Here is a 56,555-nt window from a genome sequence, read left to right as displayed (position 1 = left end):
TCGAGAAGGGCTGGCTTGGCGGCGGCAACACGGGGCGCAACACGACGATCATCCGCTCGAATTACCTGCAAGACCCGTCGGCGGCGATCTACGAGAAGGCGCGCAGCCTTTACGAGACGATGAGCCAGGACCTGAACTACAACGTCATGTTCTCCCCCCGCGGCGTGCTGATGCTGGCGCAGACGGAACACGAGGTGCGCGGCTATACCCGCACCGCGCATGCCAACGCGCTACAGGGCGTGAAGACCGAGTTTGTCGGCCCCGAGCGCGTCAAGGAGATCGTGCCGATCATCAATATCGACGGGCCGCGCTATCCGGTCCTGGGTGCGCTCTGGCAGGCGCGGGCCGGGACCGCCCGCCATGACGCCGTGGCCTGGGGCTATGCGCGGGCGTGCTCGGACATGGGGATGGACATCATCCAGAAATGCGAAGTGACCGGCGTGAACACGGAAAACGGCGCTGTCACGGGGGTGGAGACCACCAGGGGAACCATCGGCTGCAAGAAACTGGGCGTCGTGGTGGCGGGACATTCCAGCGTACTGGCCGAGATGGCGGGCTTTCGCCTGCCGATGGAATCCGTGGCATTGCAGGCGCTGGTCAGCGAGCCCATCAAGCCCTGCATGGATTGCGTCGTCATGGCCAATACCGTGCATGGCTACATGAGCCAGTCCGACAAGGGTGAGATGGTGATCGGCGGCGGCACGGATGGCTACAACAACTACACGCAGCGCGGCAGCTTCCATCATATCGAGGAAACCGTGCGCGCCCTGGTCGAGACCTTCCCGATGATCTCGCGCCTCAAGATGCTGCGCCAATGGGGCGGCATCGTGGACGTGACGGGCGACCGCTCGCCGATCATCTCCAAGGCACCGGTCGAGGGGATGTTCTTCAACTGCGGATGGGGCACCGGCGGGTTCAAGGCGATCCCCGGATCGGGATGGGGCTTTGCCGAGCTGATGGCGCGGGGCTATTCGCCACTGACCGCCGAGTTCGGCCTCAACCGGTTCCGCGAGGGGCGGTTCATTGATGAGAGCGTCGCGGCGGGGGTGGCGCATTGATGAAGAATTTTCCTGAAAATTCTTCGGTCCGAAAATCCTTCCCGAAGGATTTTCCGGCGTGGCGCGCGATCGGCGGAGGGGGGGCATGTTCCGCAAGCGATCCTCACATTCGCGTGAACACGGCCAGTTCTGGCCTATCCGCAGCGCAGAAACCCGCATGTTCTGGCCCGTTTCGGCAGGACGTCGCGGCCTGCGGAACGCGCGACAGCGGCGCGCGGTTATCCTTTCATCAGCGAAAGGAGGTCGCGACATGTACTATACCCCAGACGATCTTACCCCAAGACACCCTGAGCGCATCGACTATTCGGCATCGCGCAGCGGTGGCGGCGGCTGGCGTATCCTTATCGGGATCGCTGCCCTCATCATCCTGGCGCTGCTGGTCTTCGGGCCGGGTGGCACGACCACGGATGTCCACCCCGGCGGCGCGGGCGCTCCGCCTGTTGTCGTGCAGGAAGACCCCGCACCGGTCGCACCCGCCGCACCGGCCTATTGATGCGCGCGGACCGGGCGGCCCCATTTGCAAGGGTCGCCCGGTCCTGCCGTGCGGGGCCTCGGCGGAAACCCGCGCCCTGCCCGGGGCGGCCGGGAACCCTGCGCAAACCCCACACGTTGCCTTCTCGATTGACATCAAGAAGGAGCAGACCCGATGGCAGACCGCAACAATAATTCCTCCGGCGGCAATACCGGATTGGCCTTCATCCTCGGCGCCGTCGTCGTGGCACTTGGCGTGTTGGCCTGGGTCGTCTTCTCGGGCGGCGAGAACCCGCTTGACGAGCCCGACATCCAGATCGACTTGCCCGGCGGCGGGTCCATCGAAGGCGAAGTGGAAGGCGGCGGCTGACGCCGCGCGCGCCCTTTCGGCGCTATTCCTGCAACAGTTCTGTCCGGGCGGCGGCCATCTGGCCTGCCGCCCGTTTTTCATGCCCGATCGGAGAGTGACATGCTGATCCTCGAATGCCCCAATTGCGGCGTCATGGCCGACGAGACCGAGCTTTCCGCCGGTGGCGAGGCGCATCTGAAGCGCTTCGGCCCCGGATCCTCGGATGAGGAATTCGAAGGCTACCTGTTCCACCGCGCCAACCCCAAGGGCGTGCATTTCGAACGCTGGCGGCACGCCAATGGCTGCGGCAAGTGGTTCCATGCCGCCCGCTGCACCAACACGCTGGAGGTCTTCGCGACCTACACGGCGCAAACCAGCACCGTTCCCGACACCGTCATCGCCGCCATCAAGGCGAAGCGCCCCGATTGGAGCCATGAGACATGAGCACCCGCCTTGCCTCGGGCGGTCGCCTGATCGACCGTCACACGACCCGCACCTTCACCTTCAACGGCAAGCGCCTGTCGGGGCATGACGGCGATACGCTGGCCTCGGCGCTCCTGGCCAATGGCCAGACGCTGATGGGGCGCAGCTTCAAATATCACCGCCCGCGCGGCGTGGTCGCCAGCGGCGCGGAGGAACCCAACGCCCTGATGGGGATCGGCGAGGGCGGGCGGTTCGAGCCCAACCAGCGCGCCACCACGACCGAGATTTTCGATGGGCTGACCGCGAAGACGCAGAACCACTGGCCGAGCCTCGATTTCGACGTGGGCGCGGTCAACGCGATGGTGCCGCGCCTTTTGCCCGCCGGGTTCTACTACAAGACCTTCATGTTCCCGCGCCCGTTCTGGAAACATGTGTTCGAGCCGGTGATCCGCAAGTCCGCCGGTCTCGGGGCCGCGCCCAAGGATCGCGACGCGGATCGCTACGAGCACTTTTATGCCCATGTCGATCTGTTGGTCGCGGGCGGCGGTATCGCGGGGCTGCAAGCGGCGCTGCGCGCGGGCCAGGCGGGTCTGCGCGTGCTGCTGGTCGAACAGACCGCCCATTGGGGTGGCCGCGCGCCGGTTGACGGGGTCGAGATCGGTGGAAAACCGGCGGAGGAGTGGATCAACGACACGCTGCAAGCCCTTGAAGGAATGGAGAATGTCTGTATCCGCACCCGTTCCATGGCCTCCGGTGTTTATGACCATGGCTATGCGCTGGTCTATGAGCGGCTGACCGATCATGCGCCCGAGATGGGCGGGCCGCGCCATCGGTTGTGGCGGGTCCGTGCCGGTCAGATCATCACCGCGACCGGGGCGATCGAGCGTCCGCTCTCCTTCGCGGGCAATGATATTCCCGGCGTGATGCTGGCCTCGGCCCTGCGCGATTACGTGGTCAACTGGGGGATCTCGCCCGGTGACCGCACCGTGATCGTGACCAATAATGACGACGCCTACCGCACCGCGCTGGTGCTGCACGAGGCGGGGCTCGCGGTGCCCGCCATCGTCGATGCGCGGCCCTCGGCCACCGGTGACCTGCCGCAGGCGGCGCGTGAGGCCGGGATACGTGTGCTGACCGGCACCGGCATCGCCGAGGTCAAGGGGCGGAAATCCGTCACCGGCGTCGTGCTCTGCGCGCAGGCGGGCGAGGGCGCCGCGACGGATGAGATCGCATGCGAAGCGGTCGCCATGTCGGGCGGCTGGTCCCCGGTCGTGCATCTGTGGTCGCATTGCGGCGGCAAGTTGATCTGGGACGCCGAGCGATCCCATTTCCGCCCTGACGCCGCCCGCGCCCCCACGGGGCATGACGGCAAGCCCTTCGTGATCACGGCGGGCGCGGCCTCGGGCGCGGAAACCGCCGGCGACGTGCTGGCGGATGCAAAGACCGCGGCGGGCGCCGCCGCCGACGCGCTCGGGCGATCCCTGCCGGACTTGGACGCAGCCGGCACCAATGACCCGCATGAGGAACCCATGGCCCCGGTCTGGATCATGCCGCAGGGCGCGGGCCCCGCGAAACGCATGAAGATGTGGCTGGATTACCAGAATGATGTGAAAGTCTCGGATGTGCGGCTGGCCGCGCAGGAGGGTTATGAAAGCGTCGAACATACCAAGCGCTACACCACGCTCGGCATGGCGACAGATCAAGGGAAGCTCAGCAATATCAATGGTCTGGCGACGCTGGCGGGTGCGTTGAATGCGGAGATTCCCGCCGTCGGCACCACCACCTTCCGCCCGCCCTATACGCCGATTTCGATGGGGGCCATCGCGGGCGAGGCGCGCGATGCCACCTTCCAGCCGCTGCGGCGCACCCCGATCCATGACTACCACGAGGACCAGGGTGCCTATATGGAACCCGTCGGCCATTGGCGGCGGCCCTATACCTATCCGAAGACCGGTGAAAGCCACGCCGAATCCGTGCATCGCGAGGTTCTGGCGACGCGCAACTCGCTCGGGCTGCTGGATGCCTCGACGCTTGGCAAGATCCTTGTCAAAGGCCCCGATGCGGGCAAGTTCCTCGACATGCTCTACACCAACATGATGAGCACGCTGAAACCGGGCAAATGCCGCTACGGCCTCATGTGCAACGAAAACGGCTTCCTGATGGATGACGGTGTCGTGGCGCGGCTGGATGAGGACACGTTTCTTGTCCACACGACCTCGGGCGGGGCGGAACATACCCACGCCCATATGGAGGACTGGCTGCAATGCGAGTGGTGGGACTGGAAGGTCCACACCGTCAACATCACGGAACAATTCGCCCAGATTGCCGTGGTTGGCCCGAACGCCCGGAAACTGCTGGAGAAGATGGGCGGCGATATGGACCTGAGCGCCGAGGCGCTGCCCTTCATGGGATGGGCCGAGGGGCGGATCGGGGGCTTTGACGCCCGCGTCTTCCGTATCTCCTTCTCGGGGGAACTGTCCTATGAAATCGCCATTCCCGCAAGTCAGGGCCGCGCCTTCTGGGATGCCGCGTTGGAGGCCGGGGGAACATGGGACATCACCCCCTACGGCACGGAAGCGCTGCATATCATGCGGGCCGAGAAGGGCTTCATCATGATCGGGGATGAGACCGACGGCACCGTGATCCCGCAGGATCTGGGGCTGAACTGGGCGATCTCGAAGAAAAAAGAGGATTACATGGGCAAACGCGCGCAGGCGCGCAGCCACATGACTGATCCGACGCGCTGGAAACTGGTGGGGCTGGAGACGACGGACGGCTCGACGCTGCCCGATGGCGCCTATTGCATCGCGGCGGGGACCAATGCCAACAACCAGCGCAACGTGCAGGGGCGGGTGACCTCGACCTATCATTCGCCCACCCTGGGTCGCGGTATCGCCATGGGGCTGGTCCTGAACGGGCCGGACCGGATGGGCGATATCGTCGAATTCAACAAGGTCGATGGCGGCACGGTCGCGGCGAAGATCGTCGATCCGGTCTTCTTCGACAAGGACGGGGAGAAGCAGAATGTTTGAGGTCAGCGCGCTGAACGGGGCCGTGGCGGACGGGCCAACCCGCGTCGAGGAGGCCGGTCTGCAAGGCATGGTCACGCTCAAGGGCGATTTGGGATCGGCCAAGATGAAGGCGGCGCTGAAGGCCGTGGGGCCGGGCTTGCCCGACCGGCGCCAGATCGTCGAGAAGGGTGACCGCGCCGTGGCCTGGATGGCCCGCGACGAGGTGCTGATCCTCTGCCCCCATGCAGAGGCAAACGCCGTGGTCACGGAGCTTGAGGCCGCGCTGGCGGGCGAGCATTTCCTTGCCGTCAACGTCTCGGATGCCCGCGCGATGCTGCGCGTGACGGGGCCGGGGGCGCGCGAGGCGCTGGCCAAGCTTGCCCCGGTCGATCTGCACCCCGAAAGCTTCAGGGCAGGCGAGATGCGCCGCACGCGGCTGGCGCAGGTGCCCGCCGCGATCTGGTTGAGCGAGACGGACGAGATCTCGGTCATCGCCTTTCGATCCGTGGCGAAATATGTCTTCGACATCCTGGCCCTCTCTGCCGATGACAGCGGCAGGGTCGGCTATTTCGGCTGAGACTTCCTGCGGGCGGCCCAACGTCGCCCGTGCGCTATGGCTCCTCTGCCACCCCTGCCGGTTTTGCCTGTGGATAAGCTTGACCTGACCCGCCCCGGCGGGCAGATTCATGCCTAACAAATAACGAGCAGAAAACATGAGGCAGGGCAGATGCGCCATTTCGATGAGCAGGCCTTCTATAACAAGCGCACCTTCGAGGCGACGGGCTGGACCTACTTGCAGGAATATGCGGTCGATTTCCTCGACTGGTACGAGGAATGCCTGAAAATCGCGCCCACGGTCCCGGCCAAGGACTGGATGATCGCGCATGACATGCTGACGCCCAAGGATTTCTGGCGCGCGATGCGGCGCGGGATCGGCAATTATTTCCGCGCGCAGGGCGTGTTCCCCGATTTCCGCGAGGCGCGCGATTTCACCGCGATGACGCTGCTTAATTCGATCATCTCGCCGATGCCGCGCGTGAACCCCGCCGACAAGCTGCTGGTCGGCAAATACATCCCCAAGGGCGTGCGCAGCAAGATCCGCCCGCCAAAGGTCTTCGCCGCGTTCTCGGATGCCGATGACCTCGACAAGGCCGCGCTGGAACCCGGCCATTACGTGATCAAGTCGAACCACGGATCGTCCCATGTGATCCGCGCCAAGGCCCCGATTTCCGATGTGGATATGGCCGCGTACAAGGCGACCTGCGCGAAGTGGATCGCGGGCGATCACGGCAAGTTCTCCTCGCAATGGTGGTATCAGTTCATCGACCGCAAGGTCTTCATCGAGGAGGATCTGTGCCGCGAGGAGGGCGAGATCGTCCCCGATTTCCGCTTTCACTGCATCAATGGCAAGGTGGCGCTTCTGCAACTGGACCTGGGGCTTGGCACCGACGCGCGCAACAACCCGGTCTTCGACGGCGACCTGAATTACATGCCGCATGATTTCCTGCGCGCCAACAAGGGCGAGGTCGACCTGCCCGAGGGCGCGGAGGCGGCGCGGAAGGCGGCGGCTGCGATCTGCAAGAAGTTCCCTTACGTGCGCGTCGATACCTATGTGCGCGACGGCGAGGTTTTTCTGGGTGAATTGACCTTCCTGCCCAATTCGGGCCGCCGCCGCATCCAGTCGGATGAATTGAACGAATACCTGTGCGGTTTCTTCGACCCGATCCCGCAGGTCGTCGCCATCGGCGCGTAACGGCACCCTCTCGACGGAACCTTCCTGACAGGGGCGGCGTTGGTCCTCGTGTCCCGAGGTCAACCGATCTCGCGCATTTCGCTGCCTGCGCCCCATCCCCCCAGATCGATGGGATCGGGCGGCGCGATTTTTGCGGTGTCGGGCTTGACCTCGGGGCATCCCACACTCCATGTGTGAAGCAATAGAGATGTGAACAAAAAAGGGGCGCGACCCATGGCTTTCCAACTTCCCGATCTTCCCTACGCTCACGACGCATTGGCCGATAAGGGCATGTCGAAGGAGACGCTGGAATATCACCACGACATCCACCACAACGCCTATGTCACCAATGGCAACAAGGCCATCGAGGGGACCGAATGGGACGGCAAATCGCTGGAGGAGATCATCAAGGGCACCTATGACGCCAATGCCGTGGCGCAATCGGGGATCTTCAACAATATAAGCCAGCTCTGGAACCATAACCAGTTCTGGGAAATGATGGGACCGGGCAGCAGCGCCATGCCCTCCGAGCTGGAATCGGCCCTGACCGAGGCGTTCGGTTCGGTCGATGAGTTCAAGTCGCAGTTCTCCGCCGCGGGCGCCGGGCAGTTCGGCTCGGGCTGGTGCTGGCTGGTCAAGAACGCGGACGGATCGCTGGCCGTGACCAAGACCGAGAACGGCGTCAACCCGCTGTGCTTCAACCAGACCGCGCTGCTTGGCTGCGATGTGTGGGAACATTCCTATTACATCGACTTCCGCAACAAGCGGCCTGCCTACCTGACCAATTTCCTCGACAACCTGGTCAACTGGGAAAACGTCGCCAGCCGGATGTGACCTGCGCCGCGCGATGACATTCAGGAAGGCCCGCCCGACCCGGCGGGCCTTTTCCTTTGCGCCGCATCCGGGCCTGATACATGAAAGATCATGGGAAATGCTGCGTCGCCGCGTTGATTTGACGCAATGTTTCTTGGGCGCGCGGGGGTTTCTGCATATGCGAGGTAATCCTATTTGATCTAGCGCAATGCGCGGCACACGGCTTGGCACTAATGTCTCGTCAATCCCGATTGCAAGCACCTGCTCAAGGCCGCGCGTGAAAGGGTGAATGGACGTCGGCAGAATCGCTGCCTCGTCAGGTCTAAGAATTGGAAAGGACCAAGAAATGAGCAAGACAAGCATCGCCCGTCTGGCCGGTATCGCGCTGGTACCGTTTCTGGCTTTCGGCGGAACGGTCGCCCTGGCGTCGCCCGGTCATGATGAGACCCCGAATATCGGGCAGACCGGTGACATTTCGCATGTGGACCGTGTGATTCAGGTCGATATGGGCGAGATGTATTTCACGCCCGACGCCTATGAATTCGAGCGCGGCGAGACGGTTCGGTTCGAACTGATCAACAGCGGTCGCGCCGTCCATGAATTCGCCATCGGAACCGACGAGATGCATGACGCGCATCTTCAGGAAATGCGCACCATGATGCAGAACGGCATGATGACCGTGCGCGAACTGCGACATGACCGGATGCTGGAAGCCGGCATGATGCATGTCGATGCAAATGCCCGTCTTCTGGAACCCGGCGAGACCTCCGAGATTGTCTGGACCTTCAGCGGCGATCAGGACGAGCTGATCATCGCCTGCAACGTGCCCGGCCACCGTCAGGCCGGGATGGAAGCCTCGGTCGTGATCGGCGAAGACCACGCCTCCTGACCGTCGCGGAGCGGCGATCCGGCGGGCAACCGCCGGGCCCGCAGCCCGGCCCAGGAAACGCAGCGCAAACCGGCCGCCGTCGCGGCCGGTTTTTCATATGTAGCGCCAGCCAGCGGCGCCGTCCGCTGCCATTCTCGGGCCGTTTGATCCGGGCTGATGCCGGCCGGTCCGGATCACGGGATGGATCGCCCGTCGTGACCAAGACCGAGAACGGCGCTCAACCGGACCGCGCCGCCGATGTGTGGGAACATTCCGGTCACACTGGCCTTCGGCAACACACACACCGACCCGGCGGGCCCTTTTTTTTCTTGTCCGTCCACCGGAACCCCGCGGCACGCCCTCGCGTTTTACCAGACAGCTTTCATGATTGGAGGACGACATGGCAGACCGACATCGCAGCAAGGACGGCGTCAAGGAGACCGAGAAGTTTACCGACGATCTTGATCAGCCGGGCCAGCAGGGCCGCGCCGACGGCAACCTGGAGCGCAAGGTCGGCACGCGGGACGAGAAGAAGCAGCGTATCGACAAGCCCGGAGCCGCCACCCGTGTCCGCAAATCCGACGAGATCGACACCGCGACGGACAAGAAAGGCAAGTCATGACAGACCCCAGATTGAAACATCCCGAGATTGATTACACGCGCAAGAACCGCTCGCCGCTCAAGATGGGCACCTGGGTGGTGGTGGCCGATGGCGAAAAGGCGTTGCTGCTGGAGAATATCGGCGACGCAGAAACCCCGAGGCTGGAGGTGCGCCGCGAGGAGGTGCAGGACAACCCGCCAAGCCGCGAACAGGGTACCCACGCGCCGGGCCGCTACAATGACGGCCCGCAGGTGCAGCGCTCGGCGGTCCAGGACACCGATTGGCACTGGCTGGCTAAGGAACGCTTTGCCGCCGACCTCGCGGATCTGCTGCTCGACCAGGTGCGCAAGGGCCGGTTCGAGAGGATCATCCTGGTTGCGGGGCCGAAGATTCTGGGTGAATTGCGCCGGGATCTGCACAAGGAAGTGACCGACAAGGTGGTGGCCGAGGCCGACCTGACCCTGACCAATCACACCGTCGATGACATGGCCAGGCGGATCGCCGAAGCCACGGCGCCGGAAAGCTGAGCTTGGGTGATCATGGGGCGTCAGCGCGCGGCGCGCAACAGCGCCTGCATGACCCCGGGCACGTCGCTGGCGGTCTGGAAAAACTCCAGCAGGCTGCCATCGGCGAACCCCTGATCGACGATATGATCGAGCAAGCCTCTCAACTTGTCCCAGTAGCCTTCTGAATTCAAAAGGAATATCGGCTTGTCATGCAGGCCGAGCTGACGCCATGTCAGCACCTCGAAGAACTCGTCCAGCGACCCGGCCCCACCGGGCAGCACGATAATGGCATCGGCATTCATCACCATCACCTTCTTGCGCTCGTGCATCGTCTCGGTGACGATGAAGGTGTGCAGGTCGCGCTTGCCGACCTCGCGCCGCATGAGGTGGTCGGGGATGACGCCGAAGGTGGTGCCGCCCGCGGCCATCGCAGCGCGCGCCACGATCCCCATCAGCCCGACATCGCCCGCCCCGTAGACCAGCCGCATCCCGGCCTCGGCCAGCGCGGTGCCCAGTTTCGCGGCATCCTCGGCATAAGTGTCGCGCGCGCCGGAGCGTGACCCGCAATACACACAAACGGAATATGTCATTGGTGAAGCACCCCAAGATATGGTGTTTTGACCCGTGATAGACCTCTTGATAAGGTCACACAACAGGGCTGACCCTTCTGGGGAAGGGCAGCCCCGATCGGGGAGATGTCGACGCAATGGCAATCTGGTCTGGAAACGGCCTGAGCGGCAGCATGATCGCCGCAGGTGCTGCGGCCACGCTGGTCGTGGCGGGGGCCGTTGGCTATCAATACTTTGGCGAAACCGACGCCCCGCAGGATCCGGCCCCGCAGGTCGAGGTAACGGGCCTGCCCGAGACGACCGACCCTGCGCCGCCCCTGCCTGAGGCGGCGCCGGAGACCCCGATGGAGACCGCGCCAGAGCCTGAGACGGTCGCTGAACCCGCGCCGGACAGCCCCGAGGCGCCGGACGCGGCCCCTCCTGTCGCGCCCCGTTTCGATCTCGTCCGCGTCGATGCGGCGGGCGGCGCCGTGATCGCGGGCCGGGCCGAGGCCAATGCCGATCTGCGCCTGCGTCTCGATGGCGAGGAGATACACCAGGCCAGCAGCGATGGCACCGGCTCCTTCGTGGCCATGCTGTCGATCCCGCGTTCGGACCTGCCGCAGGTGCTGAGCCTTGAAATGCTGATGGAGGGCGGCTCGGTCCTCGTCTCGGATCAAAGCGTGATCATCTCGCCGACGACCACCACCACCACCACGGCGGCCGCCGATGCCTCGCCCATGCTGCCCGATCCGGGCGGCGACGCGCTCGACCTCGCCGCGAACCTGGCGGGCGATGCGGCCCCGGCAACGCCCGCCGCGCCCACAGCCCCGCAGCTGGCCGCGCCCGACCTGCCGGCGGCACCGGGCGGGCAGGGCACGGTCGCATCCGATGCGGCGGAGCCCGCGCCCGCCACGCGACAGACCGATTTGGCCGGGGCCCCCGCCGCACAGACCACCGCTACGCCCGACGCCCCCGTAGTGGCAGCCACCGATCCCGTGGCAGGTGACAGTCCGGCGCCGCCCCAGACGCCTGCCACCCCCGAAACGGCCGACATCGCGGCGCTCGACCCGGACGCGACCGAGGCCCCGGCGACAGGAACCGCCGATCCCGGCCAGCCCGAGGCAGCGGCCCCGGCGGAGACACCCGCCGTCCCCGATGCGCCGCAGACCGACGCCGCCGCGCCCGATGCGGTGACCGATCTGGCGATGCTGGAGGCCGAGCCGCCCGTCACGGTGGACCCGGAGGCACAGGCCCCCGAACCCACGCCGTCAGGCGGCGCGGATACAGGAGCGACCGCCACCGGGGCCGCTGAGGCCACGACCGACAGCGCCATCGCCGCGCCGCAGCCCCCGGCCACCGACCTCGCCACGGCAGGCAACGCCGGGACGCCCGCGACGACCGAGACAGGGACAGCGGCGCCGGATGCCGGAACAGACCCGACGTCCCCAGTGACCAGCGTGGCAGAGACCGACACGCAAGCGACCGGCAGCAGCCCCGCGCCTGCCGTGACCCCGCCCGCGCTGGTCGAGTCCGGCGCGGTCGAAACTGCGTTGTCAGGCCCCACGCCGACCGGGGCGGATCTTGCCGATGCGCCCCCGGCCCCCGACGTGCCGGAGGCCCCGCAAGCCCCCACCGTCATGATCGCCGACAGCGAGGGCATCCGCGTGGTGCAGACCGGCGGGCCGCAGCCGCAGGCGCAGGTGGTGCTGGACACGATCTCCTATGACCTTGGCGGCGAAGTCGTGCTGGCGGGGCGCGGGCCCGCGCGCTCGGATGTGCGGCTCTATCTCGACAACCAGCCGGTGCAACTGGCGCAGATCGACGAGGGCGGAGGCTGGTCGACGCAATTGCCGCAGGTCGATCCCGGCACCTACACGCTGCGCGTCGATGAGGTCAGCGAAACCGGCGATGTGCTAAGCCGTGTCGAAACCCCCTTCCTGCGCGAGGAACCCGAATTGCTGGCGACCCTGCCGCAGCGCGATGGTGTCTCGGTCATCACGGTGCAGCCGGGCCACACGCTCTGGGGTATCGCACGCGATCAGTTGGGCGACGGGGTGCTCTATGTGCAGGTCTACGAGGCCAATCGTGACCTGATCCGCGACCCGCACTGGATCTATCCCGGCCAGATCTTCGCGATCCCCGACGCGGTCCCCGCCGAGTAATGCAAAAACGCACAAGCGGGAGGCGTCCGGATGATCTGGTCATCCGGGCGGGCTGCGCATAATCTGCACCTTCCCGACATCCGCCAGCCGAAAAGCCAGCCCATGCCCCCAGCCACGATCACCGACCAGCCCTCGGGCGCCGAGGCCCGCCGATCCGGCTGGCGCACCATCAAGCGCGTCGCACCCTACCTGTGGTCCGACACCCACCCATGGGTGAAACCGCGCGTCATCTGGGCGCTGGTCATGCTGGTGGTGGCGCGGCTGATCTCGGTCTACACGCCGTTCCTCTATGCCGATGCGGTGGACGTGCTGGCCGGCGAGGCCGACCCCGCCCGCTGGCTGGCCATCGGGGCCGTGGGGCTGACCGTGGCCTATGGCATGGCGCGCGCGATGTCGGTCGGGTTCACGCAGTTGCGCGACATGATCTTCGCCCGCGTCGGCCAGCGCGCATTGCGGCAACTGGCGCTGGAGACCTTCGAGCATATCCACGCGCTCAGCCTGCGCTACCACATCACCCGCAAGACGGGCGGCCTGTCCCGCATCATCGAGCGGGGCGTGAAGGGGGTCGAGTTCCTTCTGCGCTTCATGCTTTTTTCCATCGGGCCGCTGGTGCTGGAGCTTCTGATGATCGGCGTCGTCCTCGCCGTGATCTTCGACATCTGGTATTTCGTCGTCGTCGCCGTCACCATCGCGATCTACATCTGGTTCACCTTCAAGGTGACGGAATGGCGGGTGAAGATCCGCAAGCAGATGAACGACCAGGACACGGATGCCAACCAGAAGGCCATCGACAGCCTTCTCAATTTTGAGACCGTCAAGTATTTCGGGGCCGAAAAGCGCGAGGCCGCGCGCTATGACAGCGCCATGGCGGGCTATGAGGATGCCGCGATCCGCACGGCCTATTCGCTCGGCTACCTGAATTTCGGCCAATCCGTGATCATCACGGTGGGGCTGGTCATCGTCATGGTGATGGCGGCCATGGGGGTCGAGCGTGGCGACCTGACGGTGGGCGATTTCGTCATGGTCAACGCCTACATGATCCAGATCACCTTGCCGCTGAACTTCCTCGGCACGGTCTATCGCGAGATCCGGCAGGCGCTGGTCGATATGGGCGAGATGTTCGACCTGTTGGGCCAGCCCGCCGATGTGGTGGATCGTGACGGCGCGAGGGAGCTGGACTGCCCCAGGGGAGAGGTCGAGTTCGACAATGTGGAGTTTGGCTATGACCCGGCGCGGCCCATCCTGAAAGGCTTGTCCTTCAAGGTCGGCGCGGGCGAAACCGTGGCGCTGGTCGGCCCTTCCGGTTCGGGCAAATCGACCATCGGGCGGCTTCTCTTCCGCTTCTACGATGTCGATGGCGGCGCGGTGCGCATTGACGGGCAGGACCTGCGCGACGTGACGCAAGAGAGCCTGCACGCGCGCATCGGCGTGGTGCCGCAAGATACCGTCCTCTTCAACGACACCATCCGCTACAACATCGCCTATGGCCGCCCCGAGGCCAGCTTCGCCGAGATCGAGGCGGCGGCGAAAGCGGCCAAGATCGACCGCTTCATCAAATCGCTGCCCGAGGGGTATGAAACGGTCGTGGGCGAGCGCGGTCTGAAGCTGTCCGGCGGTGAAAAGCAGCGGGTGGGGATTGCAAGGACACTGCTGAAGGATCCGCCGATCCTGCTGCTCGACGAGGCGACATCGGCACTGGATACCGAGACCGAGCAGGAGATCCAGGAAGAGTTGAAGATGATGGGACAGGGGCGTTCGGTCATCACCATCGCGCACCGGCTGTCCACCGTGGTTCATGCCGACCGCATCATCGTGCTTGAGGCGGGCCAGATCGCCGAGCATGGCACGCATGAGGAGTTGCTGGAGGCCGACGGGCGCTATGCCTCGATGTGGGTGCGCCAGGCGTCGGAACGCGAGGATGCTGCCTGAGGCGCGCGCGCCCGCGCCGATGCGGCTTTTCTCCCGCGGGGGGCGACCCCGCGATTGCAAGAGCTTTCCAAAGCTCTTGTCGAGGCTCTTCGAAGAGCCTCTTTTCAAGATTGGTCAGGCCCCGCGTTCAGGGCCTTCGAAGGCCCTGCGGAGGCTTTTCGAAAAGCCTTCCGCCGCCTTATTCCGCCGCGCGCAAGGGGGCGTTCGGGGGGGCCGACTCTTCCTGTTCGACCTCGGCCTCCTCCGCGACACGCAGGTCCGGCCCCAGTTCAAGTGGCACCACCTCATGCGTCACCGGGGGCTCTTCCCACAAGATCACCGGGTGGCGCAGCCTGCGCGCTTCGCGGGCCAGGGCCCAATCCTGCGCGCGGAGGCTCACCCGCCGCGCGCCGAGCCGCCCAAGACCGCGCGCCAGCCAGGCCGCGATTGTCACCGACCAGACCCGCAGCGCCAGCAGGGACGGCGTCATCACCAGCGTCAGAACGGTGGCGATACCAAGCCCGAAGACGACCGCCGTGGCCAGTTGCTTCCACCACAGCGCGGTGGGGCTATCGACGGTGTAGCCGCCGGCGCCGAAATCCAGGCTGATGCCGTACATCATCGGGGCGAGGCCCGCCATGGTGGTGATCGTGGTCAGCAGGACGGGACGGATGCGCGCCTCGGCGGTGCGGGTGATCGCCTCGATCTTGGGCATGTAGCGGCTGTATTCCTGGTACGTGTCGATCAGGACAATATTGTTGTTCACCACGATCCCTGCCAGCGCGACGATGCCGGTGCCGGTCATGATGATCGAGAAGGTCTGATCCATCACCAGCATCCCGATCAGCACGCCGGTCGTGGACAAGACAACCGCCAGCAGCACCAGGACCGAGTTGTAGACCGAGTTGAACTGCGCCAGCAGGATGATGAACATGAGCCCGAGCGCCCCCAGAAAGGCTTGGCCAAGGAAGGCCTGGCTTTCTTCCTGCTCGGCCTGGTCCCCGGCCCATTCCCAGGTGACCGACGGTGGCAGGGGCCTCTCGGATTCCAGCCATCCGGTCAGCGTGGCGATGCGTTCATTGGCGGTGACGGGCTCGGATTCCAGCGCGCCGGTGCGCAATCCTTCCTGCAGCGCAAAAGCTCTCCTCGACCAGGTCGCTCCTCTCCAGCCAGGTTTCCCCGGTTTCGGTGTCGGTCAGGCGCGTCAGCCCGTCCTCGACATCGGCGCGGACATGGAAGATGCGGCTTTGATCGCGGCGGTCGATCTCGGCCAGTTGCGGGGCGGGTTCGCGGCTGATGAAGTTTGACAGCGGCACCAGCCCGTCCGCCGTGCGCACCCGAAGCGTGTCGAGCGTGGACAGCACGCGCGCCTCCTCGGGGAAACGGACGCGGATTTCGACCTCCTCGTCGCTCGATGGCACCCGCATCGTATCGAGCAGGATACCGCGCGTGACAAGCTGCACCATCGCGCCCACGGTCGCCACATTGGCCCCGAAACGGCCCGCCGCCTCGACATCGACATTGATCTCCCATTCGACGCCGGGCAAGGGCAGGGTGTCCTCGATCAGGGTCAGGGCGGGGGTCTCCTCGAACCGGGCGCGCACCAGCCGCGTGGCCTCCTGCAATTCCTCCCAGTTGTCGCCCGCAAGGCGCAGGCTGACCGGCTTGCCCGAGGCGGGCCCGCGCGAGGCGGCGAGGATCTCGGTGCGGATGCCGGGGATCTGGTCCAGCCGCTCCTGCAAGCCATCGAGGATGTCGTCGCCCCCCGGGCGCGTGCCCCATTCCTCAAGGTCCAGCTGCACCTGGCCGATGGTGTCGCGGGGGGCCTCGGAGCCGCCGGTATTGCTGTTCAGCCCGCCTTCGCCGGCAAAGGCGAAGACGTCGCGCACGCCTTCGGTCTGCATCACGATCTGCTCGACCAGGCGGACCTGCGCGTCCATCTCCTCGACGCTGAGATTGCCGCGCGCGCGGACATAGACGATGGCGTTTTCGGGCTCGGAGGCGACGAAGAACTCCACCCCGTTATTGTTTTGCTGAAAGGTCACGAAGACGAAGCCGACGAATGCCGCCACCGATGCGATGGCGACGATGGGCATTACCGGGTTGCCGACGATGGCGTGGATCACCCAGCCGAAGGGGCTGCGCCGATAGCCCGCGCGCACCGGTTTCTCGCGCTTGGGCAGCTGGATCGAGCCGAGCATCACCGACATCATGACCGAGGCCGCCACGAAGAGAAGCCCGCCGGGCAGCATCGCCATGAACGGGCTGGCCTCTGGCGCGGGCGGAAACAGCACGCCGGGGCTGATGGTTTGCAGCGCCGCCATGAACATCAGGTAACCGACGCCGAGCGTGATCGCGGCGCGCAGGATCCAGAAGGGCAGGAGGGCCTTGACGGCGGCGGTGCCATGTTCGACCAGCCGCGAGAACCGTGCCGCGACGCCGCCCAGGACCGGCAGGTAGATCAGCGCCACAATGAGCGAGGCCGACAGCACGAAGATCAGGGTCACGGGGAGCATCCCCATGAATTCCCCCGGCACACCGGGCCAGAACAGCATCGGCAGAAAGGCGCAGAGCGTCGTCGCGGTGGAGGAGACGATGGGCCAGAACATGCGCTTGGCGGCATCGGTATAGGCTTCCATCGGGCGGGCACCCTCGGCCAGGCGCTTGTCGGCATATTCGACCACCACGATGGCGCCGTCGACCAGCATCCCCACGGCCAGGATCAGCCCGAACATGACGATATTCGAGATCGTGATGCCCATGATCCCCAGCAGGATGAAGCACAGAAGGAACGAGGTCGGGATCGCGAACCCCACCAACAGCGCCGAGCGCGTGCCGAGGGCTGCCAGCACCACGATCATCACCAGCGCGATGGCGGTCAGGACCGAGCCTTCCAGCTGGCTGACCATGCTTTCCACGGTGACGGATTGATCCAGCGAAGTGGAGACCTGGACGGATTGGCGCAGCTCGGGCGGCCAGTCTTCCTGCGCGGCCTCGATCTCGGCGCGCACCAGCGCGGCGGTGTCGATGATGTTGTAGCCAAGCCGTTTGACCACCTGCAACGCCACCGTGGGTTCGCCGTTGAAGCGCGCGGTGCCGGTGCGGTCCTCGTAGGTCAGACGAATATCGGCCAGATCGCCAAGCGTCACCACGCGGTCGCCATTGACCTTGACGGGCAGGGCAAAGATGTCCTCGGTATTGTCGAAGCTCGACGGGATCGACACCGCGATGGCACCACTATCGGTGGAAACCTCGCCCGCCGCGATCAGCTGGTTGTTGTTGACCACCGCGTCGATCAATTCGCGCGCGGTGACATTGTAGGCCTCCAGCGCCAGCGGGTCGATGACGACCTCGACCATCTCGTCGCGGTCACCGGCAAGCCCCGCCTCCAGAATGGGCGGCAGCGCCTCCAGCCGGTCCTGCAATTCGCGCGCAAGCCGCAAGAGCGTGCGTTCCGGCGCGTCGCCCGAGAGCGCCACGATGATGATGGGAAACTCGGAAAAGTTGATCTCGTTGATCGAGTAGGTTTCGGCGCCTTCCGGAAACTGGGCCGAGGCCGTGTCCATCGCGTCGCGCACATCGGCGATGGTGGCGGATTTGTCCCAGCCGAACTCGAACTCCAGGAACACGCCGGCATAGCCTTCGGAGGCGGTCGCCGTGATCGTGTTCAGGCCGTCGAGATCCTGGAACTCGGTCTCCATCGGGCGCACCAGCAGGCGTTCGCTGTCGGCGGCGGAAATGCCGGGGAAGGGGACCGAGATGAAGAGGCCGGGGATGTCGATATCCGGCTCGCCCTCTTTCGGCAGGCCGACATAGGCCGCGGCCCCGATCACGACGGACAGGATCACGAAGGCCACCACCATGCGGGCCCGTTTCGCGGCCCAGTCCACCATGCCGATCATTGCGTCATGTCCCCGTAATGCGGCTCGACGGGCGTGCCGTCGGTGACGAACTCCTGCCCCACGACGATGACCTCGGCGCGTTCGGGCAGGCCGGACAGCAGCACGCCCTGGGCATTGTCGCGCAGGAAGGTGACGGGGGCGAAACGCGCGATCTGCTCCTCGTCCACGATGCGCAGGCCAAGCACGCCGTCATCGTTCAGCGTCAGGGCCGAGGACGGCAGCAGATGCGCCATCAACCCTTCCGAGGCGATGATGATATCGGCGGTCTGGCCATCGCTGATCGCCAGGTCGCTGTTGGGCACCGTGACCTCGACCCGGAAGGTGCGGGTCTGCGGATCGGCGGAGCGGCTGAGGAATGTCACCTCGCCCTGGACCTGCGCGCCCGAGGCCAGACGCGCGGCGGCAGGCGCGCCGACGGTGACGCGGGCAACCTCGGCCTCGGGCACGAAGCCCACCAGCTTGATCGGGTCGAGCTGGATCACCGTGGCGCAGAGCGCGCCGGGCTGCATCAGCGAGCCAAGCTCGGCGGTGTCGCTTTCCAGCAGACCCTCGAACGGGGCGAAGATCTGCAGGTTGGAGATCTCCTGCTCGGCGCGCAGCACCGCGGCTTCGGCGGCGCGGATGCCGCTTTGCGCGGATTGCACGGCGGCCTGCGCGGTCTGGATCCCGGCAACGGCCCCTTCCAGCGCGGCCTCGGCCGCACTGACCGTGGCGCTGGCCGATGCGGCGCGGGTTTCCGAGCCGAAGCCGCTTTCGCTGAGCCGCGTGGCCGCGTTCGAATCGATGCGCGCGGCGGCCAGCATCGCCTCGGCCTCGGACTGGCGGGCGCGGGCGGCGGGCAATTGCGCCTCGGCCTCGGGCAGGCGGGCCTGCGCCTCCAGCAGGCGGGCCTCGGCCTCGGCCAGGGCGGCGGCGCGGGCACCGGTCGCGATCTCGCACAGAAGCTGCCCTTCCTCGACAAAGGCCCCCGCGCGGATCGGTTGCGAGGTGATCAGCCCCGAGGTCTCGGCGCGCACCTCGACCTGGCGCGCGGCCTCGGTCCGGCCCCGCAGCAAGACGGCTGAGTCGACCTCCTCGGCCACCGAGCGGCGCACCACGACCGAGACGCGCTCGGCCCCGGCGGGCGCGGCCTCGACGGGCTCGTCGCCGATGTCCAGCGGGGTTTCCCCGGGGGTCTCGGCAGGCGGACGGAAACCCTCTGCGAAGCCGACCAGGCGCTCGCGCTCCATTACCACGGCATAGAGAACGGCGCTGACGAGAAGAGCGGTCAGGATGGGAAAAAGTCGCATCGAAGCCTCTTGATACCCGCAACATGCGGTATTCGGGATGAAATCGTGCGGATTGCAGAAAAAGGCAACCCCAACCAATGCACTGAACCGTTTGGTTTAGTTTAAATCCTTGCGCTGTCAATCGCAAGACTGAACTGTTCGGTTCAGTTTTGCGGCTGTGCGGGGGCAAAGCCTTGGCAAGGGGCCGATCTTCGCGTTAAGAGGCGGGTCAGTAGTTGATACCCGCGCAAAGCGGCAGGAATCTGGGGCGGACATGGCCAATACCGACAGTTTCATTGACGAGGTGAACGAAGAGCTTCGCCGCGATCGCCTGTTTGCGATGTTCCGCAAATGGGGCTGGATCCCGGTGCTTGTGGTGCTGATCATCGTCGGCGCCGCGGCTTACCGTGAATACAGCCTGGCGCAGGAGCGGGCCGAGGCCGAAGCCTTCGGCGACGCGCTGGTCGCAGCCCTGGAGGTCCAGGATGGCGCGGACCGGGTGGCAGCGCTCGAAAGCGTCAGCGCACCGGGCGAAGATGGCGAGACGCTTCTGGCGCTGCTCCTGGCGACGGAACAGGCCCGCGCGGGCGATCCGGTGGCGGCGGCGGCCAGCCTGCGCGCGATTGCCGACCAGCCCGATCTGGCGCCGCGCTACCGCGACCTGGCGCTTCTCAAGGCGCATCTGCTGGACCCGCAGGAAGACGCGATGACCACGCTGGAGATGCTGGCCGAACCCGGCGCGCCCTATCGCGCCCTGGCGCTGGAACAGCAAGCGCTGCTTCATGTCCAGAACGGCGACAGCGAGACCGCGATCGAGATCTTGCGCGCGCTGGAACAGGACAGCCAGGCCACGGCAGGCTTGCAACAGCGCACAAGTCAGTTGATTGTGGCGCTTGAGGCCGGATCGACCCTGCAAGACGCCCCCGAGGAGGCGGCGGCAGGGGAAGACGCGGCGCAAGACGCGGACCAGACGCCAGCGCCCGAGACGGATGCGGACGCGGTGGAGGCGACCGAATAGCAAGCGCCTGGCAGGTCAAGCCGGGTGGCAGAAAGAGGCGGCGGGCAGATGAACAGGGTGTCTATCGGAGTGATCGGGATCGGGCTGCTGGCCGGTCTTTCGGGCTGCGGCGAACGCGAACTGATCCTGGAAGGCCAGCGCTTCGGCACCCGCGTGCCTTTGGAAGAGGCGGTGCCGGGTGAGGCGCCCGCAGCCGAAGAGGTCGATCAGACCCGCCCGATCAGCCTGGCGGCCCCCGTCAACCTCTCGGCCTGGCCGATGCGCGCGGCGACCGACGAGAACCGGATGCCGCATGTCGCGCTGTCTTCAGCCCCGACCGAAATCTGGGCCGCGAATATCGGCCAGGGCAATTCGCGCCGCAACCGCATCACCGCCGATCCGGTGGCCGCCGACGGGCGCATCTTCACGCTCGATTCCGATGCTGGCCTGGTCGCGACATCGACCGCGGGCGCGACGCTCTGGTCGCGCGATCTGACACCTGGCTTCGAGCGCGGCGGCGGGATCTCGGGCGGCGGGCTGGCCGTGGTCGGCGGCGCGCTCTATGCAACCACGGGCTATGGCGAATTGATCTCGCTCGATCCCGCGACGGGGGCGGAGAACTGGCGCCAGCGTCTGGCGGCGGGCATCACCGCGCCGACGGTCACTGGCAATTCCATCTATGTGGTCAGCCGCGACAGCCAGGCCTGGTCGATCAACCCCGATAACGGCCGCATCCGCTGGCAATTGCCCGCAGGGGCGCCCGATGCGGTGCTGTCGGGGGGCTCTGCGCCCGCCGTGACCGACCGGCTGGTGATCTTCCCCTTCGGCTCGGGCGAATTGGTGGCCACCTTGCGCCTTTCGGGCGTGCGGGTCTGGGGCACCTCGGTCGCGGGCGGGCGGCGCGGCGTGGCCTATAACAACCTCAACGACATCACCGGCGATCCGGTCGTCGTGGGCGGCACGCTCTATGCGGGCAACCAGTCGGGCCGCGTCGTGGCGATGGAGGCCGCCTCGGGCGAGCGCCTGTGGACCGCGCAGGACGGGGCCTATTCGCCGATCCTGCCAGCAGGCGACAGCATTTTCTTCGTTTCCGACCGCAACGAGATGATCCGGCTGGATGCCGAGACCGGCGATCGCATCTGGGGCACCGAACTGCCGCTCTACGTGCAGCAGCGCGAACGTCGCAGGCAGGCCGTGTTCACCCATTTCGGCCCGATCCTGGCCGGCGGGCGCCTGGTGATCGCCTCGGGCGACGGGCTGATCCGCTTCTTCGACCCCGAAAGCGGGGCCGAGACCGGGCAGGTGGCCCTGCGCGGCGGGGCGGCGGCGCATCCCATCGTCGTGGGGGGCGTGCTCTATGTCGTCTCGGGCGACGGGCGGCTGCACGCCTATCGGTAAGCGCGGGGGCGCGACCCGCCTCGGGCCCCCATGCGGGAGCCCTCGCCGACCCGCATTGCCATGGGCGAGGGGTGGGGGCGGTGCGACTAACAGGGGTCATGTTCGGGTCAAATGTAACGCAGCTTCCGGCGGGGATATTTTCGGAACAAAGAAGGCGGGGGCTTTTCTTCTCGCGGGCGCTGCGCTATCCGGCACGATCTTGAGACGCTAAAGGAATTGGGCCGATGAGCTTTGTGCTGGCCATTGTCGGGCGACCGAATGTCGGGAAATCCACCTTGTTCAACCGGCTGGTGGGCAAGCGCCTTGCGCTGGTCGATGATCAACCCGGCGTGACGCGCGACCTGCGCGAGGGCGAGGCGCGTCTTGGCGGGCTGAGCTTTACCGTTGTCGATACTGCCGGGCTGGAGGAGGCCACGGATGACAGCCTGCAAGGCCGGATGCGGCGGCTGACCGAACGCGCCGTGGGCATGGCCGATGCCTGCCTCTTCCTGATTGACGCGCGGGTCGGGCTGACGCCGACCGACGAGATCTTTGCCGATATCCTGCGCCGCTCGGGCACGCCGGTCATCCTCGGGGCGAACAAGGCCGAGGGGCGCGCCGCCGAGGCGGGCGTGATGGAGGCCTATGGCGTCGGGCTCGGCGACCCGATCGCGCTGTCGGCGGAGCATGGCGAGGGGATGGCGGAACTGGCGGTTGTGCTGGCCCCGATGATCGAGGCGGCAGAGGGTGCCGCGGAAGAGGCCCGGACGGATGTGGACGTAGAGGAAGGCGAGACGCTGCCCGACAAGCCCTTGCAGATCGCCGTTGTCGGGCGGCCCAATGCGGGCAAGTCCACCCTGATCAACAAGATCATCGGCGAGGAGCGCCTGCTGACCGGACCCGAAGCCGGGATCACCCGCGATTCCATCGCCGTGCCAATCACCTGGGGCGGCACCAGGATGCGCCTTTTCGACACCGCCGGTATGCGCAAGCGGGCCAAGGTGCAGGAAAAGCTGGAGAAACTCTCGGTCTCGGACGGGCTGCGCGCGGTGAAATTCGCCGAGATCGTGGTGGTGCTTCTCGATGCCGCGATTCCCTTCGAGCAACAGGATCTGCGCATCGCCGACCTCGCAGAGCGCGAGGGGCGGGCCGTTGTTGTCGCGGTCAACAAATGGGATATCGAGGAGGCCAAGCAGGAAAAGCTGCGCGACCTCAAGGAGGCGTTCGAGCGCCTTTTGCCGCAATTGCGCGGCGCGCCGCTGATTACGGTCTCGGCCAAGACGGGGCGCGGTCTCGACCGGCTGCGCGAAGCGATCATCCGGGCGCATGAGGTCTGGAACCGGCGTATCCCCACGGCGCGGCTCAACTCCTGGCTTGCGGGCATGGTCGAGGCGCATCCGCCTCCCGCCCCGGCCGGCCGCCGCATCAAGCTGCGCTACATGACCCAGGCCAAGACGCGACCGCCGGGTTTCGTGGTGATGTGCTCGCTGCCCGAGAAACTGCCCGAGAGCTACTCGCGCTACCTGGTCAACGGGCTGCGCGAGGATTTCGACATGCCCGGCACGCCGATCCGGCTGCATATGCGCAGCCAATCGGATGCCAACCCCTATAAGAACCGCAAGAAATCCATCCCCTCACGGCTCAGCAAGCATGTGAAGAAGGGGGCCACGAAAAAGGGCTAGCCCTTTCATTTTGCTGGAAATACCTCAGGGGGGTGCGGGGGGACAGCGTCCCCCCGCGGGTCGGATTGCGCAGCAATCCGAAGCCCTTAGATCAAGCGTTCGCCGCGCGGATTTTCTCCGCCGCATCCTTGTCGAAGGATACGCCATTCTGTTCGAACATCTGGTCCAATTCGCCCGACAGCGTCATCTCGGTGATGATGTCGCAGCCGCCGACGAACTCGCCCTTGACGTAGAGCTGCGGGATGGTCGGCCAATCGGAATACTCCTTGATACCCTGGCGAATATCCTCGTTTTCCAACACGTTGACGTCGGAATAGTCGACGCCCATGAAATTCAGGACACCCGCCACGCGGCTGGAGAACCCGCATTGCGGCATCGCCTTGGTGCCCTTCATGAACAGCACCACGTCGTTGGAGGTGACGGTTTCCTTGATCTGGTCTTGTGCGGTCATCTTGCCTTGTCCTTTTCGGTCTGCCTTTCGGCCTATGTCGTCTTACTCCGGGGCCCGCGTGGTCAGGGCCAGCGCGTGCAATTGCCCGCTGTCGATCTGAGATTTTACTGCTGCGTTTACAGCACGTTGCTGCTGCACGCGGCTTTTCCCGCGGAAGCTTTCGTCGATGACTTCCGCGGCGAAATGGGCGCCGTCGTCGCCTTCAACGGTGATCTTGGCATCGGGGAAGGCCTGGCGCAGCAGGTCTTCGATTTCTGAGGCGAGTATGGCCATGATTTTCCCTTGATCTGTTAGCCCGAATGTAGAGGTGCGGGGGGCGGGCTGCAAGGCGGTGGCGGGCAAATCAGGGGGGTGCCTTTCCGTACACCCCCCGATGCACCCCCTGTACACCCCCTGCGTCAGGCGAACACCGCGCCGAAACTGTCGCGGTAGAGGCTGGCAAGCTCCTCCAGCGGGGCCTCCGAGCCGCCGAAGCGCACTGACGCTCCGCCGAATTTGCCGACCGTCTCGACCCGGACGCCTGCCTTGCCCGCCGCGATCATCAGCGCCTCGGCCTTGTCGAAGGAGCACGCGATCAGGTAACGCGCCTGGTCCTCGCCGAAGAGGGTCGCGGTGTCGCCGCTGTCCAGTGTCACGCCAACCCCCGAGCCTTCCGCCATCTCGAAGGCCGCCAGCGCCAGCCCGCCATCCGAAAGATCGCTGCACATGTCGATCCACGCGCGGTTTGCCCGGATGAAATCGCCGTTCAGCTTCTCGGCGTCGAGATCGACGAAAGGCGCGTCGCCATCCTCGCGGCTGAAGACCTCGGAGAGCAGCGCGGACTGGCCCAGATGGCCCGTGGTCTCGCCCACCAGCACCGCGACATGGCCGTCGCGCGCGGTGCCGCCGATGAGATCATCGAGGTGATCCAGCAGGCCGACCGCGCCGATGGTGGGGGTGGGCAGGATGCCCTTGCCGTCGGTCTCGTTATAGAGGCTGACATTGCCCGAGACGATGGGCATGTCGAGCGCCAGACAGGCCGCGCCGATTCCTTTGATCGCGCCCACGAACTGGCCCATGATCTCGGGTTTTTCGGGATTGCCGAAATTCATGTTGTCGGTGGTGGCCAGCGGGCGCGCGCCGCAGGCGGTCAGGTTGCGATAGGCCTCGGCCACGGCCTGCTTGCCGCCCTCGAACGGGTTTGCCTTGACGTAGCGCGGGGTCACGTCCGAGGTGAAGGCCAGCGCCTTGTCACTGCCATGCACCCGCACGACGCCCGCGCCTAGGCCGGGGGCGCGCACCGTGTCGGCCATGACCTGGCTGTCGTACTGTTCATAGACCCATTGCTTGGCGGCGTGGTTGGGCGAGGCAATCAGCGCCTTGAGCCCGTCAATGGGATCGACCCCGGTGACCGGGTCCATCTCTGCCGCCGGCGGTGTCTCGATATAGGGGCGGTCATATTCGGGGGCGGAGCCGGAGAGGGTGGCCAGCGGCAGGTCGGCCACGATCTTTCCCTGATGCTCGATGATGAAGCGATCGTCAGTGATGGTCTCGCCCACGATGGCGAAATCGAGATCCCATTTCTCGAACACCGCGCGCGCCGCGGCCTCTTTTTCCGGGCGCAGCACCATCAGCATGCGTTCCTGGCTCTCGCTCAGCATCATCTCATAGGCGGTCATATTGTCTTCGCGCTGCGGCACCGCGTCGAGCGTCAGCCGCACGCCAAGCCCGCCCTTGTCGCCCATTTCCACGGCCGAACAGGTCAGCCCCGCCGCCCCCATATCCTGGATCGAGATCACCGCGCCGGTGGCCATCAGCTCCAGCGTCGCCTCCATCAGGCGTTTCTCGGTGAAAGGGTCGCCCACCTGCACGGTGGGGCGCTTTTCCTCGATCGTGTCGTCGAACTCGGCGCTGGCCATGGTGGCCCCGCCAACCCCGTCGCGGCCCGTCTTGGCGCCCAGATAGACCACCGGCATGCCGACGCCCGAGGCCGCCGAGTAGAAGATTTTGTCGGTATCGGCCAGACCGGCGGCAAAGGCGTTGACCAGGCAATTGCCGTTATAGGCGGCATGAAACCGGACCTCGCCGCCCACCGTGGGCACGCCGAAGCAATTGCCGTAGCCGCCGATGCCCTCGACGACGCCATGCACAAGCTGGCGGGTCTTGCGGTGGTCAGGCGCGCCGAAGCTGAGCGCGTTCATCGCCGCGATGGGGCGCGCGCCCATGGTGAAGACATCGCGCAGGATGCCGCCGACGCCGGTGGCCGCGCCCTGGTAGGGCTCGATATAGGAGGGGTGGTTGTGGCTCTCCATCTTGAAGATGACCGCCTGACCGTCGCCGATATCGACGACGCCCGCATTCTCTCCGGGGCCGCAGATGACCTGGGGGCCGTCCGTGGGCAGGGTGCGCAGCCATTTCTTGGAGGATTTGTAGGAACAATGCTCGTTCCACATGGCGGAAAAGATGCCAAGCTCGGTGAAGGTGGGCTCGCGCCCGATGATCTCGAGAATACGGTCGTATTCATCCGCGCTCAGCCCGTGTGCGGCAATGAGATCAGGCGTGATGGCCGGTTCCTGCATGGTCATATGGTCCCCCGAAACAGCATTGGCGCTTCTTTAGGCCAAGGGCCGGTCGGGGGAAAGGGGGGCGGGTGTCGCGGCCTTGGCGGCGCGCCTGTCAAGGCCAAAAAAAAGGCCGAGAACAAGTTCTCGGCCAAAGTCCAACAGGGAGGTAGTGAAGCTCAAATCTTGTGCTCCACTGCCCGATCACATAGCTATCCGTGTCTGGCCGATCAAGAAAAAACACTGCCCCCCTGTCGCAATGCTGCTATGCGCGTTGCACATGGCTCACAGTTGTTGCGGGGGCTAGTTCTGCGCATCCCGGCGGCGGCGGCGATGGGCGATGATTTCCTCGGTGACGAAATCGCGGAAATTCTCGATCCGTTTCGAATGGCGCAATTCCTCGGGATAGGCCAGGAAAACAGGGATTTCATTGCTTTCCACATCGGGCAGCACGCGCACGAGGTCGGGGAAGTCATCGGTCAGGTAATCGGGCAGCAGGCCGATGCCGAGATCATGCAGCACGCCCTGGAGAACGCCGAAATAGTTGTTGATGGTCAGGGAACTGCCCACGTTATGCGTCATGATCTCCTTGATCATGAGGGCGCCCGCGCTGACCTGGGCGGCGGTGACGTTCTGGCTGATCAGGCGGTGGTTTTCCATGTCGTCCAGCGAGACCGGTGCGCCATGGGTCGCGATATAGGTCGGGCTGGCATAGAGGCACATGCGCACCGACATCAGTTTCTTGCGGATGAGGTCGGCCTGGGAGGGCTCCTTCATGCGGATCGCGACATCGGCCTCGCGCATCGGCAGGTCCAGCACCGCCTCCTCCAGGATTAGGTCGATCTTGAGGTTGGGCGAGGTCTTGTAGAGCTGCGGCAGGCGCGGGGCGAGCCACAGCAGACCAAAACCCACGGTGGTGGTGACGCGCAATTCGCCGACCACCTCCTCCTCGCTGTCGCGGATGCGGGCGGTGGCGGTATCCAGCCGCTTGGCCATGGCGCGGGTGGCGTCGAACAGAAGCTCGCCCTGTTCGGTCAGGATCAGCCCGCGCGCGTGGCGGTGGAAAAGCGTGGCGTTGAGGCTTTCCTCCAGCGCGCGGACCTGGCGGCTGACGGCGGATTGGCTCAGATGCAGCGTGTCGCCGGCATGGGTCAGGCTGCCCGCATCGGCAACCGCATGAAATATTCGCAGCTTGTCCCAATCCATTGGGGCACCCGTTCGTTGCAAGTTTCTGGGATCACCTGAATTCGAGGTGCAACCTAGCCATGTCGGGCTATAATTCAACGTGCAATCGGGGAATGGCGGGACATTCTCCTTGAAAGGTCAAAAAAGCTGACCTATAATCGGGGCAATTACCGCACATTCGGGGGGAGGACGCCATGGGTATCGCCCAAATCTCACTGCAAGACCGTTTCGATCTGGAAAAGTCGCCTGTTCTGCTGAACGGGACGCAGGCGCTGGTGCGCCTGATGCTGGCGCAGAAATGGCGCGACCGGCAGGCCGGGCTGAACACGGCCGGTCTGGTCACGGGCTATCGCGGCTCGCCTCTGGGCGGGGTCGATTTGCAGATGATGAAGGCGAAAAAGCTGCTCAGCGCCTCGGATGTGGTGTTCCAGCCGGGTCAGAACGAGGATCTGGCGGCCACGGCACTTTGGGGCAGTCAGCAGGCGGAACTGCGCGGCGAGGGCAGGTATGACGGTGTCTTCGGCCTCTGGTACGGCAAGGGGCCGGGGGTGGACCGCACCGGCGACGTGATGCGCCATGTCAACATGGCGGGCACTTCGCGCCATGGCGGTGTCATCATGGCGATGGGCGACGACCATACCGGCGAAAGCTCGACCGTTTGCCACCAGTCCGATTGGGCGCTGGTGGATGTGCATATGCCGGTGCTCAGCCCCGCGGGCGTGCAGGAGATCCTGGATTACGGCCATTACGCCATCGAGATGAGCCGCTTTGCCGGTGTCTGGGTCGGCCTCAAGACGATGAAGGACACGGTCGAGGCCACATCCGTGGTCGATGGCCGCCCGGACCGGATGAAATTCGTCCTGCCGGAAGATTTCGACATGCCCGCCGACGGGCTGAACATCCGCCTGGGCGACCACTGGATCGCGCAGGAGGAGCGGCTGCTCGGCCACAAGCGCTTTGCCGCCGAGGCGTTCAGCCATGCCAACAAGATGGACAAGCGCGTGCTGGGCAAGCCCGGTGCCAAGATCGGTTTTGTCGCGGCGGGCAAGAACTGGCTCGACCTCGTGCATGCCATGTCGCTTCTGGGCATCGGCGAGGAGGAGGCCGCGCGCCTGGGCGTCACCACCTACAAGGTCGGCCAGACCTGGCCGCTGGATATGGAGGGCTTCCACGACTGGGCCGAGGGGCTGGAACTGATCGTCGTGGTCGAGGAAAAGCGCAAGCTGATCGAGGTGCAGGTCAAGGAGGCGATCTTCGACGACCGCCGGGGCCGCCGCGTCTATGGCTTCAAGAAGAACGGCAAGGTGCTGTTCCCGACGCATTACGCGCTGGACCCCAACGATATTGCCGTGAAACTGGGCGAGATCCTCGTCGAGGAAGGGCGCGGCACCGACCGCATCACCGCCGGTATCGCGCAGGTGCGCGACGCGATGCGCGCCAACAACGCGCAGGAACTGGCCACCCGCCTGCCATGGTTCTGCGCCGGTTGTCCGCATAACACATCGACCAAGGTGCCCGATGGCGCGCGCGGCGGCGCGGGCATCGGCTGTCACTTCATGGCGAAATGGATGGACCGCAACACCGAAGCCTACACCCATATGGGCGGCGAGGGCGTGAACTGGGCGGGCGAGGCGCCGTTTTCGACCCGCAAGCACATGTTCCAGAACCTCGGCGAGGGCACCTATAACCACTCGGGCATCCTGGCCATTCGCGCGGCTTTGGCGCTGAACACCAACATCACCTACAAGATCCTCTTCAACGATGCCGTCGCGATGACGGGCGGTCAGCCCAATGAGGGCGACCTCCAGCCCGAACAGATCGCGCATGAGCTCAAGGCGATGGGCGTTCGCCACATCGCGCTGGTCTATGACGAGAAAGAAGAGATTGATTTCTCGGCCTTTCCGGCGGGGCTGGAGCGTCACACGCGCGACGACCTGATGCAGTTGCAGAAGAAATATCAGGAGATCGAGGGCGTCTCGGCCATCATCTATGTGCAGACCTGCGCCGCCGAAAAACGCCGCCGGAGAAAGCGCGGCACCTTCCCCGATCCCGACAAGCGCGTTTTCATCAACCCCGATGTCTGCGAAGGCTGCGGCGACTGCGGGGTGCAGTCGAACTGCGTATCCATCGTGCCGAAGGAGACCGAACTGGGCCGCAAGCGGGCGATCGACCAGTCAAGCTGCAACAAGGATTATTCCTGCGTCAAGGGCTTCTGCCCGTCCTTCGTGACGGTCACGGGCGGCAAGATCAGGAAAGAGGCCTCGGCCGAGATCGACGTGGGCCATCTGCCCGCGCCGGATCTGCCCGCGATAAACGGCACCCATAACACCGTCATCACCGGGGTGGGCGGCACCGGCGTCGTCACCATCGGCGCGGTGCTGGCACAGGCCGCGCAACTCGATGGCAAGGGTGCCGGTATGATCGAAATGGCCGGCCTGGCGCAAAAGGGCGGTGCGGTCAGCATCCACCTGCGCATTGCCGAAAAGCCCTCCGACATCTCGGCCATCCGCGTCGCGGTGGGCGAGGCCGATGCCATCATCGGCGGCGATCTTGTGGTCTCGGCGGGCGCGAACACGCTGGGCCTGATGACGACGGGGCGCACGGGGGCCGTGGTCAACAGCCATGAGATCATCACCGGCGAGTTCACCGGCAACACGGAATTCCGTATCCCGGTCAATGACCTGCAGGTCGCGCTTCAAGCGCGCCTGGGCGACGATCTGGCGCTGTTCGATGCCTCCGACCTGGCCCGCGCACTGATGGGGGATTCGATCTTCTCCAACATGATGGTGCTTGGCGCGTCCTGGCAGCGCGGCCTCGTGCCGCTGAGTGAGGAGGCGATCCTGCACGCCATCGAGATGAACGGCGCGGCACCCGAGCGCAACAAGCAGGCCTTCGAGTTTGGCCGTTGGGCCGTACTGAACCCCGAGGAAGCGGCGCGCGTGAGCCAGCCCAATGTCACCCGCCTGCCCAGGACGCCGGAGGAGAAGATCGCCTATCGCGCCACCCACCTGACCGCCTATCAGGGCAAGCGTCTGGCGAAGAAATACCGTGCGCTGGTCGACGGGGTCGACGATCCGGCCCTGCGCGAGGCGGTGGCGTTGGGGTATCACAAGCTCCTGGCCTACAAGGACGAGTTCGAGGTCGCGCGGCTGCACCTGAGCACCGAGGCGAAGCTGCGCGAGGAGTTTGAGGGCGACCTGAAGCTGACCTATCACCTGGCCCCGCCGATGCTGCCGGGCACGGATGCAGAGGGCCGTCCGAAAAAGCGCGAGTTCGGCGCGTGGATCGGCGGGGCCTACAAGCTCTTGGCCAGGATGAAGGTGCTGCGCGGCACGCCGCTGAACCCGTTCGGCTATTCGGCGGATCGCAAGCTGGAGCGCGCGCTGATCAAGGAGTATGAGCGCGACATGGCCGAGGTGCTGCGCGACGTGACCCCCGAGACGCTGGAGATCGCCCGCGACCTGGCCGCCCTGCCGCTGACGATCCGTGGCTTCGGCCCGATCAAGGAGGCCAATGCCGAGGCCGCGAAGGCCCGCCGCGCCGAGCTCCTGACCGCGTTCCGCGCGGGCGGCGCGCCTGCCACGAGCGCGGCGGCGTAAGGCTGGTTCCCATCTTGAACCGCGCCGGGAAGAGACCCTGGCGCGGCCGATCGGACGGACGGGAAGAACTGTCAAGACATGAAAAAGGTCTTAGCGACAAGACGCTAAGCCCTTGAAATCTTTGGCTCCGGCGGTAGGGATCGAACCTACGACCAATTGATTAACAGTCAACTGCTCTACCGCTGAGCTACGCCGGAACACTCGGGCGATATAGCAAGGGGGATTCCTCGCGTCCAGTGGGTTTTGCGGAAAATTCCGGGGCAGGGGTCAATTCAGGTGAAAGCGGGCGCGGGCGGAGAGGCGGCCCTCGGGTGAGACCTTGTTTCGTTCAACCAGATCAATGAGATGGGCCAGGACGTTGCGTTCGGCCACCGGCAGAAGCGGGGCGGGTATGTCGGTGTAGATGCGCCCCGTCAGCGTGGCGGGCGTGGCGGGGCCCGGGGCGAGCGCGGCCAGAATCTGCGCCTCGCGTCCGGCGCGGTGGGCCAGCAGCTCGGCGCAGCGGGCCTGCGGGTCCGCGATGCTGTCGCCATGGGCGGGGTAATAGACGCTGTCGGCCCGCGTCATCAGCCGCCTCAGCGAGGCGCGGAAGGCGGTGAGGTCACCATCGGGGGGCGAGATGAGCGAGGTGGACCAGCCCATCACCAGGTCGCCGCAGAAAAGCGCATCCCCCCAGGCAAAGCTGAGGTGATTGGCCATGTGGCCGGGCGTGTGCAGCGCGGTGATGCGCCAGCCGTCGCCTTCGACCGCCGCGCCATCGGCAAGCTGCGCATCGGGCGCGAAGGCCGCGTCGACCCCTTCACCGCCGCCGATCAGGCCGTCATTGGCCAGCGCCTGCATCGCGGCCGAGCGGCCCCAGTCGCTGGGGCCTGCCGCCAGCACCAAGGCACCGGTTTCGTGGGCCAGCGGGCGCGCGAGGGGCGAGTGATCGAGATGCGAATGAGTCACCAGGATATGGCTGATGCGCTGGCCTTGGGTGAGCGCCTCCAGGATCGCCCGCAGATGCGGATCCGAGGCGGGGCCGGGGTCGATCACGGCGATGTCGGTGTCGCCGATGAGAAATGTGTTGGTCCCCTCCGCCGTCATCGGCGAGGGGTTGGGCGCGGTCAGGCGGCGCAGGCCGGGGGCAAGGGGCAGGGCGGTCATGGGCTCTTTCCTCTCGGTCTTGCGCGGGGTTAGATGGGGCCATGGGATGGGACTTGATCAAACAGGCGCTGCCGCGCGGGCTCTATGGGCGGGCCGCGCTGATCCTGATCGTGCCCATCGTCACCTTGCAACTTGTCGTGTCCGTCGGATTCCTGCAACGCCATTTCGAAGGTGTGACGGGTCAACTGACCTCGGCGCTCGGCCATGACCTGCGGCTGGTCGGCGATACGCTGAGCGAAGAGGGGCCGCAGGCCGCCGCCGACATTGCCGGACGGCTGGACATGGGCGTGATCGCGCGCGAGGCGCCGGACTGGGTCGGCGAGACGCAGGCGCGGCGGCGCTGGTACGACTATTCGGGCCGCGAGGTGATCGCGACCCTGAACGCAATGGAGCCCGATATCGGCTGGATCGACCTGGCCGCCAATGACCGGCGCGTGTTCCTGTCGCTGGAGGGGCCGGACGCGCCGCTGGTGCTGGAGATCGACCGGCGCAGGGTCTCGGCCTCGAACCCGCATCAGCTCTTTGTGCTGATGATCTTCACCGGCATCTTGATGACCGCCGTTGCCTACCTCTTCCTGCGCAACCAATTGCGCCCGATCCGGCGGCTGGCGCGTGCGGCGGAGGCGTTCGGCAAGGGCCGGATGGAGCCCTACAAGCCTGCCGGCGCGCTGGAGGTGCGGGCGGCGGGGCGGGCCTTCCTGGACATGCGCGCCCGGATCGAACGCGCCATCGAGCAGCGCACCATGATGCTGTCGGGCGTCAGCCATGACCTGCGCACCCCGCTGACCCGGATGAAGCTGGCGCTGAGCATGTTGGAGGATGCGCCCGAGGCCGCCGACCTGATGCGCGACGTGACCGAGATGGAGGCGCTTCTGACCACCTTCCTGGATTTCGCCCGATCGGATGCGCTGGACGATCCCGAACCCGTGGACCTGCTGGCGCTGGCGCGCGAGGCGGGCGGGGATGCGGCGCGGCTTGGCCGGGGCCAGGTGGCGCTGGTCCTGCCCGAGAAGGCGCCGGTTGTCGCGTTGCGCCCGCAGGCGGTGCGGCGGGCGCTTGGCAACCTTCTGTCCAACGCGCTGCGCTATGGCACCCAGGCAAGGCTGAGCCTGGCGATCATGGACCGGTCGGTGCGCTTCACCATCGAGGATGACGGGCCGGGCATCGCGCCCGAGGACCGCGCCGAGGCGGTGCGCCCCTTCGCCCGTCTGGACCAGGCCCGCAACCAGGATCGCGGCAGCGGTGTCGGCCTTGGCCTGGCCATCGCCAATGACATCGCGCGCGGCCATGGCGGCACCATGCGCCTGTCGGACAGCGAGGATCTGGGCGGTCTGCGCGTCGACCTGGTGCTGGCGCGCTAGCGGCGGATGAGCGAGGCCAGCAAGGCATCCATGGCCTCGAAGTAGAGCGCCTTATGCGCCATCGCGCGCTGCCGCTTCGCCTCATCGCCGGCATATTCGGCCGCGGCCATCCACTGCCCCATGGCAGAAAGCTGGCCGAGCGCGAACCAAAGGAGTTTCACTTGCAACATCGGACTTCTCCGGGTGTCGGATCGGAACGTCTGGATGTGAAAGTAACCGGCAAACGGGGGGAAAGTTCCGCGATATCCGGCAGGCGGGGAGGGGTGGTAGGCCCGGCAGGACTTGAACCCGCAACCAAAGCGTTATGAGCGCTCTGCTCTAACCAATTGAGCTACAGGCCCTCCCGGCTGGAATGGCTAACAGACGGGGCCTTCGCGTCAAGTCCCAACCCTCTTGCGCTGCGCAGATGCAGGCGCATAGTTGGCGCGCGAGATGCTGCCGGAGGCTGCCCATGACGAAACCGCCCTATGACCCGGCCCGCGAGGGGGCCGAGACCGATTTCTCTTCCCGCATGTCCTATGGCGACTACCTGCGCATCGACCAGATCCTGGGCGCGCAGCATCCGGTCTCGGACGCGCCGGACGAGATGCTGTTCATCATCCAGCACCAGACCTCGGAGCTGTGGATGAAGCTGATGCTGCATGAATTGGGCGCGGCGCGCGATGCCATCGGGGCCGATCACGTCGCCGAGGCGATGAAATGCCTGGCGCGGGTCAGCCGGATCATGGAGCAATTGAACAATGCCTGGGACGTGCTGCGCACGATGACGCCGTCCGACTACACCACGTTCCGCGAAAGCCTCGGACAAAGCTCGGGCTTCCAGTCGCTGCAATACCGGCTGATCGAGTTCGCGCTTGGCAATCGCAACCGGGCGATGATAAAGGCACATTCCCACGACGCGCAGGCGGTGGCGGCGCTGGAGGCGGAGCTTGCGAAACCGGACCTTTACCAGACGGTGCTGCGCTTCGCGGCGCGGGCCGGGCATGATTTGCCGCAGGAGGTGCTGGCCGCCCCGTCCGACAGCCCGCACGCGGCGCACGAGGTCGTCACGCAATTCTGGGCGCGGGTCTATCACGACACCACGGCGCATTGGACGCTTTACGAGTTGGGCGAGAAGCTGGTCGATCTGGAGGATTACTTCCGCCGCTGGCGCTTCAACCACGTCACCACGGTGGAGCGCGTGATCGGCTTCAAGCGCGGCACCGGCGGCACCGGCGGGGTCAGCTACCTCAGGAAGATGCTGGAGGTGGAGCTTTTCCCCGAGCTTTGGCACATGCGCACGGTTCTGTGACACCGGGCGGTTGTGCGGGCGCGGGGGCTGGTGTAACGGCTGGCGCAAAGGGCTGTCCGAGGGGGGTGAGTGGGCCATGAGCGATGCGAAACAGACCGGGCTGACCTATGCCCAGGCGGGCGTGGATATTGATGCCGGCAACACGCTGGTGGAGCGGATCAAGCCCGCCGCCAAATCCACCGCGCGGGCCGGTGTCATGGCGGGGCTTGGTGGTTTCGGGGCGCTGTTCGACCTGAAGGGGGCAGGCTTTACCGATCCGATCCTGGTGGCCGCGACCGATGGGGTCGGCACCAAGCTGCGCATCGCCATTGATACCGGGATTTGCGACACGATCGGCATCGACCTGGTGGCGATGTGCGTCAACGACCTGGTCTGCCAGGGGGCGGAGCCTCTGTTTTTCCTGGATTATTTCGCCACGGGCAAGCTGGATGTCGAGGCCGCGACGGTGATCATCGACGGGATTGCAGAGGGCTGCAAACGCTCCGGCACCGCGCTCATCGGTGGCGAGACGGCGGAAATGCCCGGCATGTATGCGGGCGGCGATTTCGACCTTGCGGGCTTTGCCGTCGGCGCGATGGAACGCGGCAGCGACCTGCCCAAGGGGATCGCGGCGGGTGATGTGCTGCTCGGGCTGGCCTCGGATGGGGTGCATTCGAACGGCTATTCGCTGGTGCGCCGGATCGTGGAGCGGTCCGGGCTGGACTGGCACGATGCCTCGCCCTTCTCGGAGGGCGCGCTTGGCGCGGGCCTGCTGGCGCCGACGCGGCTTTACGTGACCTCGGCCCTGGCGGGCGTGCGGGCCGGGGTCGTGAAGGGCCTCGCGCATATCACCGGCGGCGGGCTGACCGAGAACCTGCCGCGCGTGCTGCCCGAGGGGTGTGGGGCCGAGGTCGATCTGTCGGCCTGGCCGCTGCCGCCGGTCTTCCGCTGGCTGGCGGACACCGGCGGGATGGAAGAGGGCGAATTGCTCAAGACCTTCAACGCCGGGATCGGCATGGTTGCCGTGGTGCCCGCGGCGCGCGCGCAGGAGGCCGCACGGATTCTCACCGACGCGGGCGAGACCGTCACCCGGATCGGGCGCGTGAGCGAGGGCGCGGGCATCAGCTACGCGGGCGCGCTTCTGTGACCAGGCGGGTGGCCATCCTGATTTCGGGCAGCGGCTCGAACATGGTGGCCTTGGCCGACAGCATGACAGGCGATCACCCCGCGCGGCCCTGCCTGGTGCTGGCCAATTCGGCGGATGCGGGCGGGCTGGCGAAAGCGGCGGCGCGGGGCATCCCCACAGCCTTCGTCGATCACCGGCCTTACAAGGGCGACCGTGCGGCCTTCGAGGTGGATCTGGCGCGGGTGCTGGACGCGGCGCGACCGGATATTCTCTGCCTTGCCGGGTTCATGCGGGTGCTGACCGGGGGCTTCACCGCGCGCTACCAGGGCCGGATGCTGAATATCCACCCCTCTCTGCTGCCGAAATATCGCGGGCTCGACACCCATGCCCGCGCGCTGGCGGCAGGCGATGCCGAGCATGGCTGCACCGTGCACGAGGTGACGGCGGCGCTGGATGACGGGCCGATCCTGGGCCAGGCGCGGGTAAAGGTTCTGCCGGGGGATACCCCCGAAACACTGGCCGCGCGGGTGCTGGTGCAGGAGCACGCGCTTTATCCGGCGGTGCTGCGGCGGTTCGCGGCCGGGGACAGGCGGGTCGTGCGCCTGCCTTAGGCGGTTTCGACGCGCGGGCGCGCCGACCGGGGGGCGCCGCGGCTCGGGCCCCTTCGGGGCCGTCGCCACGGCGCATTGCCATGGATATATGCGAGGTTCGGAAAGAAGTGCGGGCGGCGCGCGACGGGCCGGGGCCGGATGCCTTCGGCGAGGATATTTGGAGAACAAAGAAGGGGACGGTGCGCCTCTTTTCATTCCGGCGGGGCTGGCCTATGAGGGGATATGGCCCGAGCGGCCCAAGAACACCAACACACACAGGTATGACACCCCCGTGCCCAAGACCCTGACCACAACCGACGCGCTGGCCGAGTTCTGCGCCCGCGCCGCGCGATGCCCTTATGTCACCGTCGATACCGAGTTCCTGCGTGAACGCACCTATTTCGCGCAGCTTTGCCTGGTGCAACTGGCCCTGCCCGGCACCGATGACAGTGATGCCGTGCTGGTCGATCCGCTGGCCGATGACATGTCGCTGGAGCCGCTTTTCGAACTCTTCCGCAACCGCGATGTGGTCAAGGTGTTCCACGCCGCGCGGCAGGATCTGGAGATCTTCCATGTCGATGGCGACGTGCTGCCGGAGCCGCTTTTCGACACCCAGGTCGCGGCGATGGTCTGCGGCTTTGGCGAACAGGTCGGATATGAGACGCTGGTGCGCAAGATCGCCAAGGCTTCGCTGGACAAATCCTCGCGCTTTACCGACTGGTCGCGCCGTCCGCTGACCGATGCGCAAAAGACCTATGCGCTGGCCGATGTGACGCATCTGCGCCAGATCTACGAATACCTCGCCGCCGAGCTGGAGCGCACCGGGCGCCGCGCCTGGGTCGAGGAGGAATTGCAGACGCTGACCAACCGCGAGGCTTACGTGGTCGAGCCGGACGAGGCCTGGAAGCGCCTCAAGACGCGGACCAATTCGGGCAAGTTCCTGGCCATCCTGCGCGAGCTTGCGAAATACCGCGAGGAGACGGCGCAGGCGCGCAACGTGCCGCGCAACCGGATCATGAAGGATGACGTGCTGATGGAGCTGGCCTCGACCAAGCCGAAATCGGTGCAGGATCTGAGCAAATCGCGCCTGCTGCAACGTGACGGACGCAAGGGCGATGCCGCCGAGGCGCTGCTGGCCGCCGTCAAGCGCGGGCTGGAGACCCGGCCCGAGGACATGCCGAAAGCGCCCGCGGGGCGCGACAAGTCGCAGATGAACCCGGCGCTGGCCGATCTTCTGCGCGTGCTCCTCAAGGCCAAGGCCGAGGAGGCGGGCGTGGCGCAGAAGCTCATTGCCTCCTCCGCCGATCTGGACGATATCGCCTGCGGCACGCGCGACGGGCTGTGGGCGCATGGCTGGCGTGGGCAGGTGTTCGGCGAGGACGCATTGCGGCTTTGCGAGGGCGAGATCGCGCTGTCGGCCAAGGGCCAACAGGTCAAGATCATCCCGGTCTGATCAGGGGTTACTGGCGGCTGACCGTGCGGCGGTTCTGCTGCCCGATCACGGTGATCGAGCGGATGCCCGCAAGATCGAAGCGATTGAGCGCGGTGCCCGCCAGCACCTCGCGCGAGCGTTGTGTGGAGACGCGGGTGTTGGGATCGAGCGGCTGAAAGACGCGGAATTCAAAGACCATCTCACCACCTTCGCGGGACACTTCCACAAGGTCGGCCTCCCAATAGCCTTGCCGGGGCGGCAGGCCCATGGCGCTGATCACCGCGCCGCCGGGGTTGGGCACGACGGACAGGCTGACGATCTCGGTCACCAGGCCGCGCGGATCGGTCTCGACCTCATCCGCCGTCACCTCGATGCGTTCCTCGCGGTCGCCGCCGAACCAGTTCATCGGGTTCCAGCGCGTGGCGCATCCCGTGAGGCCGAGCACAAGGACGAAGGTGATCAACAGGCGAAATGTCATGGCGGGGTCCCTCGCGTAAGCTGCTTCTGCCTAGCGCATCCTTTGCGTGTTGAAAAGCGCCTCTGGACCTTTGCCGGTTTGGCACATACCTAAATGCCGACCGACCAGGAGGGATGAATGGCAACCGACGCCTTTGAAGAGATCGCGGAGACGTTCGAGTTTCTCGACGACTGGGAAGACCGCTATCGCCATGTGATCGAGTTGGGCCGCGCGATGGAACCGCTGGACGAGGCGTTTCGCGTGCCCGCCACCAAGGTCGATGGCTGCGCCTCGCAGGTCTGGCTGTTGCCGCAGATCGAGGGCGCGGGGCGCGGGGCCGAGTTCCATTTCCGGGGCGAAAGCGATGCGATGATCGTGCGCGGGCTGATCGCGGTGCTGGCCGCACTCTATAACGGGCTGACGGTCGAGGAGGTGCTGCGCGTCGACGCGGGCGGTGAACTGGCGCGGCTCGGGCTCAACGATCACCTGTCGGCGCAACGCTCGAACGGGCTGCGCGCGATGGTGGAGCGGATCCGGTTCCTGGCGGGCGAAGCGGCGGCGGCGTGAGCGGTGCGTTGACGCGCACCCTACGGGTTGGCCACGGCGCCAAGCTCGGTTTCCAGATCGCCGTATCCGGTGCGGCGCAGCTCGAAATCGAGCTTTAAGAACGCCGCGCAAGCCTTTGCCTTTTCAATCAATTTCGGATCGTTTACCTGCGCCTGGTAGACCAGTTTCGTGTAATTGCCGAAATACATGTCGCGCAGCTCCGGGTGGCGGTCGAGGCCCAGGGGGCGGGTGACGAAGGCGTCGAACTGGCGGACAAGGAAATCGGTCAGGTAGAAGGCGGTGATCTCATCGTCATGCGCGGCGAAGGCGTCATTGCCCTCGAAGAAGGAATAGCAATGGGGCCCGCGCATCATCTGCACGCCGAGGTCTTCGCAGCGCGCCTGAAGCAACCCGCCAGTGCCGCAATCGGCGTAGACGACGAACACCTCGTCATAGCCGTCGCGATGCTTTTCGACCGCCGCCCCGACCGCGTCGGGGATTTTCTCGGGGCTGTTATGCAGGATCGCGGGCAGGCAGTGAAGGTCGATATGGTCCCATCCGTTCAACCGTTTCAGCGCCACGATTTCATGTGCCAGCGCGCCGCAGGCCAGGAGCAGCACCTTGCCCCGGCCCGCCGCCGCAAACCCCGATTGCGTCAGCGTGCCGTCGCCGGGAAGCGCCTCTTCCTTCATCGCCGCCGCCTTTGCACAAGGATCAGGGCCAGCGCGACGCCGCTCAGCAGTGGCGCGGCAAGGGGCAGGGCGGGCACCGTCCCGGCGGCCAGAAAGGCAACGCCGAGGGTCAGCGCGGCGGCCAGCACAATGGTGGCGATGAGGAGGGGCAATCGCGTATCCATGCCCGCAATATGGCCCCGGCGCGGGCGATTTCCTAGGGCAGGCGCGACAGGATCGGTCCCGCCGCCGACCAGGTGTTGAAATCGGCCCGCCCCGTGCTACGGTTCGACCACTTTCGCGAACCATTTACAGGAACAGAGGAATTCTCATGGAACGTTTTATGACATTCGAGGGGCGGATCGGCCGTCAGGAGTGGTGGATCGGCATCGGCATCCTGATTGCCATCGGGATCGTTGTCGGGCTTATCCTCGGCCTGATCTTCGGCGACGGATTTTTCGGCCGTCTCATCCAGCTGATCATCTCCGTCATCATGCTGGCGCTTTTCGCGGGCCTGTCGGTGCGGCGGCTGCATGACCGTGAGAAGGGGGCGAATCCGTGGCTCTGGATCTTCATCGCGCCTTCGCTGGTCTATAATGTGATGAACCTGCTCGGCATCGGCTTTTCGCGCATCGAATTCATGGGCGAGAGCATCTGGGTGCCGGGGCTTCTGGCCTCGCTTGTGCTGTGGATTTCCGCCATCGTCGGCATCTGGGCGATCATCGAGCTTGGCGTTCTGAAGGGCACCGATGGCCCCAATGAATACGGGGCCGATCCCGTCGCCTGACGCCTATCTGCTCCGCTTCGCGCCCATCTGGGTCAGCGCAAGACCCGCCAGAATGATGGCCCCGCCGATCGCATCGCGCGGGGTGAGGCTTTCGCCGAGGACCAGTGCCGCGATGCTGACACCCACAACAGGGATCAGCAGCGCGAAGGGCGTGACCAGCGCCGCCGGATGACGCGCGAGCAACGCCCCCCAGATCGAATAGCCAAGCACGGTCGAGGCCAGCGCGACATAGATCACGGCCAGCCAGCCCTGCGCCGACATCGCGGCGATGGTGGCGAAGGGGGCGGGGCCTTCGACGGCCACGGACAGCGCCAGCATCGGCAGCGGCGGCACCAGGCTGGCCCAGATGAACAGCGCCAGCGTGTCGACCCGGCCAACCCGTTTCAGCACCAGGTTGCCGCAGGCCCAGGACAGTGCCGCCATCAGCAAGAGCGCCAGCCCCAGGCCGGTGACATTGCCCCCCGAACTTGCCGCAAAAACGCCGAGCCCCGCCAGCGCCAGGGCAAGGCCCGCGATCTGCAGGGGCCGGATTCGCTCGCCGAAGACGAGGAAGGACAGCGCGATGGTCAGGGGCGCCTGCATCTGAATGAGGAGCGAGGCGAGACCGGCGCTGGCCTCCGCGTTGAGGGCCGCGAAGAGGAAGGCGAACTGTCCCATATTGATCAGCGCGCCGACGGCGAGGATCCGGGACCAGGGCAGGGCGGGGCGTTTCAGCACGGTGATCAGCGGCACCAGGATTGCAAAGCGCAGGCCGACCATCAGGAAGGGCGGCACCTCCTCCAGCGCCAGTTTCATCGCGGTGAAGTTGCTGCCCCAGGCCAGGATCACCAGCGCGATCAGGCCGATGTCACGCGGCGGCACGGGGGGTGACCTCCTGCCTGCCTTCCGGCGTCAGCAGCCAGGCGCGGCGGCCCTCGATCACCACGGGCGAAAGCGGCCCGCCATAGGCCGCGCCGGTGTCGATGGCCAGGCGGTTGCCGTGATGCTCGACGCGCTCCACCGGCGTATGGCCATGCACGATCAGGGGGCCATGATTGGCGCGGCTGTCCAGGAATTCGTGCCGGATCCAGTAGAGATCCTCGGGGTCCTGGTTGGCGATGGGGATGCCGGGGCGGATGCCCGCATGGACGAAAAGACAGCTTCCATGCGCGAAGGAGAGCGGCAGGGAGGCCAGGAACTCGACATGCGCGGCGGGCACGGCCTGGCGGGCCTGGGCATGTATCTCGGTCGGGCCTGCGTTGATATCGACACCGTAGGAGGCCAGCGTCTCCAGCCCGCCGAGGCGGGGGTTGAGCCAGGTGAGATCGGCGCGCAGGCGCGGGTCGGCGCGGGAGCTCTCGGCCATGAACTGCACGAACATGTTGTCGTGATTGCCAAGCAGCACGGTGACGCGGGCATCGGCGCGGGTGAGGTCGAGCAGGTAATCGACGGTGGCGGCACTGTCGGGGCCACGGTCGACAAGATCGCCCACCTGCACCAGCGGTGCTGCCCGGTCGCCGCATTCGGCCCGGTCCGCCTCGATCAGCGCCAGCGCGCCTTCCAGCTTGGCCAGGTGGCCGTGAACATCTCCGATCGCGTAAACCCTCATGGGCCAGAGATAGACCGGGGATGGCGGCGAAAGGCAAGGGGGCAGGCGCGGTTCTAGACGAAGTCGAACTGCCAGAGCACGAAGAGGGAGAGGGCGGTGGAGAGCAGGAGGCGCGTGATCAGACTGCGCCAGTCTTCCGGCCCCAGATCGCGCAGGCCCCGATGGGCGCCATAGGCCAGCGCGGCAGCGGCGATGAGGGCGGCCAGCGCGGGCGCGTCGGGCAGGAACAGGATGCGGTCGGCCAGCAGCAGCAGAAGGGCCGCGGCCAGCGGGGGCCCCGCGCGGCGGATCAGGTTGAGCGCCAGCCCCGCTTGCCGGGCGCGGCGCGGCTCGGCGATGACGCGCCGCGCCCAGGAGAGGCCGGTGATCGCGGCATAGGTGGCAAGGATGAGGGCAAGCGGCGCGGCGAGGCCGGTGAGGAGCATTGGCTTTTCCTGAATGGCTGCCAGTCTGATCTAGGGGCTGCCGGTGACGATTGCGAGATGTCAGCGCAAGGTCTCGATCGGCCCCTCGGCGGCCCCGGTGATGAACTGGCGCAGGTAGGGGTCGCTTGCCGCATCCATCTCGGCCACCGGGCCTTCCCATCGGATCTTGCCCCTGTGCAACATCGCCACCCGGTCGGCGATGGCGCGGACGCTCGACATGTCATGCGTGATGGTCATCGCGGTCGCGCCCATCTCGACCACGATCTCCCGGATCAGGTCGTTGATCACGCCCGCCATGATCGGGTCGAGCCCGGTGGTGGGTTCGTCGAAGAAGATCACCTGCGGATCGGCGGCGATGGCGCGCGCGAGGCTCACGCGTTTCTGCATGCCCCCCGAGAGCTCCGCCGGGAATTTCCCGGCCACCTCGGGACCGAGGCCCACACGGGCGAGCTTGGCGACCGCGATCTCGCGCGCCTCCTCGACCGGTTTCCTGAGCGAGCCGCGAAGCAGGCGAAACGCCACATTCTGCCAGACCGGCATGGAATCAAAGAGCGCGCCGCCCTGGAACAGCATCCCGAACTTGGCCAGGAACGGGTCGCGCTCGGCGCGGGTCACGTCCTCTGCGTCCAGCAGGATCTGGCCCTTGTCGGGGCTGACGAGGCCAAGGATACATTTCAGCAGCACCGACTTGCCGGTGCCCGAGCCGCCGATGATCACGGTCGAGGTTCCGGTTTCGACATTGAGGTCGACGCCGCGCAGGACCGCGTTTGACCCGAAGGATTTATGAAGCCCGGTGATGTCGATCATGCGGTGAAGAACAGTTCTGTCAGGAGGTAATTGGCCGCCAGGATCAGGATCGAGGCGGAGACGACGGCATTGGTGGTGGCCTTCCCCACGCCGCGCGCGCCGCGCCCCGAGGACATGCCGTGAAAGCAGCCCATCAGCGCCACGATGAAGCCGAAGACCGCACCCTTGACCAGGCCCGAGGCGACATCCCAGAACTCGAGGAAATCGACGGTGTTGGTGATGTAGCCGACCTCGTTGAAGCCAAGCCGCGTCGTGCCCACGAGGAAGCCGCCGAAAATGCCGATGCTGTCGCCCGCCGCCACCAGAACGGGCAGGGTCAGCGTCGCGGCCAGGAGGCGCGGCACGGTCAGGTATTTCATCGGGTTGGTGGAGAGCGTGACCAGCGCGTCGATCTGCTCGGTCACCTTCATCGTGGCGATCTCGGCGGCGATGGCCGAGGCGACGCGGCCCGCCACCATGAGGCCGCCCAGGACGGGGCCAAGCTCGCGCGCCATGCCGATGGCGACGATGGAGGGCACGACAGCCTCGGCATTGAAGCGCGAGCCGCCGGCATAGATCTGCAAGGCCAGCGCGCCGCCGGTGAAAAGCGCGGTGAGGCCCACGACCGGCAGCGACAGCCAGCCGATCTGGATCAGCTGCACGGCAAATTCACGCGGATACCAGGGCGGGCGCAGGATGTGGCTGACGGCCTGAAAGAAGAACAGCGCGACGCGCCCGATGGCGGCCAGAAGCCCCAGGGTCGAGCGGCCGATGGCGGCAAGCGGCGCGGTCAGGATCATGGTGCGGCTCCGGTATAGTGGCGGGTGTAGCGGGCGCCGAGCGCGGTGAGGATCTCGTAGCCGATGCTGCCCGCCGCGCGGGCCAGGTCATCGATGCCCTGTGCGGGGCAGATCAGGTCGAGGTGATCGGGGCAGATTGCCAGATGGGTGATGTCGGCCCCGATCAGGTCCATCGAGACGCGGCCCGCGAGGGGGCAGGCGATGTCGCCCGCGAAGACCTGCGCGCGGCCGCTGATCGCGCGCAGGATGCCGTCGGCGTATCCGGCGGCGAGTGTGGCGATTCTGGCGGCGGCATCGGCCCTCCAGGTGGCGGAATAGCCGACCGCTTCGCCGGGCCTGAGGTGCCGGGTCTGGATGACGGGCAGCGAGAGGCGGGTGACGGGGGTGGCGTCAGTGAAGGGCGCGCCGCCGTAAAGGCCGATGCCCGGACGGCAGAGGTCGAAATGGTAGTCCGGCCCAAGCAAGACACCTCCGGTGGCGGCCAGGCTGCGTAGCGCGGTGGTGCCACCCGTCATCTCGCGAAAGACGCGCAGCTGGTCGGCGTTTTGCGCACTGGAGGGATCGTCGGCGGAGGCCAGGTGGCTCATCACCAGCGTCAGGGGACCGGCCTCGAGCGTGCCGCGGGTCGCGGCCCAATCGGCGGGCTCCATCCCGAGCCGGTTCATGCCGCTATCGAGTTGCACGCCGTAAGGCGCATCCGGCAGCGCGGCGCGGTGGCGGGCGGCCTGTTCGGGGCTGTTCAGCATCGGGATCAGACCGGCCTCATGGATGAGCCCGGAATCGCCCTCCATATGACCCGAAAACACGTTGATCTCGGGCCCTGGCCCAAGCGCCTCGCGCAGTGCCACACCTTCCTCGGCAATGGCGACGAAGAACCGGCGCGCACCGGCTTGTGCCAGACGCCGCGCCACCGGGCCGACACCCAGGCCATAACCATCGGCCTTGACCACGGCCGCGGTCTCAACGGCCGTCATCGCATCGAGCGCGGCCCAATTGGCCGCGATTGCGTCAAGATCAATATGAAGCTGCCCGGTCGCCATGAGGGCCTTAGTCGGGCCTTGCCGCGCCGGGGTCAAGGCAGCACGAGGAGGCACCCGTCGCGCCGTGAGTATTTTTGCCAAGAAGATACGACAATTTGAATAAAATTTTCCATCTTCTTGGTCCAAATACTCAAGATCCGGACCGTGATACCGGGCGCGCGCTCAGAACCCCTGATCCGCACCTTGTTGCCAGGGCTTGACCAGGTTGCCGAACTTGGTGAAGCGGCCCTCGAAGCTGAGCTCCACTGCGCCGACCGGGCCGTGGCGCTGCTTGCCGATGATGACCTCGGCCTTGCCGTGCAACTGCTCCATGTCCTGCTGCCATTTCGCCATGGCCTCCAGGTTCTCCTCGCCCGGTTTCTCGCGTTCTTTGTAATACTCGCCGCGATAGACGAACATGACCACATCCGCGTCCTGCTCGATCGAGCCGGATTCGCGCAGGTCGGAGAGTTGCGGGCGCTTGTCCTCACGGGATTCGACCTGGCGGGAGAGCTGGCTGAGCGCGATGACGGGGATGTTCAACTCCTTGGCGATGGCCTTCAGACCTTGGGTGATCTCGGAGACCTCGTTGACGCGGTTGTCGGCCTTGCCGGTGCCGCGCAGAAGTTGCAGGTAGTCGACGATCAGAAGGTCCAGCCCCTGGCGCGAGCGTTTCAGACGCCGCGCGCGGGCCGCGACCTGGGAGATTGGCAGGGCGGGCGTGTCGTCGATATAGAGCGGGCAGGCCTCGAGGTCTTGCGCCGCGCGCAGGTAGCGCTGGAACTCTTCCTCGTTCAGGTCGCCCTTGCGGATCAGCTCGGAGGGCACCTCGGCGGCCTCCGAGAGGACACGTTGCGCCAGCTGTGCCGCCGACATTTCCAGGGAGAAGAAGCCGACCACGCCACCTTCGATCGTGCCTTCGCTGCCATCTTGTTTCTGGCCGCGTTTCCACGCCTTGGCGACGTTGAAGGCGATGTTGGTCGCCAGCGAGGTCTTGCCCATTGAGGGGCGGCCCGCAAGGATCAGCAGGTCGCTTTCATGCAGCCCCCCGAGCATCTTGTCCATATCGGCCAGCCCGGTGGAAATCCCCGCCAGCCCGCCGCCGCGATTATAGGCGGCGTTGGCGATATCGACCGCATCGGTCAGCGCGCGCAGGAAGCTCTGGAAGCCCTTCGAGGCGGTGCCGGTGGAGGCCAGCTGGAAGAGCTTGGCCTCGGCCTCGACGATCTGGTCGTCGGGCGTGCTGTCATCGCGCACGGCCTGCGCGGAATCGGCGATGTCCTTGCCGAGCGAAATGAGCGACCGGCGAAGGGCGAGGTCGTGGATCAGCTGCGCATAGTCGCGCGCCGCCGTGGTGGCGATGGCCGAAAGCTGCATCCGCAGCAGGTATTCCGCCCCGCCAAGCGCCTTCAGGCCGGGATGGTCGGCCATGAAGTTCTTCAGCGTGGTGGCGTCGGTCTGCATCCCCTTGGTGATCCGGCCCGAGGCCAGCGCGAAGATGTCGGCATGGACGGGGTCGTAGAAGTGATCGGGCTTCACCAGATCGTCGACCCGGTCCAGCACATCGTTGGAGGAGAGAATCGCACCCAGAAGCTGCTGTTCGGCCTCGACGTTATGGGGAAGTTCCGCCGTATCAGCGGCTTGGCTGGTCTCGCCCGGTATCGTGCTGATCTGGTTCATGCCCTCTGCCCCCTGTTTTTTTTGCCCCGTCGGCCCGGTCATAGCCCGAACGGGGGTTGCATCTCAAACCCTAAGACAGGGTTGAAGCGGCATTTCCTGTGGAGAATCTGGGGACAAGTCCCGGCTCCCGCCTTGCCGTTTACGTCACGGCGCAGCGTAGCACATCAAGCCCTGCATTGTCTGCCGCAGGCCACATCTTGTGGTAATAATCGTTAACTCAGGCCGGGTTACGCGCCGCGCGCCAGGCGTCCGGGTCGCCCAGGAAGGCCTCGACCGAGGCCAGCGTCGCATCGTCGAAATCGCCCGCGCGGCGGGCCTCGGCCAGCACGTCCCACCAGGTACAGAGGTAGTGCAGTTCGACGCCATGATCCGCCAGGCGCGGGATGGTCTCGTCGAAAATGCCGTAATAAAAGATCACCGCCGTATGCCCGCAGGTCGCCCCGGTCTTGCGGATCGCATCGACGAAAGCCAGCTTCGATCCGCCATCGGTGGTCAGGTCCTCGATGAGAACCACCCGGTCGCCTTCGCCCATCTGCCCTTCGATCTGTGCGTTTCGTCCGTGGCCCTTGGGCTTCTTGCGCACATAGGTCATCGGCAGGGCCATGCGTTCGGCCACCAGGGCGGCGAAGGGAATGCCCGCCGTCTCGCCGCCCGCGACGTTATCGAAGGCCTCCAGCCCCGCCTTGCGCATCAAGGTGCAGGTGAGGAAATCCATCAGCGTGGAGCGGATGCGCGGGAAGGAAATCAGCTTGCGGCAATCGACATAGGTGGGCGCCTCCTTGCCATTGGAATGCACGTAAGGCGTGTCGGCGTTGAAATGCACGGCCTTGATGTCCAAGAGCATCCGCGCGGTCATCCGGGCCATCTCGAAATCGGTGGGGTAGCTGCTTGGGATCATGCGGAGCCTCATGTGGCAAGCCGGGGGAGCCTCCGGCGGGGATATTTGAGGAACAAAGAAGCGGTCAGGTTACGCGCCAGAACAGCGGATGGCCGGGATCGAACAAGGTGACGGGGCCGTTGGGCGTGGCGATCTGCGCCGGGTAGTCGACGGGCGTGGCGGATTTGACCAGGGTGATGGTATCCTCATTGGCCGGCAGCCCGTAATGGGCGGGACCGTTGAGCGAGGTGAAGCCCTCCAGCCTGTCCAGCGCGCCTTCCTCCTCGAACACATGGGCGAGACAGGAGAGCGTGTTGGTCGCGGTGAAGCAACCGGCGCAGCCGCAGGCGGTTTCCTTGGCGGCGTCGAGATGCGGGGCAGAATCGGTGCCGAGGAAGAAGCGCGGATTGCCCGAGGTGGCGGCGCGGCGCAGTGCCTCTTGATGGGTGGCGCGTTTGGCAACCGGCAGGCAGTAGTAATGCGGGCGGATGCCGCCGGCCAGGATATGATTGCGGTTGATCATCAGGTGATGCGTGGTGATCGTGCCCGCGATCTCTCCGTCGGCCTGGGTGATGTAATCGACGCCCTGGCTGGTGGTGACATGTTCCAGCGTCACCTTCAGCCCCGGCGTGGCGCGGCGCAGCGGGTCGAGGACGGTGTCGAGGAATACGTCCTCGCGGTCGAAGATATCGACACTGGGGTCGGTGACCTCGCCGTGGAAACACAGCGGCAGGCCGATCTCGGCCATCGTCTCCAGCACACCCCGCACATTGTCGAAATTGGATACGCCCGAGGCGGAGTTCGTGGTGGCCCCCGCCGGGTAGAGTTTCACCGCCGTGATCAGGCCGTTCGCATGGGCGGCGGCGACATCCGCCGGGTCGGTCTCCTCGGTCAGGTAGAGCGTCATCAGCGGCGTGAAACCGCTGCCCTCGGGCAGGGCGGCGAGGATCCGGTCGCGGTAGCGGGCCGCATCCGCCCCCGTCACCACCGGCGGCACCAGGTTCGGCATGATGATGGCGCGGGCGAAATCGCGGGCGCTTTCGGGCAGGACGGCCCGCAACATCGCGCCATCGCGCAGATGCAGGTGCCAGTCATCGGGGCGGCGGAGCGTCAGGGTGTCGGTCATGGCCTGCCGGTTACACGAGGCAAGCCCCCCTGCAAAGCGCAAAATCGCGCGGGCGCGGCGATTCCCGTGCTTTCGCCGCCGTTTCGGGCGCGCTATACCCCCTGCGCGACTGCAAGGATGAGGACGACCGCCATGATCATGAGCTTTCTTCTGGGCCTGTTGGCCGGGTATCTGACGCCGATCGCTGACCCTCATGTCAAACGCTCGGTCGAGGATGTGTTCGACATCGCGATCCCGGTGGAGCGGAGCGAGTATGACATGCTGACCCTGCTGATCGCGCTGGCGCTGGCGGCACTTCTGCAGGCGCTCTGGGGGCAGGTCTGGGCGCTGCCCCTGATTGCGGGGGCGTTCCTGGGTCTTTTCGGCAAGCGGTTCTACGAAGCGCTGACCACCAAGACGATCCGCACCGGTGGCGGGCGGGACTGACCCGCGCAAACGCCTGCCCCGGCGGCGTTTCTTGAACGCTCCGTCCCGGTCGCGCGACCCATGGGGGCGCCGTGATGTGCTGCAGGACCGATACGTCATGCCCCCGCGATAGGGGCTGGTCAGATGGCCGATTGCGCGCGACACTGATGCAAGCGGGTCCGCCCCTGCGCCGTATTCCCGGCGCCGGGGATATTGAACGGTCCCCCGAAACCGGATTTTGCAAGGAGACCCCCGATGTTTCACTCAAAGCGTATTGCCGCCGCGGTCCTGCCGGCCCTGGCCCTCACCACTGGCGCGGCCCTGGCCGAGTGTCCGACCTCGATCGCCGACACCACCGACAGTATCTATGTCACCTTCAACGATTTCCACATCCGTTACGAATTGCTGTCCGACGGCACGGTGATGGAGGAGGAGACCAATTTCGACGACGGCTCGGGCTTTCGCGTCAACAGCCTGCGCGGGGCCTATGTGCTGCAATCCTGGTCGACCCAGAACGGCATGATCGTGCCGCAGACCGGTGAGGCCACGACCTGGGCCGTGGGCCCGGTGAACCTGCCGGTCCTGAGCGCGGGGCAGAGCTGGTCGGGCTCGACCGTGCGGCTGCATGACGATGGCGCGCGCGCCGTGGAAACGGTGACGGTGGCGACGCAGGCCGCGCGCCAGACCATGATCGGCACTTGCGCCTATGAAAGCTGGCCGATGGTGGTGACGACCTCGCCCGATGACGGCACCGCCGATTACATCGACTACCTGACCTATCTGCCCTCGCTCGGGATCGCGATCTATCATGGCGGCATCCAGGAGGGTGAACAGTTCACCCGCGATGAGCCGACCTCGATCTCGACCGAGCCGCCGCTGCAGGGCGAAACCGGGTATCTTCTGGACGGCGCGGCCCCGATGCCGGGCAACCCGACGCCCGCGGCACCGCCGGGCCAGCCGGACCCGAACAAGTAGGGCGAGGGCGGGGGGCTATTCCCCCGCTACGGCCACCTGGTCCCGCGCGCCGGTCATCTTGGCCTCGATCGCGGACAGGCGGCGCGCGAAATGCGGCGCGCCGGTCGCGTCCAGCCCGCGCCGCGCGACAATGGCGGCCAGTTTCAGCCCGCCGCGTTCCTCGGCCCGCGCCAGCAGCGACAGCAGGTAGCGCCGGTTGCTCTGGCGCAGCCGCCGGGTGATCTGGGCAAAGCGCAGCGGGGTCATGCGGTTGTTGGCGGTGGCTTTCAGCATCCGGTCGAGATTGCGGTGCGGCTCCAGCAGCGACAGGATATCGGCGCCGCCGCCGCGAAAGCGCAGCCGTTGCGTTGTTTTTGCACGAAAAAGCGCGGCATGGGCGGCGTCCAGCACCTCCAGCGGATCGTAGACGATGAAGGCCTGCGACGCGCCTTCGACCATGTCGGGGGCATAACCGTAGCGGTCGGTGAAAGTCTTGCGCCAGGCGGCGCGAAAGCGCAGCTCGAACGGGGCGGCCGCGCGGTCCAGCGTGGCGGCAGGCGACAGTGCCAGCACCTTGGCCCCTGGCGCGGTAACGGAAAACGCCGCCGCCGCATGGCCGCACATCGGGCCTGCGCCCAGGAAGATGACCTTGTCGAAACTGTCGAAAAACCCTTCATCGACCAGCTTGTCGAAAAAGCGGTAGAGGCCAGGGTCGCGGAACCAGCTGCGCCCCTCGGCCAGGATGCTGAGCATCGACCATTCGCGTTTCTTGACCGCCTCGAATCCCACCGGCAGCGCATCCTCGCCCTTGTCGATGACGCGCGCGACCTCGTCGAACGTGACCAGCAGCGTGTTGCCTTCCTGCACGTAGAGCGCATGGTGATCGGCCCCCAGACGCTCAAAAAACCCGTGCATCTTGCCGATCTCCACCATGCGCGCCTGCCAGTCGGCGCGGGTCGGACGGGTGGGGGCGTTGGCGGGGGTCGGATCGGGCATGATGGGACACTCGTATCAGGGGCGGTTTTTCGGGTCTTTGTGGCCCGCGACTATGGCACAGAAACGGGGAGAATGCGCAATTTCTTTAAGGAAAGCGCGGCTATTTCCGGCCTCCACGGCCACGCGCGCGTGACAATCAGCAGGTGCCGGGCGGGATTGGTGACAATACCGGGAAACTTTATCGAAACTTAAGACCTGTGGCAGGGATCGCGCGCCGCGGGAGGCTTGTGGGGATTCGCACACCAAACCGGTTTTTCGTTGCGGCATGCTGCACGCTTCACTTGGATTTTTTGCCGGGAGTTTGGTAACTTAACCCGAACCCGCCCGATAAGCGGGATCACAAGAATTGTTTTTGACCAGGGAGATACGTCATGATCAAACGCCTTTTTGCCACCCTGGCCTTCGCCATCGGCCTTGTGGGGGCGGGACAGGCTCTTGCCTGTCCGAACTGGAACAATCCGACCGTGTTCGGCCAGCAAAGCCTTCAGGCCGGATTCCTGCCTGACCCTTACGTGCGCAACCTGACCGCCGGCGGGCGGGTGAACCTGGCCGATTGCAGCCCCTACCTAGGTGCGGGGTGGGTGGTGTCGCGGCCAGATTTCCGGCTGCAATACCAGGGCACGTCGCCCACCGGACGGCTGACCTTCGCGCTTGAGGCGCGGTCAAATGTCGACCCGATCCTGGTGGTGAATGCGCCCGATGGCTCGTGGTACTACAATGACGATTATCGCGGCTTCAATTCGGCCATCGTCTTCACCAACCCGATGTCGGGGCAATATGATATCTGGACCGGCAGCTACAACCGCAGCTCCAACAACCCGGCGCAATTGATCATCACCGAATACAACTACTGATCCCGTCCTGAACCGGGACCGCGCGGGCCGCCTCCGAGTGCCGGGGGCGACCTGTTTGCGTCCGGGGCGGCTGGCGAAAACCCGCCGGTGCAGGTCCGGCGCGGGAACCCTTGCGTATCCATGGCCGTTGATCCCGCGAACCGAGATCAACATGAAGGAGGCCCCAGATGCGCCGATCCCTCTCGACCACGACCGCCCTTGTCGCCAGCCTGTCGCTGGCCGTTCCCTTTCCGACCACCGGCTTTGCCCAGGATGACATCCTGTCCGACGCGCTGGAATGCGCCGAGGGGCTGAGCGCGGAGGATTGCGCCGCGCTTCTGGACGGCGCGGAAGGGGAGGCCGAAGCAGAGGCTGAAGCAGGAGCAGAAGCAGAAGCAGAAGCAGAAGCAGAAGCAGAAGCAGAAGCAGAAGCAGAAGCAGAAGCAGAAGCAGAAGCAGGCTCGGAAGCGGCGCCTGAAGCCGAAGCAGAGGTTGAGGCTGACGTTGAAACCGAGGCAGAGGCAGAGGCAGAGGCAGAGGCGGCCCCCGAGGCCGAAGCAGAAGCGGCGCCCGAAGCCGAGGCCGAAGTCGAAACAGAAGCGGAGGCAGAGGTCGACGCCGAAACCCCGAGCGCGGCTGAAATCGAAGAACGGCTGGAAGCCGAAGCCGAAGCCGAGGGTGAGGCTGAAGCCGAAGCGATGGAAGACGCCGAGGCAGAGGCAGAGGGTGAGGCAGAACCGGAAGCCGAAGCAGAGGTTGAAGCCGAAGCAGAGGTTGAAGCCGAAGCAGAGGTTGAAGCAGAAGCAGAGGTTGAAGCCGAGGCAGAAGCAGAGGCCCCCGAGGCCGAGGCAGAAGCAGAGGCCCCCGAGGCCGAGGCCGAAGCGGAGGTGACGGAAGAACCGCAGCAAACCGAAGAGCCCGCCCCGACCGGACCCTCGGATGCCGAAATGGATGCTGCGGGAGGCGGTGCCGCCGAAGCCGCCGCCGCCGCCGAGGACGCCGATCCGGTCGAGGAAACCACCGAAACCGTGACCTCGGAGGAGGTGCGCAGCTCGGACGAGGAGTTTGCCGAGGATGACACGCCCCCGGCAACCGCCGGAACGGATGATGATGATGACGGCCTCTCGACGCTCGAACGCGGGCTGATCGCGGCGGGCGCGGGGCTTGTCGTCGGCGCGCTTCTGTCGGGCAACCGCGAGGTCGTCTCGACCGCGCCCGACCGCGTCGTCGTGCAGGACCAACAGGGCAACCTGGAGGTGATCCGCGACGATGACACCATCCTGCGCCGTCCCGGTGACGAGGTGACGACGCGCCGCTTCGACGATGGCTCCACCCGCACTGTCATCACCCATCCCGACGGGTCGCAGACCGTGACCGTGCGCAATGCCGAGATGCGCGTGCTGAAACGCATCGTGGTGTCGCCGAACGGGACCGAGACCGTTCTGTTCGACGACACGCGCACTGTCGAGGCCGTCGACCTGGCGACGCTGCCGCAACCGCAAGGCGCGCCCGCCGCGTCCTTTGACCCCGACAACGCCGATGTCGCCGCCCTGCGCGCGGTCCTCGCCGCCGAAACCCAGGTGGGGCGTGGCTTTTCGCTGGCGCAGGTGCGCCATATCGACCGGGTCCGCTACCTCGCGCCCGCGATCAATATCGACAATGTCACCTTTGCCACCGGCTCGGCGGCGATCCAGCCCTCCGAGGCCGAGGAACTGACCGCGCTTGGCCAGCTCATGCGCGATCTGATCGCCGAGAACCCTGGCGAGGTGTTCCTGATCGAGGGCCATACCGACGCGATCGGGGGGCGGGCGCTGAACCTTGCGCTCTCCGACCGCCGGGCCGAATCCGTGGCGCTGGCGCTCTCCGAGTATTTCGGCGTCTCGCCCGCCAACATGGTCCTGCAGGGCTATGGCGAAAGCGATCTGCTGATCGAAACGCAGCAGGCCGCCCGCGAAAACCGCCGCGTCGTGGTGCGCCGGGTGACGCCGCTGCTGCAGGTGGCAGGCGCCAACTGACAACTGACCAGCAAAGCCCCTCCGCCCGAGATGGCGGAGGGGCGCCCCTGTGCGCGGGGTTCCGGGTCGCCCGAGCCCCGTTGCTTTGCCACACGGCCAGGATGACCGGATCACCCCGGCGACGGGGTGGAGGCTTGCGCGACGGCGCTTCTCAGCCGCGCGAATGTGGCCTATGTTGATGTCGGATCCCCCCGCAACACCTGCTTCCTGACCCGGATCACGCAATCGGAATGACGCACACCTTCACCCAGATCCCCGAGATCGCGCTGGACTGGCACCGGCGGGGGCGCGGCGCGGTGCTGGCCACCGTGGTGGAAACCTGGGGCTCGGCCCCCCGGCCCGTCGGCAGCCAGTTGGTCGTCTCGGGCGCGGGCGAGATGGAAGGCTCGGTCTCGGGCGGCTGCGTCGAGGGCGCGGTGGTCGAGGAGGCGATGGAGGCGCTGACCTCCCACGCCGCGCAGATGCTGGAATTCGGCGTCGCGGATGAGGATGCCTTTGCCGTGGGACTGGCCTGCGGCGGGCGCATCAAGGTGCTGGTGGAGCCCGTGGGCACAGTGCTGCCCGAGGCGCTGCTGGCCGACCTGGTCGCGGCCCGCGCGGCGCGCAAGCCGGTGGCCTATCTGGTCGATCTGGAGACCGGGGCGCGCAGGCTGGCGGCAGGCGACACACCCGCGCTGGCCGCGCGATTCCGGGCCGACAAATCCGGCGTCGAGGGGTCCGAGTTCATCGCCATCCACAACCCGCCCCTGCGCCTGATGGTGGTGGGCGCGGTCCATATCGCGCAGGCCCTGCTGCCGATGGCCCAGATGGCGGGCTATGACCCGGTGCTGATCGACCCGCGCCCGGCCTTCGCCTCGCCCGCCCGGTTTCCCGGCGCGAAACTGGTCGAGGACTGGCCCGATGCAGCCCTTGAGGCCCTCGCTCCCGACAGCCGCAGCGCCATCGTGACGCTGACCCATGATCCGAAGCTGGACGATCCCGCGATCCAGGCCGCGCTGGCTTCGGACTGCTTCTATCTCGGCTGCCTGGGGTCGACGCGCACCCATGCCAAGCGGGTCGAGAGGCTTGGCGCGGCGGGGGTGTCACCCGACGATATCGCGCGCATCCATGCGCCCGTGGGCCTCGATATCGGGTCGCAAGGCCCCGCCGAGATCGCGCTGTCGATCCTGGCCGAGATCACGCGGGTTCTGCGGCAGGAGGGGGCATGAGGTTCGGCCCGGTGCCGGTCGCGGAGGCCGCGGGCGCGGTGCTGGCCCATTCCGTGCGCGTGACCGGGGCAGGGGACAAGGCGCGCCGTCTTCCCAAGGGCAATGTGCTGAGTGCCGCCGATATCGCCGACCTCGCGGCGGAGGGCGTGACCTCGGTCACCGTGGCGCGGCTGGAGGCGGGGGATATCGCGGAGGATGCGGCTGCGACCCGGCTGGCACACGCGCTGATCCCCGACCCCGAGGCCGCCCGTATCCGCATCGCCAGGGGGGCCAAGGGACGCGTCAACCTGCACGCGGAGGGCGCGGGGCTGCTGCGCCTCGACAGACCGGCAATCGAGGCGGTGAACAGCGTCGATCCGATGGTCACCCTGGCCACGCTGCCCGATTACCAGCGCATCGGCGCGGGCGGCATGATCGCGACGATCAAGATCATCTCCTATGCCGTGGCGGAGGCGAGTTTGCACAAGGCGGAACGGGCCGGGGCCGGGGCGCTGCATGTCGCGGCCCCCGTCTATCGCGCCGCCACGCTGATCGAGACCCGGATCGGCGCGGCGGAGCCCTCGCCCAAGGGCCGCGAGGCGATGGCCGCGCGGCTCGACCGGTTCGGGATGCGGCTGACGGACCGGGCCTTTGCCGCGCATGAGATCGCCGACCTCGCGGGGGCGATTGCGCGGGCCGAGGGCGAGGTCATCCTGATCCTGACCGCCTCGGCCACGTCCGACCCCGCCGATGTCGGACCCGAGGCGCTGCGCGCGGCGGGGGGGCGGGTGACGCGGGTGGGCATGCCGGTCGATCCGGGCAACCTGCTGTTCCTCGGGCATCTCGGCGACCGCCCCGTGATCGGCCTGCCGGGCTGCGCCCGCTCGCCCGCGCTGAACGGGGCCGATTGGGTGCTGGAGCGGGTGATCTGCGGCCAGGAGGTGACCAGCGCCGACATCGCCGCGATGGCCGTGGGCGGGCTGCTGAAGGAGATCCCGACCCGCCCGCAGCCGCGCTGAGACGG

51 protein-coding genes, 2 tRNA genes and 1 pseudogene (1 of these 54 cut by a window edge) are annotated in these 56,555 nt (G+C 66.2%); 30 read left to right on the top strand and 24 right to left on the bottom strand.

What is annotated here, in order from left to right; genetic code table 11:
• From HNS34_RS07520 to HNS34_RS07470, 11 genes are all read left to right on the top strand, one after another.
• Positions 1-1,058: the 3' portion of a sarcosine oxidase subunit beta family protein gene (locus HNS34_RS07520; RefSeq protein WP_172319422.1), read on the top strand. It extends 187 nt beyond the left edge of the window; the window shows 1,058 of its 1,245 coding nt (coding positions 188-1,245); the start codon falls outside the window, past its left edge; it ends in the stop codon at positions 1,056-1,058.
• A 250-nt stretch (positions 1,059-1,308) separates the two neighbouring features.
• A complete protein-coding gene (locus HNS34_RS07515; protein ID WP_172319421.1) occupies positions 1,309-1,551 on the top strand; it encodes a hypothetical protein in 243 nt (80 codons plus the stop codon).
• Between the two features lie 153 nt (positions 1,552-1,704).
• A complete protein-coding gene (locus tag HNS34_RS07510; RefSeq protein ID WP_172319420.1) occupies positions 1,705-1,899 on the top strand; it encodes a hypothetical protein in 195 nt (64 codons plus the stop codon).
• A 99-nt stretch (positions 1,900-1,998) separates the two neighbouring features.
• A complete protein-coding gene (locus HNS34_RS07505) occupies positions 1,999-2,322 on the top strand; it encodes a sarcosine oxidase subunit delta (protein ID WP_172319419.1) in 324 nt (107 codons plus the stop codon).
• Positions 2,319-5,333 carry a sarcosine oxidase subunit alpha family protein gene (locus tag HNS34_RS07500; protein WP_172319418.1) on the top strand — a complete coding sequence of 1,005 codons (3,015 nt, stop codon included), beginning with the start codon at positions 2,319-2,321 and terminating at the stop codon, positions 5,331-5,333. The genes HNS34_RS07505 and HNS34_RS07500 overlap by 4 nt, the downstream gene beginning before the upstream one ends.
• Positions 5,326-5,889: a sarcosine oxidase subunit gamma gene (locus HNS34_RS07495; protein WP_172319417.1), complete on the top strand. Its 564-nt coding sequence runs from the start codon at positions 5,326-5,328 to the stop codon at positions 5,887-5,889. Before HNS34_RS07500 ends, HNS34_RS07495 begins: the two co-directional genes overlap by 8 nt.
• 150 nt (positions 5,890-6,039) lie before the next feature.
• Positions 6,040-7,065, top strand: coding sequence for an ATP-grasp fold amidoligase family protein (locus tag HNS34_RS07490; protein WP_172319416.1), 1,026 nt, complete (start codon positions 6,040-6,042; stop codon positions 7,063-7,065).
• A 213-nt stretch (positions 7,066-7,278) separates the two neighbouring features.
• A complete protein-coding gene (locus tag HNS34_RS07485) occupies positions 7,279-7,878 on the top strand; it encodes a superoxide dismutase (protein WP_172319415.1) in 600 nt (199 codons plus the stop codon).
• Positions 7,879-8,203: 325 nt separating this feature from the next.
• Positions 8,204-8,746 (top strand): cupredoxin domain-containing protein, encoded by a 543-nt coding sequence (locus tag HNS34_RS07480; RefSeq protein WP_172319414.1) that lies wholly within the window; start codon positions 8,204-8,206, stop codon positions 8,744-8,746.
• A 379-nt stretch (positions 8,747-9,125) separates the two neighbouring features.
• A complete protein-coding gene (locus HNS34_RS07475) occupies positions 9,126-9,347 on the top strand; it encodes a hypothetical protein (RefSeq protein WP_172319413.1) in 222 nt (73 codons plus the stop codon).
• The gene (locus HNS34_RS07470) at positions 9,344-9,853 is read left to right on the top strand and encodes a host attachment family protein (protein ID WP_235952649.1); all 510 of its coding nucleotides are present in this window, start codon (positions 9,344-9,346) and stop codon (positions 9,851-9,853) included. The genes HNS34_RS07475 and HNS34_RS07470 overlap by 4 nt, the downstream gene beginning before the upstream one ends.
• Before the next feature lie 20 nt (positions 9,854-9,873).
• On the opposite strand, the gene HNS34_RS07465 is transcribed toward HNS34_RS07470, so the two are convergent.
• Positions 9,874-10,422, bottom strand: a complete 549-nt coding sequence (locus HNS34_RS07465; protein ID WP_172319412.1) for an LOG family protein — start codon at positions 10,420-10,422, stop codon at positions 9,874-9,876.
• Between the two features lie 116 nt (positions 10,423-10,538).
• Between HNS34_RS07465 and HNS34_RS07460 the strand changes: the two genes are divergently transcribed.
• Entirely contained in the window at positions 10,539-12,545 is a 2,007-nt protein-coding gene (locus tag HNS34_RS07460) for a LysM peptidoglycan-binding domain-containing protein (RefSeq protein WP_172319411.1), read from the top strand.
• 102 nt (positions 12,546-12,647) lie between these two features.
• Positions 12,648-14,474, top strand: a complete 1,827-nt coding sequence (locus tag HNS34_RS07455) for an ABCB family ABC transporter ATP-binding protein/permease (protein ID WP_172319410.1) — start codon at positions 12,648-12,650, stop codon at positions 14,472-14,474.
• A gap of 178 nt (positions 14,475-14,652) precedes the next feature.
• On the opposite strand, the pseudogene HNS34_RS07450 reads toward HNS34_RS07455, so the two are convergent.
• Together HNS34_RS07450 and HNS34_RS07445 are read right to left on the bottom strand one after the other, a co-directional pair.
• Positions 14,653-18,355, bottom strand: a pseudogene (locus HNS34_RS07450) (efflux RND transporter permease subunit).
• Positions 18,352-19,644, bottom strand: a complete 1,293-nt coding sequence (locus HNS34_RS07445; protein WP_172319409.1) for an efflux RND transporter periplasmic adaptor subunit — start codon at positions 19,642-19,644, stop codon at positions 18,352-18,354. The pseudogene HNS34_RS07450 and the gene HNS34_RS07445 overlap by 4 nt, the downstream one beginning before the upstream one ends.
• A gap of 253 nt (positions 19,645-19,897) precedes the next feature.
• Here HNS34_RS07445 and HNS34_RS07440 point away from each other — a divergent pair, with 253 nt between their 5' ends.
• From HNS34_RS07440 to der, 3 genes are all read left to right on the top strand, one after another.
• Complete coding sequence (locus HNS34_RS07440) at positions 19,898-20,641, top strand: tetratricopeptide repeat protein (RefSeq protein WP_214647446.1); 744 nt, start codon at positions 19,898-19,900, stop codon at positions 20,639-20,641.
• Between the two features lie 48 nt (positions 20,642-20,689).
• Positions 20,690-22,018 carry a PQQ-like beta-propeller repeat protein gene (locus HNS34_RS07435; RefSeq protein ID WP_172319408.1) on the top strand — a complete coding sequence of 443 codons (1,329 nt, stop codon included), beginning with the start codon at positions 20,690-20,692 and terminating at the stop codon, positions 22,016-22,018.
• Positions 22,019-22,242: 224 nt separating this feature from the next.
• The gene (der, locus tag HNS34_RS07430) at positions 22,243-23,679 is read left to right on the top strand and encodes a ribosome biogenesis GTPase Der (RefSeq protein ID WP_172319407.1); all 1,437 of its coding nucleotides are present in this window, start codon (positions 22,243-22,245) and stop codon (positions 23,677-23,679) included.
• A 91-nt stretch (positions 23,680-23,770) separates the two neighbouring features.
• Here der and grxD read toward each other — a convergent pair whose 3' ends face one another.
• The 4 genes from grxD to HNS34_RS07410 all read right to left on the bottom strand — a co-directional run bounded on the left by grxD (position 23,771) and on the right by HNS34_RS07410 (position 27,876).
• Entirely contained in the window at positions 23,771-24,130 is a 360-nt protein-coding gene (gene grxD / locus HNS34_RS07425; protein ID WP_172319406.1) for a Grx4 family monothiol glutaredoxin, read from the bottom strand.
• 42 nt (positions 24,131-24,172) lie between these two features.
• The gene (locus HNS34_RS07420) at positions 24,173-24,403 is read right to left on the bottom strand and encodes a BolA/IbaG family iron-sulfur metabolism protein (protein ID WP_172319405.1); all 231 of its coding nucleotides are present in this window, start codon (positions 24,401-24,403) and stop codon (positions 24,173-24,175) included.
• A 125-nt stretch (positions 24,404-24,528) separates the two neighbouring features.
• Positions 24,529-26,688 (bottom strand): phosphoribosylformylglycinamidine synthase subunit PurL, encoded by a 2,160-nt coding sequence (purL, locus tag HNS34_RS07415; protein WP_172319464.1) that lies wholly within the window; start codon positions 26,686-26,688, stop codon positions 24,529-24,531.
• 285 nt (positions 26,689-26,973) lie between these two features.
• A complete protein-coding gene (locus HNS34_RS07410; protein WP_172319404.1) occupies positions 26,974-27,876 on the bottom strand; it encodes a LysR family transcriptional regulator in 903 nt (300 codons plus the stop codon).
• A gap of 173 nt (positions 27,877-28,049) precedes the next feature.
• On the opposite strand from HNS34_RS07410, the gene HNS34_RS07405 reads away from it, so the two are divergent.
• Entirely contained in the window at positions 28,050-31,454 is a 3,405-nt protein-coding gene (locus HNS34_RS07405) for an indolepyruvate ferredoxin oxidoreductase family protein (protein WP_172319403.1), read from the top strand.
• Positions 31,455-31,576: 122 nt separating this feature from the next.
• Here HNS34_RS07405 and HNS34_RS07400 read toward each other — a convergent pair.
• Positions 31,577-31,651, bottom strand: a tRNA-Asn gene (locus HNS34_RS07400).
• 70 nt (positions 31,652-31,721) lie between these two features.
• Positions 31,722-32,600 carry an MBL fold metallo-hydrolase gene (locus HNS34_RS07395; RefSeq protein ID WP_172319402.1) on the bottom strand — a complete coding sequence of 293 codons (879 nt, stop codon included), beginning with the start codon at positions 32,598-32,600 and terminating at the stop codon, positions 31,722-31,724.
• A gap of 41 nt (positions 32,601-32,641) precedes the next feature.
• Here HNS34_RS07395 and HNS34_RS07390 point away from each other — a divergent pair, with 41 nt between their 5' ends.
• The gene (locus HNS34_RS07390) at positions 32,642-33,961 is read left to right on the top strand and encodes an ATP-binding protein (RefSeq protein WP_172319401.1); all 1,320 of its coding nucleotides are present in this window, start codon (positions 32,642-32,644) and stop codon (positions 33,959-33,961) included.
• On the opposite strand, the gene HNS34_RS07385 is transcribed toward HNS34_RS07390, so the two are convergent.
• Both HNS34_RS07385 and HNS34_RS07380 read right to left on the bottom strand, forming a co-directional pair.
• Positions 33,958-34,122: a hypothetical protein gene (locus HNS34_RS07385; RefSeq protein ID WP_172319400.1), complete on the bottom strand. Its 165-nt coding sequence runs from the start codon at positions 34,120-34,122 to the stop codon at positions 33,958-33,960. The genes HNS34_RS07390 and HNS34_RS07385 overlap by 4 nt on opposite strands.
• 103 nt (positions 34,123-34,225) lie before the next feature.
• Positions 34,226-34,302, bottom strand: a tRNA-Ile gene (locus HNS34_RS07380).
• Positions 34,303-34,412: 110 nt separating this feature from the next.
• On the opposite strand from HNS34_RS07380, the gene kynA reads away from it, so the two are divergent.
• From kynA to rnd, 4 genes are all read left to right on the top strand, one after another.
• Positions 34,413-35,252 carry a tryptophan 2,3-dioxygenase gene (kynA, locus tag HNS34_RS07375; protein WP_172319399.1) on the top strand — a complete coding sequence of 280 codons (840 nt, stop codon included), beginning with the start codon at positions 34,413-34,415 and terminating at the stop codon, positions 35,250-35,252.
• A 76-nt stretch (positions 35,253-35,328) separates the two neighbouring features.
• Positions 35,329-36,378, top strand: coding sequence for a phosphoribosylformylglycinamidine cyclo-ligase (gene purM, locus HNS34_RS07370; RefSeq protein WP_172319398.1), 1,050 nt, complete (start codon positions 35,329-35,331; stop codon positions 36,376-36,378).
• Between the two features lie 8 nt (positions 36,379-36,386).
• Positions 36,387-36,968 (top strand): phosphoribosylglycinamide formyltransferase, encoded by a 582-nt coding sequence (gene purN / locus HNS34_RS07365; RefSeq protein WP_328700490.1) that lies wholly within the window; start codon positions 36,387-36,389, stop codon positions 36,966-36,968.
• A gap of 271 nt (positions 36,969-37,239) precedes the next feature.
• Positions 37,240-38,400 carry a ribonuclease D gene (rnd, locus tag HNS34_RS07360; protein ID WP_328700492.1) on the top strand — a complete coding sequence of 387 codons (1,161 nt, stop codon included), beginning with the start codon at positions 37,240-37,242 and terminating at the stop codon, positions 38,398-38,400.
• 7 nt (positions 38,401-38,407) lie between these two features.
• Here rnd and HNS34_RS07355 read toward each other — a convergent pair whose 3' ends face one another.
• On the bottom strand, positions 38,408-38,857 hold the full coding sequence (locus HNS34_RS07355; RefSeq protein ID WP_172319395.1) for a hypothetical protein: 450 nt from the start codon (positions 38,855-38,857) through the stop codon (positions 38,408-38,410).
• A 117-nt stretch (positions 38,858-38,974) separates the two neighbouring features.
• Between HNS34_RS07355 and HNS34_RS07350 the strand changes: the two genes are divergently transcribed.
• A complete protein-coding gene (locus tag HNS34_RS07350; RefSeq protein ID WP_172319394.1) occupies positions 38,975-39,403 on the top strand; it encodes a SufE family protein in 429 nt (142 codons plus the stop codon).
• A gap of 20 nt (positions 39,404-39,423) precedes the next feature.
• On the opposite strand, the gene HNS34_RS07345 is transcribed toward HNS34_RS07350, so the two are convergent.
• The gene (locus HNS34_RS07345; RefSeq protein ID WP_172319393.1) at positions 39,424-40,074 is read right to left on the bottom strand and encodes a DUF1638 domain-containing protein; all 651 of its coding nucleotides are present in this window, start codon (positions 40,072-40,074) and stop codon (positions 39,424-39,426) included.
• Positions 40,071-40,226: a hypothetical protein gene (locus HNS34_RS07340; RefSeq protein ID WP_172319392.1), complete on the bottom strand. Its 156-nt coding sequence runs from the start codon at positions 40,224-40,226 to the stop codon at positions 40,071-40,073. The genes HNS34_RS07345 and HNS34_RS07340 overlap by 4 nt, the downstream gene beginning before the upstream one ends.
• A 158-nt stretch (positions 40,227-40,384) precedes the next feature.
• Between HNS34_RS07340 and HNS34_RS07335 the strand changes: the two genes are divergently transcribed.
• Entirely contained in the window at positions 40,385-40,840 is a 456-nt protein-coding gene (locus tag HNS34_RS07335; protein WP_172319391.1) for a DUF805 domain-containing protein, read from the top strand.
• A 3-nt stretch (positions 40,841-40,843) separates the two neighbouring features.
• Here the strand turns inward: HNS34_RS07335 and HNS34_RS07330 are convergent, their stop codons facing one another.
• The 9 genes from HNS34_RS07330 to pyrC form a co-directional block, all read right to left on the bottom strand.
• Positions 40,844-41,701, bottom strand: coding sequence for an EamA family transporter (locus HNS34_RS07330; RefSeq protein ID WP_172319390.1), 858 nt, complete (start codon positions 41,699-41,701; stop codon positions 40,844-40,846).
• Entirely contained in the window at positions 41,688-42,428 is a 741-nt protein-coding gene (locus tag HNS34_RS07325; RefSeq protein WP_172319389.1) for a metallophosphoesterase family protein, read from the bottom strand. Before HNS34_RS07325 ends, HNS34_RS07330 begins: the two co-directional genes overlap by 14 nt.
• A gap of 53 nt (positions 42,429-42,481) precedes the next feature.
• On the bottom strand, positions 42,482-42,853 hold the full coding sequence (locus HNS34_RS07320) for a hypothetical protein (protein ID WP_172319388.1): 372 nt from the start codon (positions 42,851-42,853) through the stop codon (positions 42,482-42,484).
• A 60-nt stretch (positions 42,854-42,913) separates the two neighbouring features.
• Positions 42,914-43,660 (bottom strand): ABC transporter ATP-binding protein, encoded by a 747-nt coding sequence (locus HNS34_RS07315; protein ID WP_172319387.1) that lies wholly within the window; start codon positions 43,658-43,660, stop codon positions 42,914-42,916.
• Positions 43,657-44,439 carry an MlaE family ABC transporter permease gene (locus HNS34_RS07310; RefSeq protein WP_172319386.1) on the bottom strand — a complete coding sequence of 261 codons (783 nt, stop codon included), beginning with the start codon at positions 44,437-44,439 and terminating at the stop codon, positions 43,657-43,659. Before HNS34_RS07310 ends, HNS34_RS07315 begins: the two co-directional genes overlap by 4 nt.
• A complete protein-coding gene (gene alr / locus HNS34_RS07305) occupies positions 44,436-45,479 on the bottom strand; it encodes an alanine racemase (RefSeq protein ID WP_172319385.1) in 1,044 nt (347 codons plus the stop codon). The genes HNS34_RS07310 and alr overlap by 4 nt, the downstream gene beginning before the upstream one ends.
• Positions 45,480-45,641: 162 nt before the next feature.
• Positions 45,642-47,138: a replicative DNA helicase gene (locus HNS34_RS07300; RefSeq protein WP_172319384.1), complete on the bottom strand. Its 1,497-nt coding sequence runs from the start codon at positions 47,136-47,138 to the stop codon at positions 45,642-45,644.
• A 217-nt stretch (positions 47,139-47,355) separates the two neighbouring features.
• Positions 47,356-48,036: an orotate phosphoribosyltransferase gene (locus HNS34_RS07295; protein WP_172319383.1), complete on the bottom strand. Its 681-nt coding sequence runs from the start codon at positions 48,034-48,036 to the stop codon at positions 47,356-47,358.
• 64 nt (positions 48,037-48,100) lie between these two features.
• Positions 48,101-49,141: a dihydroorotase gene (pyrC, locus tag HNS34_RS07290; protein WP_172319382.1), complete on the bottom strand. Its 1,041-nt coding sequence runs from the start codon at positions 49,139-49,141 to the stop codon at positions 48,101-48,103.
• Between the two features lie 132 nt (positions 49,142-49,273).
• Here pyrC and HNS34_RS07285 point away from each other — a divergent pair, with 132 nt between their 5' ends.
• Together HNS34_RS07285 and HNS34_RS07280 are read left to right on the top strand one after the other, a co-directional pair.
• Positions 49,274-49,567 carry a hypothetical protein gene (locus HNS34_RS07285; protein ID WP_172319381.1) on the top strand — a complete coding sequence of 98 codons (294 nt, stop codon included), beginning with the start codon at positions 49,274-49,276 and terminating at the stop codon, positions 49,565-49,567.
• 234 nt (positions 49,568-49,801) lie between these two features.
• Positions 49,802-50,521, top strand: a complete 720-nt coding sequence (locus HNS34_RS07280) for a hypothetical protein (RefSeq protein ID WP_172319380.1) — start codon at positions 49,802-49,804, stop codon at positions 50,519-50,521.
• Between the two features lie 15 nt (positions 50,522-50,536).
• Here the strand turns inward: HNS34_RS07280 and HNS34_RS07275 are convergent, their stop codons facing one another.
• Positions 50,537-51,496, bottom strand: a complete 960-nt coding sequence (locus HNS34_RS07275; protein WP_172319379.1) for a phosphoadenosine phosphosulfate reductase — start codon at positions 51,494-51,496, stop codon at positions 50,537-50,539.
• 371 nt (positions 51,497-51,867) lie between these two features.
• Here HNS34_RS07275 and HNS34_RS07270 point away from each other — a divergent pair, with 371 nt between their 5' ends.
• The 4 genes from HNS34_RS07270 to HNS34_RS07255 all read left to right on the top strand — a co-directional run bounded on the left by HNS34_RS07270 (position 51,868) and on the right by HNS34_RS07255 (position 56,550).
• Positions 51,868-52,350, top strand: a complete 483-nt coding sequence (locus HNS34_RS07270; RefSeq protein ID WP_172319378.1) for a peptidase S1 — start codon at positions 51,868-51,870, stop codon at positions 52,348-52,350.
• A gap of 167 nt (positions 52,351-52,517) precedes the next feature.
• On the top strand, positions 52,518-54,344 hold the full coding sequence (locus tag HNS34_RS20980) for an OmpA family protein (protein ID WP_328700489.1): 1,827 nt from the start codon (positions 52,518-52,520) through the stop codon (positions 54,342-54,344).
• A gap of 230 nt (positions 54,345-54,574) precedes the next feature.
• Positions 54,575-55,552, top strand: coding sequence for an XdhC family protein (locus tag HNS34_RS07260; protein WP_172319377.1), 978 nt, complete (start codon positions 54,575-54,577; stop codon positions 55,550-55,552).
• The gene (locus HNS34_RS07255) at positions 55,549-56,550 is read left to right on the top strand and encodes a molybdopterin-binding protein (RefSeq protein ID WP_172319376.1); all 1,002 of its coding nucleotides are present in this window, start codon (positions 55,549-55,551) and stop codon (positions 56,548-56,550) included. Before HNS34_RS07260 ends, HNS34_RS07255 begins: the two co-directional genes overlap by 4 nt.
• Positions 56,551-56,555: the final 5 nt, after the last annotated feature.

Source organism: Alterinioella nitratireducens (assembly GCF_013155465.1).
GTDB classification, from domain to species: domain Bacteria; phylum Pseudomonadota; class Alphaproteobacteria; order Rhodobacterales; family Rhodobacteraceae; genus Alterinioella; species Alterinioella nitratireducens.
This window is presented reverse-complemented; position numbering and strand designations above follow the sequence as displayed.

Coding starts and splice junctions, on each gene's coding strand:
- HNS34_RS20980 (WP_328700489.1), top strand. CDS start 52,518: ATGCGCCGATCCCTCTCGACCACGACCGCCCTTGTCGCCAGCCTGTCG.
- HNS34_RS07260 (WP_172319377.1), top strand. CDS start 54,575: ATGACGCACACCTTCACCCAGATCCCCGAGATCGCGCTGGACTGGCAC.
- HNS34_RS07505 (WP_172319419.1), top strand. CDS start 1,999: ATGCTGATCCTCGAATGCCCCAATTGCGGCGTCATGGCCGACGAGACC.
- HNS34_RS07405 (WP_172319403.1), top strand. CDS start 28,050: ATGGGTATCGCCCAAATCTCACTGCAAGACCGTTTCGATCTGGAAAAG.
- HNS34_RS07320 (WP_172319388.1), bottom strand. CDS start 42,853: ATGCTCCTCACCGGCCTCGCCGCGCCGCTTGCCCTCATCCTTGCCACC.
- HNS34_RS07460 (WP_172319411.1), top strand. CDS start 10,539: ATGGCAATCTGGTCTGGAAACGGCCTGAGCGGCAGCATGATCGCCGCA.
- HNS34_RS07395 (WP_172319402.1), bottom strand. CDS start 32,600: ATGACCGCCCTGCCCCTTGCCCCCGGCCTGCGCCGCCTGACCGCGCCC.
- HNS34_RS07300 (WP_172319384.1), bottom strand. CDS start 47,138: ATGAACCAGATCAGCACGATACCGGGCGAGACCAGCCAAGCCGCTGAT.
- HNS34_RS07295 (WP_172319383.1), bottom strand. CDS start 48,036: ATGATCCCAAGCAGCTACCCCACCGATTTCGAGATGGCCCGGATGACC.
- HNS34_RS07435 (WP_172319408.1), top strand. CDS start 20,690: ATGAACAGGGTGTCTATCGGAGTGATCGGGATCGGGCTGCTGGCCGGT.
- HNS34_RS07350 (WP_172319394.1), top strand. CDS start 38,975: ATGGCAACCGACGCCTTTGAAGAGATCGCGGAGACGTTCGAGTTTCTC.
- HNS34_RS07455 (WP_172319410.1), top strand. CDS start 12,648: ATGCCCCCAGCCACGATCACCGACCAGCCCTCGGGCGCCGAGGCCCGC.
- HNS34_RS07510 (WP_172319420.1), top strand. CDS start 1,705: ATGGCAGACCGCAACAATAATTCCTCCGGCGGCAATACCGGATTGGCC.
- HNS34_RS07495 (WP_172319417.1), top strand. CDS start 5,326: ATGTTTGAGGTCAGCGCGCTGAACGGGGCCGTGGCGGACGGGCCAACC.
- HNS34_RS07280 (WP_172319380.1), top strand. CDS start 49,802: ATGTTTCACTCAAAGCGTATTGCCGCCGCGGTCCTGCCGGCCCTGGCC.
- HNS34_RS07345 (WP_172319393.1), bottom strand. CDS start 40,074: ATGAAGGAAGAGGCGCTTCCCGGCGACGGCACGCTGACGCAATCGGGG.
- HNS34_RS07315 (WP_172319387.1), bottom strand. CDS start 43,660: ATGATCGACATCACCGGGCTTCATAAATCCTTCGGGTCAAACGCGGTC.
- HNS34_RS07470 (WP_235952649.1), top strand. CDS start 9,344: ATGACAGACCCCAGATTGAAACATCCCGAGATTGATTACACGCGCAAG.
- HNS34_RS07485 (WP_172319415.1), top strand. CDS start 7,279: ATGGCTTTCCAACTTCCCGATCTTCCCTACGCTCACGACGCATTGGCC.
- HNS34_RS07255 (WP_172319376.1), top strand. CDS start 55,549: ATGAGGTTCGGCCCGGTGCCGGTCGCGGAGGCCGCGGGCGCGGTGCTG.
- der (WP_172319407.1), top strand. CDS start 22,243: ATGAGCTTTGTGCTGGCCATTGTCGGGCGACCGAATGTCGGGAAATCC.
- HNS34_RS07275 (WP_172319379.1), bottom strand. CDS start 51,496: ATGCCCGATCCGACCCCCGCCAACGCCCCCACCCGTCCGACCCGCGCC.
- HNS34_RS07475 (WP_172319413.1), top strand. CDS start 9,126: ATGGCAGACCGACATCGCAGCAAGGACGGCGTCAAGGAGACCGAGAAG.
- HNS34_RS07465 (WP_172319412.1), bottom strand. CDS start 10,422: ATGACATATTCCGTTTGTGTGTATTGCGGGTCACGCTCCGGCGCGCGC.
- HNS34_RS07410 (WP_172319404.1), bottom strand. CDS start 27,876: ATGGATTGGGACAAGCTGCGAATATTTCATGCGGTTGCCGATGCGGGC.
- HNS34_RS07390 (WP_172319401.1), top strand. CDS start 32,642: ATGGGATGGGACTTGATCAAACAGGCGCTGCCGCGCGGGCTCTATGGG.
- HNS34_RS07310 (WP_172319386.1), bottom strand. CDS start 44,439: ATGATCCTGACCGCGCCGCTTGCCGCCATCGGCCGCTCGACCCTGGGG.
- pyrC (WP_172319382.1), bottom strand. CDS start 49,141: ATGACCGACACCCTGACGCTCCGCCGCCCCGATGACTGGCACCTGCAT.
- HNS34_RS07335 (WP_172319391.1), top strand. CDS start 40,385: ATGGAACGTTTTATGACATTCGAGGGGCGGATCGGCCGTCAGGAGTGG.
- HNS34_RS07500 (WP_172319418.1), top strand. CDS start 2,319: ATGAGCACCCGCCTTGCCTCGGGCGGTCGCCTGATCGACCGTCACACG.
- purL (WP_172319464.1), bottom strand. CDS start 26,688: ATGCAGGAACCGGCCATCACGCCTGATCTCATTGCCGCACACGGGCTG.
- HNS34_RS07355 (WP_172319395.1), bottom strand. CDS start 38,857: ATGACATTTCGCCTGTTGATCACCTTCGTCCTTGTGCTCGGCCTCACG.
- HNS34_RS07325 (WP_172319389.1), bottom strand. CDS start 42,428: ATGAGGGTTTACGCGATCGGAGATGTTCACGGCCACCTGGCCAAGCTG.
- HNS34_RS07285 (WP_172319381.1), top strand. CDS start 49,274: ATGATCATGAGCTTTCTTCTGGGCCTGTTGGCCGGGTATCTGACGCCG.
- alr (WP_172319385.1), bottom strand. CDS start 45,479: ATGGCGACCGGGCAGCTTCATATTGATCTTGACGCAATCGCGGCCAAT.
- HNS34_RS07490 (WP_172319416.1), top strand. CDS start 6,040: ATGCGCCATTTCGATGAGCAGGCCTTCTATAACAAGCGCACCTTCGAG.
- grxD (WP_172319406.1), bottom strand. CDS start 24,130: ATGACCGCACAAGACCAGATCAAGGAAACCGTCACCTCCAACGACGTG.
- HNS34_RS07445 (WP_172319409.1), bottom strand. CDS start 19,644: ATGCGACTTTTTCCCATCCTGACCGCTCTTCTCGTCAGCGCCGTTCTC.
- HNS34_RS07480 (WP_172319414.1), top strand. CDS start 8,204: ATGAGCAAGACAAGCATCGCCCGTCTGGCCGGTATCGCGCTGGTACCG.
- HNS34_RS07420 (WP_172319405.1), bottom strand. CDS start 24,403: ATGGCCATACTCGCCTCAGAAATCGAAGACCTGCTGCGCCAGGCCTTC.
- kynA (WP_172319399.1), top strand. CDS start 34,413: ATGACGAAACCGCCCTATGACCCGGCCCGCGAGGGGGCCGAGACCGAT.
- HNS34_RS07440 (WP_214647446.1), top strand. CDS start 19,898: ATGGCCAATACCGACAGTTTCATTGACGAGGTGAACGAAGAGCTTCGC.
- HNS34_RS07270 (WP_172319378.1), top strand. CDS start 51,868: ATGATCAAACGCCTTTTTGCCACCCTGGCCTTCGCCATCGGCCTTGTG.
- purM (WP_172319398.1), top strand. CDS start 35,329: ATGAGCGATGCGAAACAGACCGGGCTGACCTATGCCCAGGCGGGCGTG.
- HNS34_RS07515 (WP_172319421.1), top strand. CDS start 1,309: ATGTACTATACCCCAGACGATCTTACCCCAAGACACCCTGAGCGCATC.